The sequence below is a fragment of the Isoptericola sp. NPDC057653 genome (assembly GCF_042799955.1).
GTDB lineage: Bacteria > Actinomycetota > Actinomycetes > Actinomycetales > Cellulomonadaceae > Isoptericola.
Window position 1 is genome coordinate 1,771,219 of the sequence record NZ_JBHVHP010000001.1, and the last position, 57,671, is coordinate 1,828,889.

The 57,671-nt window shown below is 73.8% G+C and carries 43 protein-coding genes (1 of these 43 running past the window's edge); 34 read left to right on the forward strand and 9 right to left on the reverse strand.

Going from position 1 to position 57,671, the window contains the following annotated elements; all coding sequences use genetic code 11:
- Nucleotides 1–114: 114 nt before the first annotated feature.
- On the reverse strand, nt 115–1,401 hold the full coding sequence (locus ACFU9A_RS08040; RefSeq protein WP_430574704.1) for an NAD(P)/FAD-dependent oxidoreductase: 1,287 nt from the start codon (nt 1,399–1,401) through the stop codon (nt 115–117).
- Between the two features lie 96 nt (nt 1,402–1,497).
- Between ACFU9A_RS08040 and ACFU9A_RS08045 the strand changes: the two genes are divergently transcribed.
- Entirely contained in the window at nt 1,498–1,851 is a 354-nt protein-coding gene (locus tag ACFU9A_RS08045; protein WP_430574705.1) for a DUF3017 domain-containing protein, read from the forward strand.
- A 92-nt stretch (nt 1,852–1,943) separates the two neighbouring features.
- Here the strand turns inward: ACFU9A_RS08045 and ACFU9A_RS08050 are convergent, their stop codons facing one another.
- Nucleotides 1,944–2,966 (reverse strand): MIP/aquaporin family protein, encoded by a 1,023-nt coding sequence (locus ACFU9A_RS08050; RefSeq protein WP_430574706.1) that lies wholly within the window; start codon nt 2,964–2,966, stop codon nt 1,944–1,946.
- A 301-nt stretch (nt 2,967–3,267) separates the two neighbouring features.
- Between ACFU9A_RS08050 and ACFU9A_RS08055 the strand changes: the two genes are divergently transcribed.
- The 10 genes from ACFU9A_RS08055 (at nt 3,268) to ACFU9A_RS08100 (ending at nt 21,111) form a co-directional block, all read left to right on the forward strand.
- Complete coding sequence (locus ACFU9A_RS08055) at nt 3,268–4,257, forward strand: malate dehydrogenase (protein ID WP_430574707.1); 990 nt, start codon at nt 3,268–3,270, stop codon at nt 4,255–4,257.
- Nucleotides 4,258–4,379: 122 nt separating this feature from the next.
- Nucleotides 4,380–7,937, forward strand: a complete 3,558-nt coding sequence (locus tag ACFU9A_RS08060; protein ID WP_430574708.1) for an ATP-binding cassette domain-containing protein — start codon at nt 4,380–4,382, stop codon at nt 7,935–7,937.
- Nucleotides 7,938–8,109: 172 nt separating this feature from the next.
- Nucleotides 8,110–14,001 carry a pullulanase-type alpha-1,6-glucosidase gene (pulA, locus tag ACFU9A_RS08065; RefSeq protein WP_430574709.1) on the forward strand — a complete coding sequence of 1,964 codons (5,892 nt, stop codon included), beginning with the start codon at nt 8,110–8,112 and terminating at the stop codon, nt 13,999–14,001.
- A 39-nt stretch (nt 14,002–14,040) separates the two neighbouring features.
- A complete protein-coding gene (locus ACFU9A_RS08070; RefSeq protein ID WP_430574710.1) occupies nt 14,041–14,376 on the forward strand; it encodes an ArsR/SmtB family transcription factor in 336 nt (111 codons plus the stop codon).
- Complete coding sequence (locus tag ACFU9A_RS08075; RefSeq protein ID WP_430574711.1) at nt 14,376–14,888, forward strand: SRPBCC domain-containing protein; 513 nt, start codon at nt 14,376–14,378, stop codon at nt 14,886–14,888. The genes ACFU9A_RS08070 and ACFU9A_RS08075 overlap by 1 nt, the downstream gene beginning before the upstream one ends.
- Before the next feature lie 10 nt (nt 14,889–14,898).
- Complete coding sequence (locus ACFU9A_RS08080; protein WP_430574712.1) at nt 14,899–16,116, forward strand: ROK family transcriptional regulator; 1,218 nt, start codon at nt 14,899–14,901, stop codon at nt 16,114–16,116.
- The gene (locus tag ACFU9A_RS08085; protein WP_430574713.1) at nt 16,113–16,844 is read left to right on the forward strand and encodes an ATP-binding cassette domain-containing protein; all 732 of its coding nucleotides are present in this window, start codon (nt 16,113–16,115) and stop codon (nt 16,842–16,844) included. The genes ACFU9A_RS08080 and ACFU9A_RS08085 overlap by 4 nt, the downstream gene beginning before the upstream one ends.
- Before the next feature lie 143 nt (nt 16,845–16,987).
- A complete protein-coding gene (mmsA, locus tag ACFU9A_RS08090; protein ID WP_430574714.1) occupies nt 16,988–18,535 on the forward strand; it encodes a multiple monosaccharide ABC transporter ATP-binding protein in 1,548 nt (515 codons plus the stop codon).
- Between the two features lie 41 nt (nt 18,536–18,576).
- Nucleotides 18,577–19,863 (forward strand): multiple monosaccharide ABC transporter permease, encoded by a 1,287-nt coding sequence (gene mmsB, locus ACFU9A_RS08095; protein WP_430574715.1) that lies wholly within the window; start codon nt 18,577–18,579, stop codon nt 19,861–19,863.
- Between the two features lie 144 nt (nt 19,864–20,007).
- Entirely contained in the window at nt 20,008–21,111 is a 1,104-nt protein-coding gene (locus tag ACFU9A_RS08100) for a substrate-binding domain-containing protein (RefSeq protein ID WP_430574716.1), read from the forward strand.
- Between the two features lie 76 nt (nt 21,112–21,187).
- On the opposite strand, the gene purU is transcribed toward ACFU9A_RS08100, so the two are convergent.
- Nucleotides 21,188–22,033, reverse strand: coding sequence for a formyltetrahydrofolate deformylase (purU, locus tag ACFU9A_RS08105; RefSeq protein WP_430574717.1), 846 nt, complete (start codon nt 22,031–22,033; stop codon nt 21,188–21,190).
- Nucleotides 22,034–22,102: 69 nt separating this feature from the next.
- On the opposite strand from purU, the gene ACFU9A_RS08110 reads away from it, so the two are divergent.
- The 18 genes from ACFU9A_RS08110 (at nt 22,103) to ACFU9A_RS08195 (ending at nt 45,137) form a co-directional block, all read left to right on the forward strand.
- Nucleotides 22,103–22,657, forward strand: coding sequence for a GNAT family N-acetyltransferase (locus ACFU9A_RS08110; protein ID WP_430574718.1), 555 nt, complete (start codon nt 22,103–22,105; stop codon nt 22,655–22,657).
- Nucleotides 22,654–23,733 (forward strand): LacI family DNA-binding transcriptional regulator, encoded by a 1,080-nt coding sequence (locus tag ACFU9A_RS08115; RefSeq protein ID WP_430574719.1) that lies wholly within the window; start codon nt 22,654–22,656, stop codon nt 23,731–23,733. The genes ACFU9A_RS08110 and ACFU9A_RS08115 overlap by 4 nt, the downstream gene beginning before the upstream one ends.
- A gap of 90 nt (nt 23,734–23,823) precedes the next feature.
- Nucleotides 23,824–25,308 carry an arabinan endo-1,5-alpha-L-arabinosidase gene (locus tag ACFU9A_RS08120; protein ID WP_430574720.1) on the forward strand — a complete coding sequence of 495 codons (1,485 nt, stop codon included), beginning with the start codon at nt 23,824–23,826 and terminating at the stop codon, nt 25,306–25,308.
- A gap of 181 nt (nt 25,309–25,489) precedes the next feature.
- Nucleotides 25,490–27,142, forward strand: coding sequence for a xylulokinase (locus ACFU9A_RS08125; RefSeq protein WP_430574721.1), 1,653 nt, complete (start codon nt 25,490–25,492; stop codon nt 27,140–27,142).
- Nucleotides 27,143–27,189: 47 nt separating this feature from the next.
- Nucleotides 27,190–27,900, forward strand: coding sequence for an L-ribulose-5-phosphate 4-epimerase (locus ACFU9A_RS08130; RefSeq protein ID WP_430574722.1), 711 nt, complete (start codon nt 27,190–27,192; stop codon nt 27,898–27,900).
- Between the two features lie 66 nt (nt 27,901–27,966).
- Complete coding sequence (gene araA / locus ACFU9A_RS08135; RefSeq protein ID WP_430574723.1) at nt 27,967–29,478, forward strand: L-arabinose isomerase; 1,512 nt, start codon at nt 27,967–27,969, stop codon at nt 29,476–29,478.
- Nucleotides 29,479–29,552: 74 nt separating this feature from the next.
- Nucleotides 29,553–30,572: a LacI family DNA-binding transcriptional regulator gene (locus ACFU9A_RS08140; RefSeq protein WP_430574724.1), complete on the forward strand. Its 1,020-nt coding sequence runs from the start codon at nt 29,553–29,555 to the stop codon at nt 30,570–30,572.
- The gene (locus ACFU9A_RS08145; protein WP_430574725.1) at nt 30,572–32,122 is read left to right on the forward strand and encodes a sugar ABC transporter ATP-binding protein; all 1,551 of its coding nucleotides are present in this window, start codon (nt 30,572–30,574) and stop codon (nt 32,120–32,122) included. Before ACFU9A_RS08140 ends, ACFU9A_RS08145 begins: the two co-directional genes overlap by 1 nt.
- Nucleotides 32,123–32,300: 178 nt before the next feature.
- Nucleotides 32,301–33,305 (forward strand): ABC transporter substrate-binding protein, encoded by a 1,005-nt coding sequence (locus ACFU9A_RS08150; protein ID WP_430574726.1) that lies wholly within the window; start codon nt 32,301–32,303, stop codon nt 33,303–33,305.
- Between the two features lie 109 nt (nt 33,306–33,414).
- Entirely contained in the window at nt 33,415–34,986 is a 1,572-nt protein-coding gene (locus tag ACFU9A_RS08155) for a sugar ABC transporter ATP-binding protein (protein WP_430574727.1), read from the forward strand.
- The gene (locus ACFU9A_RS08160) at nt 34,986–36,080 is read left to right on the forward strand and encodes an ABC transporter permease (RefSeq protein WP_430574728.1); all 1,095 of its coding nucleotides are present in this window, start codon (nt 34,986–34,988) and stop codon (nt 36,078–36,080) included. Before ACFU9A_RS08155 ends, ACFU9A_RS08160 begins: the two co-directional genes overlap by 1 nt.
- On the forward strand, nt 36,080–37,102 hold the full coding sequence (yjfF, locus tag ACFU9A_RS08165; RefSeq protein ID WP_430574729.1) for a galactofuranose ABC transporter, permease protein YjfF: 1,023 nt from the start codon (nt 36,080–36,082) through the stop codon (nt 37,100–37,102). The genes ACFU9A_RS08160 and yjfF overlap by 1 nt, the downstream gene beginning before the upstream one ends.
- 69 nt (nt 37,103–37,171) lie before the next feature.
- Complete coding sequence (locus ACFU9A_RS08170; protein WP_430574730.1) at nt 37,172–38,188, forward strand: LacI family DNA-binding transcriptional regulator; 1,017 nt, start codon at nt 37,172–37,174, stop codon at nt 38,186–38,188.
- Between the two features lie 198 nt (nt 38,189–38,386).
- Nucleotides 38,387–40,057, forward strand: a complete 1,671-nt coding sequence (locus tag ACFU9A_RS08175; RefSeq protein WP_430574731.1) for a glycoside hydrolase family 13 protein — start codon at nt 38,387–38,389, stop codon at nt 40,055–40,057.
- A 73-nt stretch (nt 40,058–40,130) separates the two neighbouring features.
- Nucleotides 40,131–41,525 carry an extracellular solute-binding protein gene (locus ACFU9A_RS08180; protein ID WP_430574732.1) on the forward strand — a complete coding sequence of 465 codons (1,395 nt, stop codon included), beginning with the start codon at nt 40,131–40,133 and terminating at the stop codon, nt 41,523–41,525.
- Nucleotides 41,526–41,527: 2 nt separating this feature from the next.
- Nucleotides 41,528–42,496: a carbohydrate ABC transporter permease gene (locus ACFU9A_RS08185; protein ID WP_430574733.1), complete on the forward strand. Its 969-nt coding sequence runs from the start codon at nt 41,528–41,530 to the stop codon at nt 42,494–42,496.
- Nucleotides 42,493–43,443 (forward strand): carbohydrate ABC transporter permease, encoded by a 951-nt coding sequence (locus tag ACFU9A_RS08190; protein ID WP_430574734.1) that lies wholly within the window; start codon nt 42,493–42,495, stop codon nt 43,441–43,443. Before ACFU9A_RS08185 ends, ACFU9A_RS08190 begins: the two co-directional genes overlap by 4 nt.
- A gap of 131 nt (nt 43,444–43,574) precedes the next feature.
- The gene (locus tag ACFU9A_RS08195; RefSeq protein WP_430574735.1) at nt 43,575–45,137 is read left to right on the forward strand and encodes a hypothetical protein; all 1,563 of its coding nucleotides are present in this window, start codon (nt 43,575–43,577) and stop codon (nt 45,135–45,137) included.
- 94 nt (nt 45,138–45,231) lie between these two features.
- Here ACFU9A_RS08195 and ACFU9A_RS08200 read toward each other — a convergent pair whose 3' ends face one another.
- Nucleotides 45,232–46,791 carry an alpha-N-arabinofuranosidase gene (locus ACFU9A_RS08200; RefSeq protein WP_430574736.1) on the reverse strand — a complete coding sequence of 520 codons (1,560 nt, stop codon included), beginning with the start codon at nt 46,789–46,791 and terminating at the stop codon, nt 45,232–45,234.
- A 125-nt stretch (nt 46,792–46,916) separates the two neighbouring features.
- On the opposite strand from ACFU9A_RS08200, the gene ACFU9A_RS08205 reads away from it, so the two are divergent.
- From ACFU9A_RS08205 to ACFU9A_RS08225, 5 genes are read left to right on the forward strand one after another with little or no spacing between them, the layout of a single operon-like run.
- On the forward strand, nt 46,917–48,263 hold the full coding sequence (locus ACFU9A_RS08205; protein ID WP_430574737.1) for an extracellular solute-binding protein: 1,347 nt from the start codon (nt 46,917–46,919) through the stop codon (nt 48,261–48,263).
- On the forward strand, nt 48,260–49,210 hold the full coding sequence (locus tag ACFU9A_RS08210; RefSeq protein ID WP_430574738.1) for a carbohydrate ABC transporter permease: 951 nt from the start codon (nt 48,260–48,262) through the stop codon (nt 49,208–49,210). The genes ACFU9A_RS08205 and ACFU9A_RS08210 overlap by 4 nt, the downstream gene beginning before the upstream one ends.
- A 17-nt stretch (nt 49,211–49,227) precedes the next feature.
- On the forward strand, nt 49,228–50,094 hold the full coding sequence (locus ACFU9A_RS08215) for a carbohydrate ABC transporter permease (RefSeq protein ID WP_430574739.1): 867 nt from the start codon (nt 49,228–49,230) through the stop codon (nt 50,092–50,094).
- Between the two features lie 38 nt (nt 50,095–50,132).
- On the forward strand, nt 50,133–52,082 hold the full coding sequence (locus ACFU9A_RS08220; RefSeq protein ID WP_430574740.1) for a glycoside hydrolase family 127 protein: 1,950 nt from the start codon (nt 50,133–50,135) through the stop codon (nt 52,080–52,082).
- 5 nt (nt 52,083–52,087) lie between these two features.
- Entirely contained in the window at nt 52,088–53,176 is a 1,089-nt protein-coding gene (locus ACFU9A_RS08225) for a LacI family DNA-binding transcriptional regulator (protein WP_430574741.1), read from the forward strand.
- Here ACFU9A_RS08225 and ACFU9A_RS08230 read toward each other — a convergent pair.
- The 5 genes from ACFU9A_RS08230 to ACFU9A_RS08250 form a co-directional block, all read right to left on the reverse strand.
- Nucleotides 53,160–54,455, reverse strand: a complete 1,296-nt coding sequence (locus ACFU9A_RS08230) for an MFS transporter (protein WP_430574742.1) — start codon at nt 54,453–54,455, stop codon at nt 53,160–53,162. The two genes, ACFU9A_RS08225 and ACFU9A_RS08230, sit on opposite strands and share 17 nt — an antisense overlap.
- Nucleotides 54,452–55,075, reverse strand: coding sequence for an ArsR/SmtB family transcription factor (locus ACFU9A_RS08235; protein WP_430574743.1), 624 nt, complete (start codon nt 55,073–55,075; stop codon nt 54,452–54,454). The genes ACFU9A_RS08230 and ACFU9A_RS08235 overlap by 4 nt, the downstream gene beginning before the upstream one ends.
- A 67-nt stretch (nt 55,076–55,142) precedes the next feature.
- Nucleotides 55,143–55,853, reverse strand: coding sequence for a DUF624 domain-containing protein (locus ACFU9A_RS08240; RefSeq protein ID WP_430574744.1), 711 nt, complete (start codon nt 55,851–55,853; stop codon nt 55,143–55,145).
- Nucleotides 55,850–57,313, reverse strand: a complete 1,464-nt coding sequence (locus ACFU9A_RS08245) for an arabinan endo-1,5-alpha-L-arabinosidase (protein WP_430574745.1) — start codon at nt 57,311–57,313, stop codon at nt 55,850–55,852. The genes ACFU9A_RS08240 and ACFU9A_RS08245 overlap by 4 nt, the downstream gene beginning before the upstream one ends.
- Nucleotide 57,314: 1 nt before the next feature.
- Nucleotides 57,315–57,671, reverse strand: the 3' portion of a protein-coding gene (locus tag ACFU9A_RS08250) for a carbohydrate ABC transporter permease (RefSeq protein ID WP_430574746.1). 555 nt of this gene lie beyond the right edge of the window; the window shows 357 of its 912 coding nt (coding positions 556–912); its start codon lies off the right edge, out of view — the gene reads right to left on this strand; the stop codon is at nt 57,315–57,317.

Here is a 57,671-nt window from a genome sequence, read left to right on the forward strand (position 1 = left end):
CCCTGTCCCCCCCCTCCCGGCCCCCCCCCCGGGCCCCTCCCCCCCCCACCACCGCGGGTGGGGGCTTCACCCACTCCCGGCCGGTTGGCGTATCACCCCCCCACGCTCGATGCGTCAGGCAGGGTCGGCGACGGCGGCCTTGAGCCGGACGGCGGGGTCGAGGGCGCGTGCCAGGTCGAGCCGCAGCGGCTCGCCGCGGCTCATCAGGCGGCGCACGCCGCCGACGTCGCGCGGGGAGTCGACGAGCAGGACGGCGCGGACGCCCGCGACGCCGTCGGTGGCCGCGCCGTCGGCGGGGTCGAGGTAGAGGGCCGCCCACGGCCCCTCGCCGGGGGTGCCGCGCAGCACGACCGGGGAGTCCGCGGCGGGCAGGCCGAGCAGGGCCAGGTCGTGGCCGAGCTGCTGGGAGAAGACGTAGGGCGCGTGGCCCCCGCCGTGGGCGCCCTCGACGCCGAGCAGGGCGCGGACGGTCGGGTCCGGGTCGTGCAGGGCGGCCGACCAGTGGCCGCCCGGCACCGTGCCGAAGACGGGGTGCGCGCGCGAGGCGACGTCCCCGACCGCCCACACCCGCGGGTGGCCCGGGACGCGGCCGTCGGCGTCCACGACCAGCGCGCCCCGGGGGTCCAGCGGCAGGGCGCCCGCGAGCCACCCCGAGGCGGGGCGCGCCCCGACGGCGGTGAGCACGAGGTCGGCGGGCACGTGCTCGCCGTCGGCCAGGCGCACCCCGGTGTCGTCGACGGCGGCCACGGCCGCCCCGGTGCGCAGGCGGACCCCCGCGTCGGCGTACCAGCCCGCGAGGCGGGCGCCCACCTCGCGGCCGAGCTGGCGGGAGAGGGGCGCGTCGGCGGCCTCGAGCACCGTGACCTCGGCGCCCGCCTCGGCGGCCACGCCCGCGAGCTCGGCCCCGATCCAGCCCGCCCCCACGATCACGAGCCGCAGGCCCGGGCGCAGCGCGGACCGCAGGGCCTCGGCGTCGGCCGCCGTGTGCAGCAGGGCGGACGCGTCGAAGCCGGGCGGCACCACCGGCACGGACCCGACCGCGAGGACCACGGCGTCCGCCTCGACGCGGTCGCGGGACGTCACGACGGCCACGCCGTCCGGTCCGAGCTCGAGCGCCCGCGCGGGCTCCGCCAGCCGGACGTCGTCGGCGAGCGCCTCGACGTCGACGCCGAGGTCCTCGCTCAGCCACACGGGACCGGGGCGCGTCAACAGCTCCTTGGACAGGGGCGGGCGGTCGTACGGCGGCACCCCCTCCGCGCCGAGCAGCGTGACGCGGCCGTCGAAGCCGTGCGCGCGCAGCGCCGCGACCGTCTGCGCGCCCGCGAGGCCCGCGCCCACCACGACGACCGTGCGCGGCCGGGAGACGGGCTGGGAGGGGGCGGCGGTCGTGGGCTCGGGCACGCTGCTCACCGTAACCCGGTGGCGCTCGCCCTCGGGTCGGGCCGTGCGCGGGTACCGGGGACGGGTGCCCTCCCGACGACGGTAGGCTCGTCTGCCGTGGATCCCCGTGCACTGCCCGACCCTCCCGGAGGGCGCAAGCCCGCGCCCACCTGGCACTCCGTCGAGGCCGAGCACGAGGAGACCCCCCGCGCCGTGCCCGGCCCGGAGCGCGCGATCGTCACGGTGCTGAGCGGGATCGTCCTGGCCGTGCTGCTCGGCGTGCTGGTCGGCGCCCGCCTCGGCACCGGCGTCATCGCGCTCACGCTCGCCGTCGCGGGCACCTGGCGAGCCACCTCCCGGACCGGCCCGGTGGGCCTGGTGGTGCGCAGCCGCGGCTTCGACGTCTTCCTGTGCTGGGCGGCCGCCGTCGTCATCGGGGTGCTGGCACTCACGGCGCCCGGCCTGAGCTGAGCGGCGTCCCCCGGACGCCACGAGGGCCGGCACCCCCGCGGGGATGCCGGCCCTCGTCGTCGTCCGTCGGACCGTGCCGACCGGAGCCGGGGTCAGGCGCGGGGCGCCTCGCCCTTCGGCTCGTCGTCGGACGCGGCGTCCGTGGCACGCTCCTCGGCGTCGGCCTCGGAGGCCGCGGGCAGGGCGCCGTCGTCGACGACGTCGTGCTCGGCGGCGACCCGCTCGGCGTCGACCGGCGTGGTGCGCTCCTCGACCGTCACGGCCGCGTACTCGAACTCGGTGAGCGCGATGGCGGGCACCGGCTGGAAGGCGCGCACGAACAGGGCGGCGAGCGCCGCGCCCACGAGCGGGGCGAGGACGAACACCCACAGCTGGCCCCAGGTCCACCCGCCGCCGAAGACGGCGGAGGCGAACGACCGCGCCGGGTTGAGCGACGCGTTGGTGACGGGCCAGGCGACGATGATCAGCGCGCCGAGGGCCAGGCCGATGACGACCGGGGCGAACGCGGACTTCGAGCGCTTGCTCGTCACGGCGAGGATGATGCCGACGAAGACCGCCGTGACGATCACCTCGACGAGGATCGCGGCCCACATGGTGAACTCGACGGGCGAGCCGCCCTGCTGCGCGGCGGCCGCGGTGAGGGCGCCGGCGGGGGCGTGCGAGCCGAAGCCGTTCGCCGTGCCCTGGAAGAGCTCCGCCTTGGTGGACACCTGGGCGAACGGGAGCAGCGTGTCGGGGATGATCGAGAACATCACGGCCGCGGCCGCGGTGCCGCCCACGAGCTGGGCGACCCAGTACGGCACGAGGTCGCGCCAGGAGGCGCGGCCCGCGAGCGTGACACCGAGGGTCACCGCCGGGTTGAAGTGGCCGCCGGAGACGCCGCCGACCGCGGCGATGGCGCCCATGACGAGGATGCCGCCCGCGAGCGCGACCGTGATGATCTGGCCGTTGTTGAACAGGTTGAACGTGGCGGTGCCGACGATGCCGAGCACCAGCACGAACGTGCCGAAGGCCTCGGCGGCGAGCCGCGCGAACAGGCCGTACTCGATGCTGTCGGCCGCGGGCTCGACGTCGACCGAAGCCGTACCGCCCTCGGCGGCGATGTCCTGGGACATGAGGGTCCTTCTCTGTTCGGGAGACGGGCGTCTCGGTTCGCCCCCGCTCGGAGGGCCGGTCGTGCGTGACCGGCCTCGCAGGCCGGCAGCGCGGGCATGCTTCCACCGTGGTCTGAACGGTTGCTGAGCGCGGGCCGACGGTGGCGCTGCTCGCACCGTACCGCGCGTCGTCCCAGGTCGCGCTCCGCCACGGCCGTCGGCGCGCCGGTCGGAGGCCGCTCGGACGCTCTCGGCGGGCGCCGCCGTGCCACGGTGCGGAACGGCGGTCGACCCCGGCGCCCGGCTGCGTCAGAGTAGGGGCATGACCACACCAGTGAACGTCACCGTCACCGGGGCGGCGGGCCAGATCGGGTACGCGCTGCTCTTCCGGATCGCGTCGGGCGCGATGCTCGGCCCCGACACCCCCGTGCGGCTGCGGCTGCTGGAGATCCCGCAGGCGGTGAAGGCGGCCGAGGGCACCGCCATGGAGCTCGACGACTGCGCCTTCCCGCTGCTCGACGGGATCGACATCCACGACGACCCGACGGCCGGCTTCGCGGGCACCAACATCGCGCTGCTGGTGGGCGCGCGCCCGCGCGGCCCGGGCATGGAGCGGGCCGACCTGCTCGAGGCGAACGGCGGCATCTTCGGGCCGCAGGGCAAGGCCATCAACGCGGGCGCGGCGGACGACGTGCGCGTGCTCGTCGTGGGCAACCCGGCGAACACGAACGCGCTGATCGCGGCGTCGAACGCGCCCGACGTGCCGAAGGACCGGTTCACGGCGATGACGCGCCTGGACCACAACCGCGCCCTGTCGCAGCTCGCGAGGCGGGCCGACGTGCCGGTCTCGCAGGTGCGCCGGGTCACCATCTGGGGCAACCACTCGGCCAGCCAGTACCCGGACGTCTTCCACGCCGACGTCGCCGGCACCCCGGGCGCCCGGTACGCGGACGAGGACAGGCTGTGGCTCGCGGACGACTTCATCCCGACCGTCGCCAAGCGCGGCGCGGCGATCATCGAGGCGCGGGGCGCGTCGTCGGCCGCGTCGGCCGCGAACGCGGCGATCGACCACGTGCGCGACTGGGTGCTCGGCACGCCCGAGGGCGACTGGACCAGCGCCGGCCTGTGGTCGACGGGCCAGTACGGCGTGCCCGAGGGCCTCGTCTCGTCGTTCCCGGTGACGTCGTCGGGCGGCGCCTGGGAGGTCGTCGAGGGCCTGGAGCTCGACGGGTTCTCCCGGGAGCGCATGACCGCCAGCGTGGCGGAGCTCGCCGAGGAGCGGGACGCGGTGCGGGCGCTGGGCCTGATCTGACCCGGCCATGGCCCCCGACGCGGGCCCGGGTCCGGCGCACCTCGGCGCCGGGACCGGGCCCGCGTCGTCCCCGCGATAAAGAGGCGCGGGGCGTCGGTGGGCCCGCATAGGCTTCTCGGGCCATGATCGACGCCTCTGCCGCGCGCGCGGACCACGACCAGACGACTGCCTCCACCGCCCCCGACGACCCGTCCCGTCGTCTCGACTGGCGGCGCCTGCGCGGCCCCGTGGCCGCGGTCGCGCTGGTCGCGCTCGCGCTCGGGGCGGTGGGTGCCGCGCTCGGCACGGTCGTCGCGGGCCGCCTCGCGCAGGACCCGACGACGGGTCTGCTCCTGCTGCTCACGGCCTGCGTGGTCGGCGCCGCCCTGTTCGACGCGGCCGGGCAGGTCGTGTGGGCGGGCGTCGTCGACCGGGCCGAGGGCCGGCTGCGCGGGGACCTGCTGACGGCGGCGCTGCACCAGCCGCTCGCCACGCTGACGGAGCAGGCGGTGGGTGAGGTGCTCGACCGCGTCGACGACGACACGCACGCCGTCGGCACGCTGGTGCGCCGCCAGCTCTGGGGCGCGGGCCGCACCGTGGTGGGCGTCGTGCCCATGTACGTGGTGGCCGGCATCACGTGGTGGCCGGCGTGGCTGCTGTTCCCCGTGCTCGGCGCGCTGGCCGGGCTCCTCGTGCGGCCGATGCTGGGCGAGATCGCCCGCCGCAAGGTGATCGAGGAGGCCGCCTGGACCGACCACGCGGCGGCGTTCGAGGAGTCGGTCGCCGCCCGGGACGACCTGCGCACCAGCCTCGGCCAGCCGTTCGCGATCCGCCGCCTGGCGCAGCGCTCGGCGGACGTGCACCGCAAGTTCGCCGCCGTCGTGACGGTCGAGTCCAGGATGCTGCGTCGCGCCGGGCTGGTCCTGGCCTCGCTGCTCGCGGGCGTGGCCGTGGCGGGCGCCGCCCTGGCCGCGGGCGGGGAGCTGCCCGTCCAGGACCTCGTCACGCTGTTCCTGGTGACCGCCATGTTCGTGGGCCAGGTGGACAACCTCATCCACCACCTGCCGGACATCCAGGAGGGCCTCGGCGCGATCACGCGCATCAAGCAGATGCTCGGCGTCGAGCCGGAGCCGACGGGCGGGCGCGACCTGCCCGAGGGCCCTGTCGGCATCGAGCTGCGCGACCTGCACTTCTCCTACGCCGAGGGCACGTTCGCGCTGCAGGGCGTGAACCTGCGCGTCCCGGCGGGGCAGACCGTGGCGCTCGTCGGGCGCACCGGCTCGGGCAAGTCGACGCTCGCGTCGCTGCTGTCGCGCGCCGTCGAGCCGGAGCCCGGCACGGTCCTCCTGGGCGGCGTCGACGTCCGCGACCTCGACCTGCAGAAGCTGCGCGCCGCGGTGGGCGTCGTGACGCAGCGCACCGAGATCCTCGCCGGCACCCTGGCCGAGAACATCGCCCTGTTCGCCGACGTCCCGCGGGAGGACGTCGAGGCGGCCGTGCGCGAGCTGCGCCTGGACGCCTGGGTGTCGGGCCTGCCCGACGGGCTGGACACCTTGCTCGGGCCGGGCGGCACCTCGCTGTCGGCGGGGGAGGAGCAGCTCGTCGCCTTCGCGCGCCTGCTGGTGCGCGACGTGCAGGTCGTCGTGCTCGACGAGGCCACCGCGCGCATGGACCCCCTGACCGAGGCGCGCGTCGTCGCCGCGTCCGAGCGGCTGCTCGCCGGCCGCACGGGCGTGCTCGTCGCGCACCGCCTCACGACCATCGAGCGCGCGGACCTGCTCGCGGCGCTCGACCACGGGCGCGTCGTGCAGCAGGGCCCCCGGGCCCGGCTCGCGCGCGAGGACGGCCCGTACCGCGACCTGCTCCTGGCGAGCGACGCGGCCGAGGCGCCCGTCGCGAGCGCCGGTGCCGCCGAGGAGGTGGCGTCGGCGCTGACCGCGCACGAGGCGGCGCCGTCGACCGCGCACGACGTGGGCGGGAAGCGCCGCCGGGGCGCGGCGCCGGACCTCGCCGACCCGGGCGAGGGGCCGAGCCTGGCGCGCGGCGTGCTGCACGCGCTGTTCGTGCGGCCCGCGTGGGGCGTGGTCGGCGCGCTGCTGTTCCTCGTGGCCAGCCTCGTCTCCGCGCAGGGCGCGCTGACCGGGTTCCTCTGGGGGCAGGCGGTCGAGGGCCTCGACGAGGGCTTCCCGACCGCGCTCATGGTGTCCTTCGCGGTGCTGCTCGTCGTCGCGCCGCTGGCCCTCGCGTGGGCGCTGTTCGTGTACCCGCGCTGGTGGGTGGAGGTGCTGCTGCGCGTGCGGATGGCGGTCATGGCCGGCCAGACGCGCCAGGAGCGGCTGCGCGCCACCCCGCCCGGCGAGGTCGTGGCCCGGTCGATGGACGCGGACCGGTTCGTGCGGTACGCGGACCGCTGGGTGGACTTCGTCAACGGACTCGTCATCGCGGGCGTCACCGCGCTGCTCAGCGGGTCGCTGCTGGCGGGCGGCGTGCTGCTCGCCGTCATGGTCGTGTCGGCCGCGGCGTCGGCGATCGGCCGCCCCATCGCGGGTCGTTCGGCCACCCGCTCGTCGGCGGCGCGCGCCCGCTTCGGCCGCGCCCTGGTCTCGACGCTCGACTCCGCGCGCACGGTGAAGCTCGCCGCGCGCACCCCCGAGGTGCACGCGCACCTGCGGCAGGTGGACGGCGGCCGCGTGCGCGCCGCGATCTTCGAGCACCGCGTGCAGGCGGCGCTGGACGGCGTCCCGATGATCATGGTGCAGCTCGGTGTCGTCGCCGCGTGGGCGGGCCTGCTCACGGGCACGTGGGGGCTCGCGACGGCGCTGCTGGTCGCGAACGCCGTGAACGGGTTCGGGTGGTTCGGCGTGGTCGCGGGCGCGGTCGTGACGGAGGCGCCGGGCACCCGGTCGTGGCAGCGCGCCACGGGCCGCTTCGCCGCGGGCGCCGACCTCATGGACCTCCCGGCGGGCGTCGACCTTCTCACGGGGGACGCCCCGCTGCCGGCGGCCGGCCCGCGCCAGGCGCTGGAGCGGCTGCGCCTCGAGGGCGTCACGGCCGTGCACGACGACGGCACCATCGGCGTCTCCGGCGTCGACCTGGAGGTGCGGCGCGGCGAGCTCGTGCTGCTGCTCGGGCAGGTGGGGTCGGGCAAGTCGAGCCTGTTGTCCGCGCTCAGCGGCCTGATGGAGCACACCGGGTCCATCCGCTGGAACGGGCAGGACGTCGCCGACGCCCAGGCCTTCCTGCGGCCCGGGCAGGTGGCGCACGTCGCGCAGGTGCCGCGCGTGCTGTCGGGCACGTTCACGGAGAACGTCCGCCTGGACCACGAGCGGGACGTCGACGGCCCGGTCGCGGCCGCGCGGCTGGGCCAGGACGTCGCGGAGGCCGGCGGCCCGGACGCGCTGGTCGGGCACCGCGGGGTGCGGCTGTCCGGCGGGCAGGTGCAGCGCCTGGCGCTCGCCCGCGCGCTGGCGACCGACGCCGAGCTGCTGCTCGCCGACGACGTCTCCAGCGCCCTGGACGCCACCACCGAGATCGAGCTGTGGGCGTCGCTGCGCGAGCGGGGCACCACGGTGGTCGGCGCGACGTCCAAGCGCGCGGCCCTGTCGCGCGCCGACCGGGTCGTCGTCCTCGCCGACGGCGAGGTCGCGGAGGTCGGGCCGTGGCACGAGCTCGCCCCGCGCTGGGGGCACCTGGCCGGCTGATCGGCTGCCGAGCAGCCCGCCGACCAGGCGAGAGAGGCCCGTCCGGACCACCGGGCGGGCCTCTTTCGCGCGCCCGGGGCCGATGCCCCGAACCGTTGCTGCAACCTTGCAGCAACGGTACAGTCGCGTCGGGTCGCGGCCTCGCGCGCCCGGACGACGAAGGAGTCCTCCCATGCATCGTGCTGGACCGGCACCTGCCTCCAGACGGCCCGCGACCCGCACCGCGGCGTCGCTGACCGCCGTCGCACTGACCGTCCCCGCGCTGTCGGCGGGCCTGGCCGGCCTGGCCGTGTCGACGGCCCCGGCGGCCGGCGCCGCGGACCGTACCGCGACGCTGGTCGGGAGCCTGCAGACCGAGCTGGGCTGCGCCCAGGACTGGGACCCGACCTGCGCCGCGTCGGCGCTGGCGCCCGCCGGCGACGGCACGTTCAGCGCCGACGTCGACCTGCCCGCGGGCACGTACGAGTACAAGGTCGCGCTCGACGGGGCGTGGGACGAGTCCTACGGTCGCGAGGGCACGGACGAGAACGCCCCGCTGGTGCTGGGCGGCGACGCGCGCGTGCGCGTCACCTACGACGACGCGACCCACCGCATCGCGCTGACCCCGCTGACGCTGGCGGCCGGGTACGACGACGCCGCGGACGCCGACCTGGTGGTGCCGCCGGTGCGGCAGGCGGGCTCCGACGAGCGGTTCTACTTCGTCATGACGGACCGGTTCGCCAACGGCGACACCGGCAACGACACGGGCGGCATCGAGGGCGACCGGCTGGACCACGGCTTCGACCCGACGGACAAGGGCTTCTACCAGGGCGGCGACATCGCCGGGCTGCGCCAGAGGCTCGACTACGTCGCGGGCCTGGGCACCACCGCGATCTGGCTCACGCCGTCGTTCCTCAACCGGCCCGTGCAGGGCGCGGGTGCCGACGCGAGCGCGGGGTACCACGGCTACTGGATCACCGACTTCACGCGGATCGACCCGCACCTGGGCACCAACGACGAGCTGCGCGCGCTGATCGACGAGGCCCACGCCCAGGGCATCAAGGTCTACTTCGACATCATCACCAACCACACGGCCGACGTCATCGACTACGCCGAGGGCGAGTACGGCTACGTCGACCAGGCCACCTCGCCGTACACCGACGCCGCCGGGACGGCGTTCGACCCGGCCGACGTGGCGGGCAGCGACGACTTCCCGGAGCTGGACGCCGCGACGTCGTTCCCCTACACGCCGGTGGTCGCCCCCGAGGACGCGGACGTCAAGGTCCCCGCGTGGCTCAACGACCCGACGCTCTACCACAACCGCGGCAACTCGACGTGGACGGGGGAGTCGGTGACCTACGGCGACTTCGACGGCCTGGACGACCTCATGACGGAGGACCCGCGCGTCGTGCAGGGCTTCGTCGACGTGTACGACGACTGGATCGACCTGGGCATCGACGGCTTCCGCATCGACACGGTCAAGCACGTGAACCCGGAGTTCTGGGAGACGTGGTCGGCCGAGGTCATGGACTACGCCCACTCCCGCGGCAAGGACGACTTCTTCATGTTCGGCGAGGTGTACGACGCCGACTCCGCGAAGACGTCGCCGTACGTGCGCGACACGGACATGAGCTCCGTGCTCGACTTCTCCTTCCAGGCGGCGGCGACCAGCTACGCGAGCGGCAACAGCGCCCGCGGCCTGGCGAGCCTGTACGCGAGCGACGACCGGTACACGACGCCGACGAAGTCGGCGTCCGCGCTGCCGACGTTCCTCGGCAACCACGACATGGGCCGCGTCGGGTACATGCTCGCCGGCACGGACGAGCCGCTGGCGCGCGACGAGCTCGCCCACGACCTCATGTACCTCACGCGCGGCCAGCCGGTGGTCTACTACGGCGACGAGCAGGGCTTCGCCGGCACCGGCGGCGACAAGGACGCGCGGCAGACGCTGTTCGCCACCCGGGTGGACGCGTACGCCGACCAGCCGCTGGTCACGGGCGAGCAGGCGGGCAGCGTGGACCGGTACGCCACCGACGCCCCGCTGTACGCGCACATCGCCGAGCTCGCGGCGCTGCGCGAGGCGCACCCGGCGCTCGCGACCGGCGCGCAGGTCGAGCGGTACGCGGAGAACGGCGCGGGGATCTACGCCTTCAGCCGGGTGGACCGCGACGAGAAGGTCGAGCACCTGGTGGCCGTGAACAACGCGGCACAGGCCAAGGACGCCACGTTCGCCACCCTCACGCCGGGCGCCACCTACGAGGTGCTGTACGGGGCGCTCGGCGGGGACCAGGCGACCGTCACAGCGGACGACGCCGGCGAGATCTCCCTGCGCGTGCCCGCGACGTCGGCCGTCGTGCTGCGCGCGGACCGCGAGGTCGGCGCGGGCTCCGACGGCACGCTCGAGGTCGCCGTCCCCGCGGCGGGCGCGGCCGTGACGGGCACCGCCGCCGTCGCGGCCGACGTCGACGACGACGCGTGGGCGGAGACGTCCTTCGCGTGGCGCGCCGTCGGCACCGACGCGTGGCACGCCCTCGGCACCGCCGAGGACACCACGCCCCGGGTCTTCCACGACACGAAGGGCCTGGCCGAGGGCACGCTGGTGGAGTACCGCGCCGTGACGCAGGACGCCGACGGCGACCGCACCGCCTCCTCGACCTTCGCCTCGGTGGGCGTGGACGTCTCCGGGACCGCCGGGGACGCCGAGCCCGAGCCCGACGTCGACATGGTCGTCGTGGCGGGCAGCCACAACAGCGAGATGGGCTGCGCCGGCGACTGGACCCCGGACTGCGAGGGCGCGCGCCTGACGAAGCGCCCCGACGGCGTGTGGGCCGGCACCTTCGACCTGCCCGCCGGCGACTACGAGTACAAGGTCGCGGTGAACGGGTCCTGGGCCGTCAACTACGGCGTCGGGGGGGTGCGCGACGGCGGCAACGCCGCGTACTCCCACGACGGCGGCAAGGTCACCTTCTACTGGGACCCGGTGAGCCACGACTTCTCGTCCACCGCGCAGGGCCCGGTCGTGACGCTGGCCGGGTCGTTCCAGGACCAGGTCGGCTGCCGGAGCGGTACGGGGGAACCGGCGTCGTGGGCGCCCGACTGCCTCGCGTCGTGGCTCAAGGACCCGGACGGCGACGGCACGTACACGTGGTCCACGGACAAGCTGGCCGCGGGCGCGTACGAGGCGAAGGTGGCGCACGGTCTCAGCTGGGCCGAGAACTACGGCGTCGGCGGCGCGCGCGACGGCGCCAACTACTCCTTCAGCGTGGGCGACGGCGAGACGGTGGCGTTCTCCTACGACCTCGCCACCCACGTGCTGGAGATCGGCGTCGAGAACCCGCCGCTGCCCGGCGCCGGGCAGCAGGCCGCGCACTGGGTCCGCCAGGGCCTCGTGCTCGCGCCCGGGAACCTCGGGTCCGGCGACGGCTGGACGCTGTGGACGGCGCCGGAGGGCGGCCTGGCGGTCGTCGACGGCCAGGTCCGCGGGACGGACGGCGGCGACCTCCCCGACGGGGCCGCGTCCTACGACCTGACGGCGGCCGGGGACGTGCCCGACGACGTCGCGCGCGACTTCCCGGCGCTCGCGGGCCATACGGCGCTCGCGCCGGTGGACGACGACGGGGAGCCGCTGGGCCGCGCCGCGGCCGAGAAGCTCCTCACCGGCCAGCTTCTCGTGACGCGGGAGTCGGGCGACGGGCTCACGGCCGCCACCGGCGTGCAGGTCCCGGGGGTCCTCGACGACCTGTACAGCAAGGCGGCGTCGAAGCGTACGTTCGGCGTGGAGGTGCACCCCAGCGGCAGGTGGGCGTCGTTCGCGCTGTGGGCGCCGACGGCGAAGGACGTCGACGTGCTGGTCTGGCCCGCCGGCCGCGACCCGGGTGCCGACCCCGAGCGGTTCGACGCGGTCCGGGAGCGGGACGGCTCGTGGACGCTCGACGGGAAGAAGGCCGCGAAGCGGCTGGCCTGGAGCGGCGCCCGGTACCGGTACGCGGTGCGCGTGTACGTGCCGAGCACGGGGAAGGTCGAGACGAACGTCGTCACGGACCCGTACTCGCACGCCCTCACGCTCGACTCGACGCACTCGGTGGTCGTGGACCTCGACGACAGGGCGTGGCAGCCGAAGGTCTGGCGCACCACCCCGCAGCCGGTGGTCGAGCGGGCCGTGGACCAGACGATCTACGAGCTGCACGTGCGCGACTTCTCGATCTCCGACGCGACGGTGCCGGCGAAGGAGCGCGGCACCTATCTGGCGTTCGCGCAGAAGCGCTCGGACGGCATGCGGCACCTGCGCGAGCTGGCGGACGCCGGCATGACGACGGTGCACCTGCTGCCCACGTTCGACATCGCGACGATCCCCGAGGACCGCGCGGACCAGGCGACCACGGGCGACCTGTCCGGGTTCGCGCCCGACGGCGAGGAGCAGCAGGCGGCGGTCGCCGAGGTCGCGGCGGGCGACGGCTTCAACTGGGGCTACGACCCCCTGCACTACAGCGTGCCCGAGGGCTCGTACGCCGTGGCGGCGGACGGTGGCGCGCGCGTGGCCGAGTTCCGCACGATGGTGGGCTCGCTGCACGACGCGGGCCTGCAGGTGGTGCTGGACCAGGTGTTCAACCACACGGCGGCGAGCGGGCAGGACGCGAAGAGCGTGCTGGACCGGGTCGTGCCGGGCTACTACCAGCGGCTGAACCCCACGACCGGGGCGGTCGAGACCAGCACGTGCTGCCAGAACGTGGCCACGGAGCACGCGATGGCCGAGCAGCTCATGGTCGACTCGGTGGTCACGTGGGCCCGCGACTACAAGGTGGACGGCTTCCGCTTCGACCTCATGGGCCACCACTCGCGGGAGAACATGCTCGCCGTGCGGCGGGCCCTCGACGCCCTGACGGTGCGCAGGGACGGCGTCGACGGCTCGGCGGTCTACCTCTACGGCGAGGGCTGGAACTTCGGCGAGGTCGCTGACGACGCCCTGTTCACGCAGGCCACGCAGGGGCAGCTGGGCGGCACCGGGATCGGGACGTTCAGCGACCGGCTGCGGGACGCGGTGCACGGCGGGTCGCCGGTCGCCGGCGGCTCGCGGTTCGCGCAGGGCTTCGGCACGGGCCTGTTCACGGACCCGAACGGCCGCGAGGCCAGCGCGGGGAACGGCGGCAGCGTCAACGACGGTTCCGACGACGAGCGCGCCGACCTCGGCCACCAGACGGACCTGGTGCGCCTGGGCCTGGCGGGCAACCTGCGCGACCTCGCGTTCCGGGCGTCGGACGACGGGGCCGGCGAGACGACGCGGGGCGAGGACCTCGACTACCGCGGCGCCCCCGCGGGGTACGCGGACTCGCCGGAGGAGGTGGTCACGTACGTCGACGCGCACGACAACGAGACGCTCTTCGACCTGCTGACGCTGAAGCTGCCGCGGGAGACGTCGATGCGCGACCGCGTGCGGATGAACACGGTGTCGCTGGCGACGACGGCCCTGGCCCAGACCCCGTCGTTCTGGCACGCGGGCACGGACCTGCTCCGCTCGAAGTCGCTGGACCGCAACTCCTACGACTCGGGCGACTGGTTCAACGCGATCGACTGGTCGGGGCGGGACAACGGCTTCGGCCGCGGCCTGCCGCCGGCGGCGGACAACTCCGACGCCTGGCCGGTCATGGCCCCGCTCCTCGCGGACCCGGCGCTCAAGCCGGCGCCTTCGGACATCGCGACGGCCTCGACGGCGTCGCGCGAGCTGCTCGAGCTGCGCTCGTCGACGGACCTGTTCCGGCTGGGCAGCGCCCGGCTGATCGAGCAGAAGGTGTCGTTCCCGGGCTCCGGCCCGGACGCGACCCCGGGCGTGGTCGCCATGGCGGTGGACGACACGGTGGGCCGCGACGTCGACCGCCGGCTGGACGGGCTGCTGACGGTCTTCAACGCCTCGCCGAAGGCCGTGACGCTCGACCTGTCCGAGCTCGCGGGGCGCGGCTTCCGGCTGTCGGCGGTGCAGCGGTCGGGCGCCGACCCGGTCGTGAAGCAGACACGGTGGGACGCCCGGACGGGCACGGTCACCGTGCCCGCGCGGACCGTCGCGGTGCTGGAGGACCCGCACGGGCGATGACGGTGGCGAGCGCGAAGGGTAAGGAGTAACTTACCGTTCGTGGCTGCTTACCAAGAGGCTCTCGACGCGCTCGGCGACCCGACCCGCCGGGCCGTCGTGGAGCACCTGGCCGCCGGCCCCGCCTCCGTCGCGGAGGTGGCCGCCGCGCTGCCCGTGAGCCGCCCGGCCGTGTCGCAGCACCTGCGGGTGCTGCGCGCGGCCGGGCTCGTCGCCTTCGAGACCGTGGGCACCCGTCACCTGTACCGCCTCGACGCGGCCGGGTTCGACGCCCTGCGCGCGTGGCTCGACGGCTTCTGGTCGGACGTGCTGGGCGCCTTCGCCGCCCACGCCGACGAGGCTGCCGGCAGCGGTGCCGGCAGGGAGGGAGGGGCATGATGTCCACCGACGACGTGCTGCGCAGGTCCGTCACCGTCACGCCGGGCCCGGAGGACGCGTTCCGGCTGTTCACCGCGGGCCTGGGGGAGTGGTGGCCGCTCGCCACCCACTCCGTGGGCCGCGAGGGCTCCCGTGGCGTGGTGCTCGAGCCCGGCGTGGGCGGCCGGCTCGTGGAGACGCTCCCGGACGGCGGCGCCGCCGTCTGGGGCACCGTCACCGCATGGGACCCGCCCCGGCGGGTCGCGTTCACGTGGCACCCGGGCACGCCGGAGGCCGAGGCGACCCAGGTCGAGGTGACGTTCCGGCCGGACGGGTCCGGGACGGTCGTCGAGCTCGCCCACTCGGGGTGGGCGCGCCGGACGGACGGCGACCGGGCGCGGGTCTCGTACGGCTCCGGGTGGCGGCTCGTGCTGGGCGCGTTCGCCGAGCGCGCGGGTACATTGCCTTCAGAGGGTGAAGAAAAGCAGGGGCAGGCCGGACCGGAGCGCGGTGCGCCTCGCGCCCAGCCCTAGACTGCGGGTCGTGAGAGGACGGGTGCCGATGGCGGGATCGCAGTCCTCGTTGCGCGAGGCCAACCGCGCCCGGGTGGTCGAGGCGGTCAAGCGGCACGGCGGGCTGACGCAGGTCGAGCTCGCGGGGGCCACGGGGCTGTCGCAGGCGTCGATCTCGACGATCGTCAAGGAGCTCGTCGCCGCCGAGCTGTTCGACGTCCGCAACACCGTCCGCTCGGGGCGGCGCGCCCAGCTCGTCACGCTCGCGCACCAGACCGGCCTCGTGTCGGGCGTCGTCGTCGGCCGGCGGCAGCTCAAGGTCGCCGTCGCCGACGTCTCGCACGAGGTGCTCGCCGAGCAGGTCATGCCGCTCGCGGACGCGCACCGCGCGGACACCAGCCTCGACCGGGTGGCGCTCCTGATCGTGGAGCTCCTGGACCGCCTGGGCACCGCGATGGACGAGCTCCAGGGCATCGGGGTGGCGCTGCCGGCGCCCGTCGACGCCGCCACGGGGCAGGTCTCCGTGCGTGGCGTGCTGCGGGGCTGGGACAACGTCCCGGTCGCCCAGGTGCTGACGAAACGGCTCGCCAGGCCCGTGTTCGTGGACAACGACGCCAACCTCGGCGCGCTGGCGGAGAGCACGCTCGGCGCGGCCCGCGAGGCCCGCGACGCGATCTACGTGCGCGTCGGCCACGGCGTCGGCGCGGGGATCGTGATCGGCGGCCGCGTGCACCGCGGCGTCGCCGGGACGGCGGGGGAGATCGGCCACGTCCAGGTGGATCCGGCGGGCCGGATCTGCAGCTGCGGCAGCCGCGGGTGCCTCAACACCGTGGTCGGCGAGGAGGCCCTGCTGGAGGCCCTGCGCACCAGCCACGGGTCGCTCACCCTGCGCGACGTCGTCCGGCTCGCGAACGACGACGACCCGGGGTGCCGCTCGCTCGTGCGCGACGCGGGCGCCACCGTCGGCCGCGTCGTCGCGAACGTCGCGACCGCGTTCAACCCGGAGCGGATCGTCGTGGGCGGTGAGCTCGCGGAGACCGGGGACTTGTTCCTCGAGCCGTTCCGCGAGATGGTCCAGCGCCAGTCGGTGCTCCAGCAGGCCGAGCCGCCGGTGGACGTCGTCGCCGCCCAGCTCGGCACCCGCGCGGAGCTCGAGGGCGCGTTGTCCCTCGTCCTGCAGCACATCGACGTCTTCGAGACCCGGGAGGGCATGGCCCTCCCCCCGCAGCCCCAGGAGGAACTGCTGTGAGCGGCCGTCCGCCCGTCCTCGCGCTCCGGAAGGTGAGCAAGTTCTTCGGCGCCGTCGAGGCGCTGGTCGACGTCGACCTGACCCTGCACGCCCACGAGGTGGTCGCCCTCGTGGGCGACAACGGGGCGGGGAAGTCGACCCTCGCCAAGGTGGTCGCGGGAGTCCTGTCCCCCGACTCCGGGCAGGTCGAGATCGACGGCGAGCAGGTGACGATCCCGTCGCCCTCCGCCGCCAACAAGCTGGGCATCGCCAGCGTGTTCCAGGAGCCCGCGCTCCTGGAGAACCTGGACGTCACCGCCAACGTGTTCCTGGGCCAGGAGATGGCCCGCTCGGGCGTGCTCCGCGAGGACGAGATGGTGGAGCGGACCCGCGAGCTGCTGCGGAACCTCACCGTGCGCATCCCTGCCGTCGACACGCCGCTGCGGCACCTCTCGGCGGGCCAGCGGCAGGCCGTGGCGATCGCGCGGACGCTGGTCGGCTCGCCCCGGATCGTCGTCCTCGACGAGCCCACGGCCGCGCTCTCGGTGGCGCAGACGGCCGAGGTGCTGACGTACATCGAAAGCCTGCGTGACCTGGGGCTCGGCGTCATCCTCATCAGCCACAACCTCAACGACGTGCGCGCCGTCGCGGACCGCGTCGAGGTGCTGCGGCTGGGCCGGAACAACGGCTCGTTCCCCGCGACGACCAGCCACGAGCGGCTGATCGCGGCGATCACGGGCGCCGTCTGAGCCGTTACCGGGTTGCAACCTGATCCTTGTCTTCATTAGTTGACGACAAGATTGGTCCAGGTCTAGCGTCTCCGGTGCCCGAACGGAGAAGTCGGGTACCAGAGCGGCCACCGAGGGCTCGCTCGTGCTTCGAAGGAGACGCGATGCCCGATCGCCACGCACTGCTCGAGATGCGGTCGATCACCAAGGAGTTCCCGGGTGTCCGCGCGCTGGACGAGGTCTCGCTCGTGGTCAAGGCGGGGGAGATCCACGCCATCTGCGGCGAGAACGGCGCCGGCAAGTCGACGCTCATGAAGGTCCTGTCGGGCGTCTACCCGCACGGCACCTACGACGGCGAGATCTGGTACCAGGGCGCCGAGGTCGCGTTCAAGGACATCCGCTCCAGCGAGCAGGCCGGCATCGTGATCATCCACCAGGAGCTCGCGCTGATCCCGGAGCTCTCGGTCACGGAGAACATCTTCCTCGGCAACGAGGTCCGCGGGCGGCTCGGCATCGACTGGGACCAGGCGCGTCGCCAGGCCACGGAGCTCCTCGCACGGGTCGGCCTGCGGACGTCGCCCGACACGCTCATCAAGAACATCGGCGTCGGCCAGCAGCAGCTCGTCGAGATCGCCCGGGCCCTGGCCAAGGACGTCAAGCTCCTCATCCTCGACGAGCCCACCGCGGCCCTGAACGAGGACGACTCCGAGCACCTGCTGGACCTGCTGCGCGGCCTGCGCTCCAAGGGCCTGACCAGCATCATGATCTCCCACAAGCTCAACGAGATCGAGGAGATCGCCGACTCGATCACGATCATCCGCGACGGCCGGTCGGTCGAGACGCTCGACGTCCGCGCGGGCGAGATCAACGAGGACCGCATCATCCGCGGGATGGTGGGCCGGTCCCTCGAGTCCCGCTTCCCCGAGCACACGCCGAAGATCGGTCAGACGTTCTTCGAGGTCGAGGGCTGGACCGTGGAGCACCCCGAGGTGCCCGGCCGCCTCGTCTGCAAGGAGTCGGCGTTCTCGGTCCGGCGCGGCGAGATCGTCGGCTTCGCCGGCATCATGGGCGCCGGCCGCACCGAGCTGGCGCGCTCGATCTTCGGCCGCAGCTACGGCCGGTTCCTGGGCGGGACGCTCCGGATGGACGGCAAGGAGATCTCCGTCCCCGACGTCCTGTCCGCGATCCGGCACCGCATCGCCTACGTCTCCGAGGACCGCAAGACCCTCGGCCTGAACCTCCTCGACTCGATCAAGGAGACGGTGATCGCGGCGAACCTGGCGCGGGTGTCGTCCGGGCCGGTCATCGACGACGACAAGGCGTTCCTCGCGGCCGAGGAGTACCGCAAGTCGCTGTCGATCAAGGCCCCCGACGTCCGGCGCGGCGTGTCCACCCTGTCCGGCGGCAACCAGCAGAAGGTGCTGCTCGCGAAGTGGATGTTCACGGAGCCCGAGCTGCTCATCCTCGACGAGCCCACCCGCGGCATCGACGTCGGCGCCAAGTACGAGATCTACGGCCTCATCCAGCGCCTCGCCGACGAGGGCAAGGGCGTGGTCGTGATCTCCTCGGAGCTCCCCGAGCTGCTCGGCCTGTGCGACCGGATCTACACGGTCTTCGAGGGGCGTGTGACCGGCGAGGTGTCCCGCGAGGACGCCACGCAGGAAGAGCTCATGCGACTCATGACCGGCGCCCCCGCGACCGCGGCCCGCTGACCCACCGACCCGAACCCACGGAAACGAAGGAACCTACGACGATGTCGTCACTCAAGCAGCTGTTCGGCGGAGGCCTCCGGCAGTACGGCATGGTGATCGCGCTGCTGGCGCTCATCGTGTTCTTCCAGATCGCCACCGGCGGCAAGGTCCTCACGGCGTCGAACGCGCAGAACATCATCATCGGCAACTCGTACATTCTGATCCTCGCGATCGGGATGGTGCTCGTGATCATCGCCGGGCACATCGACCTGTCGGTCGGATCGGTGGCCGCGGTCACGGGCATCATCGTGGCCATCGCGCTGCGCGACTGGGGCATCCCGTGGTGGGCGGGCATCCTCCTCGGGCTCGCCGTGGGCGCGGTGATCGGCGCCTGGCAAGGCTTCTGGGTGGCGTACGTCGGCATCCCCGGCTTCATCACCACCCTGGCCGGCATGATGCTGTTCCGCGGGCTCAACCAGTACATCGGCCAGTCGAACACCGTCCCGGTCCCGACCCAGCTCCAGCAGCTCGGCGCCGGCTACCTGCCCGAGTGGGGCCCGAACACCGGCCTCAACAACTCGACGCTGCTGCTCGGCGTCCTCGCGATCGTGGCCGTCGTCTGGTCCGAGCTGCGCCGCCGGGCACGCGCCCTGCGCCTCGGCATCGAGCCGGTCCCCGTGACCGTCTCCGTGGTGCGCCTGGTGGTCGTGGCCGCGGTGATCGCGTACGTCACGTTCCTGTTCGGCTCGGGCCGGTACGGCACCTCGTTCCCGATCCCGGGCGTCGTGCTCGCCGTGCTGGTCATCCTCTACAACTTCATCGCGTCGCGGACCGTCGGCGGCCGCCACGTCTACGCCGTCGGCGGCAACCGTGCCGCCGCCGCGCTGTCGGGCGTGAACATCCGCCGCACCAACTTCTTCGTGATGATGAACATGTCCATCCTCGCGGCGCTCGCGGGCATGGTCTTCGTGGGGCGCGCCACGGCGTCCGGCCCCTCGGACGGCAACATGTGGGAGCTCGACGCCATCGCCGCCGTCTTCATCGGCGGCGCCGCGGTCTCCGGCGGTGTCGGCACGGTCGTCGGCTCCGTCATCGGTGGTCTGGTCATGGCCGTCCTCAACAACGGCCTGCAGCTCATGGGCGTCGGCTCGGACATGACCCAGATCATCAAGGGCCTCGTGCTCCTCGTCGCCGTCGCGTTCGACGTGCACAGCAAGGTCAACGGGCGCCCCTCCATCATCGGCCTCTTGTTCCCGGGCCGACGCGACAAGGGCGCGGGCTCCGGTCCGGGCGCCGAGGCGTCGCAGCCGAGCGCCCCGGTCGCCGAGGGTGCCACCTCGACCCCCTGACCAACCCACGACGCGGCCGCCGGGGCCGGTCAGGCCCCGGCGGTCTCACCCCGCACCACCCCGGCTCCACCTCTGCTCCACCCCAGGACAGCTCCGTCCAGACCGGCGCCCGACGATGGGCGCCTGCACAGAAAGTTGGACAGCATGAAGATCAAGCTCACTTCGGCGATCGTCGCCTTCGCTGCCGTGGGAGCGCTCACGCTCTCCGGCTGCGGCTCCTCGGACCGCGGTGGCGACACCGCCGGCGGCGGCGAGAGCGCGGCCGCCGGCTTCGAGGAGGGCGCGACCATCGGCGTCGCCCTCCCGCAGAAGACCTCGGAGAACTGGGTCCTCGCCGAGAACCTGTTCAACGACGGCCTGACCGAGGCCGGCTACAAGCCGATCGTGCAGTTCGCGAACGGTGGCGTCTCGGAGCAGCAGAACCAGATCCAGGCCATGATCGAGCAGGGCGCCAAGGTCATCGTCGTCGGCGCCATCGACGGCTCGCAGCTCGGCTCGCAGCTGAAGGCCGCGCACGACCAGGGCATCAAGGTCGTCGCGTACGACCGCCTGCTGCAGAACACCGACGCGGTCGACGTCTACGAGGCGTTCGACAACTTCCACGTCGGCGAGCTCCAGGGCCAGTCGCTGCTCGAGGGCCTCAAGGACCGCAAGGGCGAGGGCCCGTACAACGTCGAGCTCATCTCCGGCTCGCCGGACGACGCCAACTCGAAGCCGTTCTTCGAGGGCGCGATGAGCGTGCTGAAGCCGAAGATCGACGACGGCACCCTCGTGGTGAAGTCGGGCCAGACCACGCAGCAGCAGACGGCGACCCAGGGCTGGAAGGCGGAGAACGCCCAGAACCGCATGGACACGATCCTGTCGGGCAGCTACAAGGACGAGGACATCGACGGCATCCTGTCCCCGAACGACACGCTGGCGCGTGCCGCGCTCACCTCGGCCAAGCAGGCCGGCAAGGACGTCCCGGTCGTCACGGGCCAGGACTCCGAGGTCGAGTCGGTGAAGTCGATCATGGCGGGCGTGCAGTACTCCACCATCTACAAGGACACCCGCAAGCTCGTCGCCGCGACGATCGACGCCGTCGACTCGTACCAGGCCGGTGAGGACGCCGAGGTCAACGACACCAAGTCCTACGACAACGGCGTCAAGGTGGTCCCGGCCAACCTGCTCGAGCCGGTCATCGTGACCAAGGACAACGCCGAGGAGACCTACGCGGGCGACCCGACCCTCGAGGACGTCTTCAAGTAAGCCCTCGCCGGGCCGCGCGGCCTGACGACGACGGCGGGCCGTACCCCCTGCGGGGGGTGCGGCCCGCCGTCGTCCCTCAGCGGAAGACGACCGTGCGGTGGCCGTCGAGCAGCACGCGGTGCTCGGCGTGCCACCGGACGGCGCGGGCCAGGGTGCGGCGCTCCACGTCCTCGCCGAGGGCGACGAGGTCGGCGACGGCCCGCGAGTGGTCCACGCGCTCGACGTCCTGCTCGATGATCGGGCCCTCGTCGAGGTCGCCCGTGACGTAGTGCGACGTCGCGCCGATGAGCTTCACGCCGCGGTCGTGGGCCTGGGCGTAGGGGCGCGCGCCCTTGAAGCTCGGCAGGAACGAGTGGTGGATGTTGATGACCTTGCCCTGGAGGTCCCGGCACAGCTCGTCGGACAGGATCTGCATGTACCGCGCGAGGACGACCAGCTCGACGTCGAGCTCGGCGACCAGCTCGCGCAGCCGGCCCTCCGCCTGCGCCTTGGTGTCCTTCGTGACCGGCACGTGGTGGAACGGCTTCCCGTAGAAGGCGGCCATGTCGGCCAGGTCGGGGTGGTTGCCGACCACGCCCACGACCTCGACCGGCATGTCCTGGTAGCGCTCGCGGTAGAGCAGGTCGACCAGGCAATGCGGTGCCTTGCTGACCAGCACCAGCGTGCGCAGGCGCCGACCGACGGCGTCCAGCTCCCACGTCATGCCGAACCGCTCCGCGACGGGGGCGAGCGCCGCCGCGAGGGCGTCGCGGCCCGCGTCCGCCGCCACCTGCACGCGCATGAAGAACAGCCCCGACGCGGGGTCGCCGAACTGCTGCGACTCGGTGATGTTCCCGCCGTGCTCGGCCAGCACGCCCGCCACCGCGTGCACGATGCCCGGGCGGTCGGGGCAGGAGAGCGTCAGAACCCATTCGGTGGTCACCGGACCATTGTGGCCGACGGCTCCCGCCGCGCGACGACACGTCCGCCGTCCGTCTGCGACGATGTGTCCATGAGCGAGGCACCAGGCACCGACGCCCAGGAAGTCGAGCACGAGGAGGCGGCGGACACGCTGCGGATCGCGCTCGTCGACGACGCCCACGCGGGCGAGCTGCTGACCCTGCGCCGGGCGGCGTTCGTCAGCGAGGCGCAGCTCTACGACGACCCGCACATCCCCCCGCTGACGCAGACGCTGCACGAGCTGCGCGACGACATGGCGCGCGACGACGTCGTGACGGTCGGCGCGTGGGAGGGCCACCGCCTGGTGGGCTCGCTCCGCCTGGAGATCGAGGGGGCCCGGGCCACGCTCGGGCGCCTGGCCGTGGCGCCGGACCAGCAGGCCAAGGGCATCGGCACCTCGCTGATGTTCGCGATCCTGCAGTTCCTGCCGTCCGAGGTGACCGAGGTCTGGGCCTTCACCGGCAAGGACTCCAAGAAGAACCTCGCCATGTACACCAAGCACGGCTACGAGGAGCAGTACGAGCGCGCGGCCGGCAAGCTCACGCTCACCTACCTGCGCCGGGTGCTCGACGAGGTCGACGCGAGGAACGCGGCCGAGGAGCGATGACCGACGGCGACGGACGGGCCGCGCGACCTCGGTCGCGCGGCCCGTCCATGGCCGACGTCGCGGCCGTCGCGGGGGTCTCGCACCAGACCGTCTCCCGCGTCCTGAACGACCACCCGAGCGTGCGCGGCGAGACGCGCCAGCGGGTGCTGGACGCCATCGCGACCCTCGGCTACCGGCGCAACAGCGCCGCCCGCGCCCTGGCGACCGCGCGCTCGACGACGCTCGGCGTCGTCACGACGGGCTCGGCGCTGTTCGGGCCCACCAGCACGCTCATCGCGATCGAGGGCGCGGCGCGCGAGCAGGGGTACTTCGTGTCCCTCGCGTCGCTGCGCCGGTACGACGCCGACGCGATGCACGAGGCGCTGGAGCACTTCATGGACCAGGGCGTCGAGGCGATCGTCGTGATCGCGCCGCAGGACGACGTCGCCGCGGCGGTGGAGTCGTTCCGCGCGCCCGTGCCGGTGCTGGTCGTGGCGGCGCTCGAGCGGCCGCCGCGCGACGCGGGCACCACGGGCGCGGGGCCGACGACCCTCTCGCTCGCGGTGGACCAGCGCGCGGGCGCGCGGGCGGCGACGGACCACCTGCTCGACCTCGGCCACCGCGACGTCCTGCACGTGGCCGGGCCGCAGGACTGGTTCGACGCGCGCGAGCGGGCAGCCGGGTGGCGCGAGGCGCTCACCGCCCGGGGGATCGTTCTGAGCCGGCCGCGGCTCTGCTCGTGGTCGGCGGAGGACGGGTACGCGGCGGGCCGCGACCTGGCGGAGGCGATCGCCGCGCAGGAGGGGCCCACCGCGGTGTTCGCCGGGAACGACCAGCTCGCCCTCGGCGTCCTGCGCGCCTTCTGGGAGCGCGGCGTCTCGGTGCCCGACGACGTGTCGGTGGTGGGCTTCGACGACGTGGCCGGGGCCGCGTACTTCGTGCCGCCGCTGACCACGGTGCGCCAGCCGTTCGCCGAGCTGGGGGAGCGCAGCGTGGCCATGGTGGTCGCGGCGCTCGGCGCCGGCCCGGTGCCGACGGAACGGATCGAGCCGACGCTCGTGGTCCGCTCGACCACGGCACCACCGCCCGCGCGCTGACCGGCGCCGCGGAACCTGACCGTTGACCGCCGTCCTGGCGGGTCGGTAGATTCTCCGCGTCAAGTTCTACATCGTTGTAGAGGAGTGAGGATGCGCAGCACACCGACTCGATGGTCCCGGGTCGCCGCCGCGGGGGCGCTGGTCGCCGCGCTGGTCGGGACGTCGCTCGTGGCCGCCGCCGCCGGCGCGGCCGAGGCCGGACCCGTACCGACCGGGGCCACCGTGAGCGGGCCCGCCGTCGCCCAGGCCGTGCTCGCCGGGAAGGGGACCCCCGGCAGGCCCGCGCGCGAGCTGCCGGCCGCGGGCCTCTCGGTGGCGGGGGAGACGGCGCCCGTCCACGACCCGGCGCTGGTCGTCGACGACGACGGCACGTGGCGCGTGTACTCGACCGGCCTGGTGCACCGCGAGAACGGCGGCACCGTCCAGATGTGGTCGAGCCACGACGACGGCGTCACCTGGGCCTACGACGGCACGGTGTGGGACGAGATCCCCGCCTGGATCGACGAGCGCTTCGCGGGCCCCGACGGGCAGGGCGTGCTCCCCGACAACCTGTGGGCGCCGGAGGTCTACGAGCACGACGGCACCTACTACCTCTACTACTCGGCGTCACGGTTCGGCACCAACACGTCCGTGACGGCGCTGGCCACCAACACCACGCTCGACCCGGACGACCCCGACTACGACTGGGTCGACCAGGGGCCCGTGATCAGCTCCCCGGCGGACATCGCGGGCGGCAAGACGTTCAACGCGATCGACGCGGGCATCGTCGAGGGTGCCGACGGCACGCCGTACATGGCGATCGGCTCGTACTGGTACGGCGTCTTCCTCGTGGAGCTCGAGTGGCCCGGCGGCACGCTCGCCCCCGGCGCGCTCGAGAACGCCACCCACCTCGTCGACCGGTTCGTGCCGGGCAACCCCGTCGAGGCGCCGTACGTCTACGCCCACGACGGCTGGTACTACCTCTTCGTCTCCTACGACGCGTGCTGCCGCGGTCTCGACAGCACCTACAAGATCGCGGTGGGCCGGTCGCGCGACGTCACCGGCCCCTACCTCGACAAGGACGGCAAGGACATGCTCGGCGGCGGGGGCACCGTGCTGCTGGAGTCGCACGGCGCCGCCGTGGGCCCGGGCGGCCAGTCCGTGTCCGACGGCGTGCTCGCGTTCCACTACTACGACGCGGCGAACGAGGCGGTCCCCGGCTTCCCGACGCTCGGGCTGCAGCGCCTCGGCTGGCAGGACGGCTGGCCCGTGGTGGACCAGGCCGTCGCGGCGCCGGTCGTGAACGCCGGCCCGCGGGACCAGCGCGTGCGCGCCAGGCAGCCGGCGACGTTCCGCGTCGAGGTGACGGGCGTGCCCGTCCCCGTGGTCACCTGGGAGACGTCCGCCGACGACGGCGCGACCTGGGTCGCCGCCCCGGGCGCCGCTGCCCGTGCCTCCGGTGGGGTCGCGCGCTGGACGATCAAGCACCCCGACGCCGCGCAGGACGGGGCGCTCGTGCGTGCCGTCGTCGCCAACGCGCACGGCACCGTGCGCAGCGATCCGGCGGCCCTGGCCGTCGTCGCGCCGGGCCGGTAGCGCGGGCCCGGCGATCGAGCGTGCTGGCTCGATCCTCATTCCGCACGGATGAGGATCAAGCCAGCACGCTCGCTGCCCTCGCGGGTTGGGGCTGGTCCATGTGAGCGCTAACATCGAGTGACGCCCCGACGGGCGGAGCACACCTCGAGGACGCCCGGCAGCGGGCAGGGACGGAGCAGGGATGACGCAGGCGGCGCAGCCGGACGGCACGTCCGCGATCCGGGAGGCGATCGCCGCGGGTCGCACGTCGCTCGGCATCGAGCTCGGGTCCACCAACATCAAGGCGTGCCTGGTGGGCCCCGACCACGAGCCCGTCGCGAGCGGCTCGCACGCGTGGGAGAACGAGCTGTCGGACGGCGTGTGGACCTACTCGCTCGACGCGGTCCACGCCGGGCTGCAGGGCGCGTACGCGGCGCTGGTCGCCGACGTCGAGCGCCGCTACGGTGTGCGCCCCACCACCTACGCGGCGCTGGGCGTCTCGGCGATGATGCACGGCTACCTGCCGTTCGACGCCGACGGCGCGCTCCTCGTCCCGTTCCGCACCTGGCGCAACACCAGCACCGGGCCGGCGGCCGCCGAGCTGTCCGCGCTGTTCGGGTACAACATCCCGCTGCGCTGGTCGATCGCCCACCTCTACCAGGCGATCCTCGACGACGAGCCGCACGTTCCGCAGGTCGCGTCGTTCACCACCCTGGCCGGATACGTGCACCGCGCGCTGACCGGCCGGCACGTGCTCGGCGTCGGCGACGCCTCGGGCATGTTCCCGATCGACCCCGCCACGGGCGACTACGACGCGCGGATGCTCGAGCAGTTCCGGCACCTGGCCGCGGCCAAGCGCCCCGGGCTGCACGTGGAGGGCCTGCTGCCGCAGGTCCTCACCGCGGGCCAGGACGCCGGCCGGCTCACCGCCGAGGGGGCGGCCCTGCTCGACCCCACGGGCGTGCTGCGGCCGGGCGTGCTGCTGTGCCCGCCCGAGGGAGACGCGGGCACCGGCATGGTCGCCACCGGCTCCGTGGCGCCGCGCACGGGCAACATCAGCGCGGGCACCTCGATCTTCGCGATGGTCGTGCTGGAGCAGCCGCTGGCGAGCGTGCACCACGAGCTCGACCTCGTGACGACGCCGGCCGGCGACCTCGTCGCGATGGTGCACTGCAACAACGGCGCCAGCGAGCTCGACGCGTGGGCGGGCGTCTTCGGCCAGTTCGCGGCCGCGCTCGGGCAGCCGGCCGAGCCGGACGCCGTCTTCGGCGCGCTCTTCCGGGCCGCGCTGGACGGCGCGCCCGACGGCGGCGGGCTGCTCGCCTACAACTACCTCGCCGGGGAGCCGATCACCGGCCTCGACGCCGGGCGCCCGCTCGTGGTCCGCACCCCCGACAGCCGGCTCACGCTGGCGAACTTCGCCCGCACGCAGCTCTACGGCGTGTTCGGCACGCTCGCGCTCGGCATGCGCGTGCTGCACGGCGAGGGCGTCGCGATCGACACGATGTTCGCGCACGGCGGCCTGTTCCGAACCGCCGGCGTGGCCCAGCGCCTGCTGGCCGGCGCGATCGACGCCCCCGTCGCCGTCGGGCAGACCGCGGGCGAGGGCGGCGCCTGGGGCATCGCGGTCCTCGCGGCCTACGCCCGCGCGGTCTCCGACGCCGCGGACGCCGCGGCGCGCGACGACGGGGAGGCCGCGCCCGCCCTCGACGCCTACCTCACCGACCGGGTCTTCGCCGGCGCCCGGCTCGACGTCGCCACGCCCGACCCCGCCGACGTCGCCGGCTTCGCGGCGTACCTCGAGCGGTACGCCGCCGGCCTCGCGGTCGAGCGCACCGCCACCGAAGCGCTCTGAACGGCCGCACCGCCGCCGGCGCCCCGACCACCGCACTGGAGAACCCCATGAGCACCCGCACCGAGGTCCCGACGCACCTGCGCGCCGCCGTCGACGCCGCGAAGGAGAAGGTCGCCGCGCTGCACGCCGAGCTGCCCCGCTGGGAGCTGGTCGTGTGGACCGCCGGCAACGTGTCCGAGCGCGTCCGCGACGAGCGGACCCCCGACGGCTCGGCCGACCTGCTGGTCATCAAGCCGTCCGGCGTCGCCTACGACGACATCACGCCCGCCGCGATGGTCGTGTGCGACCTGGACGGGACCCTCGTCGAGGGCGACCGGTCGCCGTCGTCGGACACCGCCGCGCACGCCTACGTGTACCGGCACATGCCCGAGGTGGGCGGCGTCGTGCACACGCACTCCACGTACGCGACGGCCTGGGCCGCGCGCGCCGAGGAGATCCCCTGCGTGCTCACGATGATGGCCGACGAGTTCGGCGGCCCGATCCCCGTGGGCCCCTTCGCGATCATCGGCGACGACTCGATCGGCCGCGGCATCGTCGAGACCCTGAGCGGTCACCGCAGCCCGGCCGTCCTGATGCGCAACCACGGCCCGTTCACCATCGGCAAGGACGCCCGCGCCGCGGTCAAGGCCGCCGTGATGGTCGAGGAGGTGGCCCGCACCGTGCACGTGTCGCGCCAGCTCGGCGAGCCGCAGCCCATCGCGCAGGAGCACGTCGACTCCCTGTACGCCCGCTACCAGAACGTCTACGGCCAGCGCTGAGCCGGCCGCCCGCCGAACCAGACCTGATCCAGACCTGACCCAGACCTGACCCAGAGAGGGACACCCATGAGCAAGCCGTACGCCGACCGCGAGGTCTGGTTCTTCACCGGCAGCCAGGACCTGTACGGCCCCGAGACGCTGGAGCAGGTCGCCCAGCAGTCGCAGGAGGTCGCCCGCGCGCTCGACGCGTCGTCCGACGTGCCCGCCACCGTCGTGTGGAAGCCGGTGCTCAAGGACGCGGCCTCGATCCGCCGCGCGATGCTCGACGCCAACGCGGACGACAAGGTGCTGGGCGTCATCACCTGGATGCACACCTTCAGCCCCGCGAAGATGTGGATCTCCGGGCTGGACGCGCTGCGCAAGCCGCTGCTGCACCTGCACACGCAGGCGAACGTCGAGCTGCCGTGGGCCGACATCGACTTCGACTTCATGAACCTCAACCAGGCCGCGCACGGCGACCGCGAGTACGCCTACCTCGCCACCCGCCTGGGCGTCGCGCGCACCACCGTCGTCGGGCACGTGTCGAACCCGGCCGTGACCCGCCGCGTCGGCACCTGGGTGCGCGGCGCCGCCGGCTGGGCCGCCACGCACGAGCTGAAGCTCGTCCGCTTCGGCGACAACATGCGCAACGTCGCCGTCACCGAGGGCGACAAGACGGAGGCCGAGCTGCGCTTCGGCGTCTCCGTGAACACGTGGGGCGTCAACGACCTCGTCGCCGCCGTGGACGCCGTCGACGACGCCGCGGTCGACGCGCTCGTCGCGGAGTACGAGGAGCTCTACGACGTGGTCGAGGAGCTGCGCCGCGGCGGCGAGCGGTACGAGTCGCTGCGGTACGCGGCCCGCCAGGAGATCGCGATGGAGGCGTTCCTCGTCGAGCGCGGCGCCAGGGCGTTCACCACGAACTTCGAGGACCTGGGCGCCCTGCGCCAGCTGCCCGGCATCGCCGTCCAGCGGCTCATGGCCCAGGGGTACGGCTTCGGCGCCGAGGGCGACTGGAAGACCGCCGTCCTGGTGCGCGCGGCCAAGGTCATGGGCGAGGGGCTGCCCGGCGGCGCCTCCCTCATGGAGGACTACACCTACGACCTCACTCCCGGCTCCGAGCTCATCCTCGGCGCCCACATGCTCGAGGTATGCCCGTCCCTCACGACGTCCAAGCCCCGCGTGGAGGTCCACCCGCTCGGCATCGGCGGCAAGGAGGACCCGGTCCGCATGGTCTTCGACGCGGACGCCACCGAGGGTGCCGTCGTCGTGTCGTTGGCCGACATGCGCGACCGGTTCCGCCTCACCGCGAACGTGGTCGACGTCGTGCCGCCCACCCACGACCTGCCGAACCTCCCCGTGGCCCGCGCGGTCTGGGCGCCCCGCCCCGACTTCACCACCTCGGCCGAGGCGTGGCTGACCGCCGGCGGCGCGCACCACACGGTGATGTCCACCGCGGCCGGCGTCGAGGCCTTCGAGGTGTTCGCGAACATCGCCCGCACCGAGCTGCTCGTCATCGACGAGTCCACCACCCGCCGCGGCTTCGCCGACCAGGTGCGCTGGAACCAGGTGTATTACCGCCTCGCCCAGGGGCTCTGACCTCACGACCGGCGGTTCGGTAGGCTGACGCCGCCGTGCCGCCGGTCGGCGGACGTACCCGATGGAGGCCCCGCATGGCGAGTCCCGGTGCCGACAAGCCGAACATCCGGCAGGTCGCGCAGCTCGCCGGCGTCTCGCACATGACCGTGTCGCGGGTGCTCAACGACCACCCGTACATCCGGGAGGCCACCCGCCGCCGCGTCCAGGACGCCATCGACGAGCTGGACTACCGCCCGAGCATGACGGCCCGGGCCCTGGCCACCCAGCGCAGCCGCCGCATCGGCGTGCTCGTGGAGAGCGCCGTGGAGTTCGGGCCGACCAGCACGGTGCGCGCCGTCGAGTCCGCCGCCCGCGCCTCCGGCTACGCGGTCAGCTCGGTGCTGCTGCGGGCGGGGGAGGAGATCACCCCCCAGGAGGGCGTCGACCACCTGATCGCGCAGGGCGTCGACGCGCTCTGCGTCGTGGCACCCCGGTCGTCGTCCATCGCGGCGCTGCGCCGCATCGCCGTCGGCGTCCCCGTGCTCGTCGTCAAGCCGGACAAGGACCCGACCTTCCTCACGGTGACCGTGGACCAGAAGGCGGGGACGGCGCTCGCGGTCGACCACCTCGTGTCGCTCGGGCACCGGGACGTCCTGCACCTGGCCGGCCCGCTCGACTGGCTCGACGCCCGGACCCGGGAGCGGGCGTTCCACGCCCGGGCGAAGTCGTGGGGGCTGCGCGAGCGCCCCATCGTCGTCGGCGACTGGACGGCGGACTTCGCCTACGACTTCGCGCGGGGCATCCGCGAGCTGCCGGAGTACACCGCGATCTTCGTCGCGAACGACGACATGGCGGTGGGGCTCGTCCACGGCCTGCACGACCGCGGCTTCTCCGTGCCGGACGACCTCAGCGTCGTCGGCTTCGACGACATCCCCCTGGCGCGGCACGTCATCCCCCCGCTGACCACCGTGCGGCAGAACTTCCACGCCCTGGGCGTCTCGGTCGTCGACGTGCTGCGGGCCGCGATCGAGGAGCGGGAGATCCCCGCGGTGACGCGCATCCCCCCGGAGCTCGTCGCGCGGGCGTCGAGCGCGCCGCCGCGGAAGAACGGCTGATGCGCGCGCAGGTCCCGGCGGCCCCGGTGGTCGAGATGTACGGGATCACGGTGGAGCTCTCGGGCGTGCGGGTCCTCGACGACGTGGACCTGGTGCTGCGCCCCGGCGAGGTGCACGCCCTCATGGGCGAGAACGGCGCGGGCAAGTCGGTCCTCATCGGGGCGCTGACGGGGACGGTGCCGTTCCTCGCCGGGTCGGTGCTGGTCGACGGCGCCCCGACCACGCCGACGGGCGTCGCCCGGAGCCGTGCGGACGGCATCGCGACCGTGTTCCAGGAGACCCACCTCAGCCCGCACCTGACCGTCGCCGAGAACGTGATGATCGGCCACGAGGTGCGCCGCTGGTCCGGCATCGACTGGGGGCGGACCCGGCGGCGGGCGTCGGCGGCGCTCGCCGCGCTCGGGATCGAGGACATCGACCCGCGCGCGCCGCTGTCGTCGCTGTCGCCCGCGACCAAGCAGCTCGTCGCGGTGGCGCGCGCCATCGTCCTCGAGCCGCGGGTGCTGGTGCTCGACGAGCCCACGTCGAGCCTGGACGAGGACGAGGCGGCCCGGCTGCTGGGCGTGGTCCGCCGCCTGCGGGACCAGGGCGTCGCGGTGCTGTTCGTCTCGCACTTCCTCGAGCAGGTCTTCGAGGTGAGCGACCGGATGACGGTGCTGCGCGCCGGCCGGGTGGTGGCGGAGTACCGCACGGCCGAGGTGGAGCGCGCCGAGGTGATCTCGAAGCTGCTCGGCGAGGACATCGACGCCCTGCAGGCGCTGCGGTCCGAGCGGCTCGCGCACCACTACGCGCGGCCCGGGGAGGTCACGCTGCGCGCGGCGGCGATCGGCCGCCGCGGCACCCTCGAGCCCACGGACGTCGAGCTCTCGCGGGGCGAGGTCGTCGGGCTCGCCGGCCTGCGCGGCTCCGGGCGCACGGAGCTGGCCCGCCTGATGAGCGGGGCGGAGCGCGCGGACCGCGGCGAGCTGTGGCTGGACGGCCGGCGCGTGCAGCTGCGGAACCCGGCGGTGGCCCTGCGGCACCGCATCGCCATGTCGAGCGAGGACCTGCGGGGCGACGGGATCGTCGCCGGGCTCACGGTGCGGGAGAACATCGTGCTCGCGCTGCAGGCCCTGAGGGGCTGGTCGCGCCCCCTGTCCCGGGGCGAGCAGGACGCGGTCGTGGACACCTACCTCGACGCCCTGCACCTGTCGGCGGACGACCTGGACCGCCCCGCCGGCGAGATGTCGGGAGGGACCCAGCAGAAGATCCAGCTCGCCCGGCTGCTCGCCACGCGGCCGCACGTCCTGATCCTCGACGAGCCGACGCGCGGCATCGACATCTCCGCGAAGCTCGACATCCAGCGCCGGGTGGCGCGCCTGGCGGGCGAGGGGGTGGCCGTCGTCTTCATCTCCTCCCAGCTGGAGGAGGTGGTGCGCCTCGCCGACCGCATCGTGGTGCTCAAGGACCGCGAGAAGATCGGCGAGCTGAGCAACGGGCCGGGCGTCACGGTGGACACCATCGTCGAGATGATCGCCGCCGACCTGGACGAGCTCGACCCGGAGGGCTGACCGCCCCTCCCACCGGCCCGCGACGGCGTTACGAGATCGTGACGTCGAATCCTGGACACCCTCTATGTGACCGGTCACATCCTTCGCTATGTTAGCGGTCACACAAGCCCAGCCGGGTGGGTCGGAGCGGACCCACGGACCGGAAGCACCGGTCGGCCGGCGTCTCGAGGAGGAGACCATGAGCAAGAACTTCCGGCGCGCGAGCGCGGCGCTGCTCGCAGCCCTCACGGCGGCCTCGCTGGTCGCGTGCAGCAGCGAGCAGGCGCCCCAGGGCGGCGGCGACGCCAGCACGGACGCGGGGTCGGGCAGCGACACCATCACCCTCGGCTTCTCCCAGGTCGGGGCGGAGTCCGGCTGGCGCGCGGCCAACACCAAGTCCATCCAGGAGACCCTGACGAAGGACAACGGCTTCGACCTCAAGTTCTCCGACGCGCAGCAGAAGCAGGAGAACCAGATCCAGGCGATCCGGTCCTACATCCAGCAGGGCGTGGACGTCATCGCGTTCTCGCCCGTGGTCGAGACCGGCTGGGACGCCGTGCTCGAGGAGGCCAAGTCCGCCGGCATCCCGGTGATCCTCACCGACCGGGCCGTCGACAGCGAGGACGACTCCCTGTACGAGTCGTTCATCGGTTCCGACTTCGTCGAGGAGGGCAAGCGCGCCGGCGAGTGGGCCAAGGAGCAGTACGACGGGCAGGGCTTCAAGGCCGTCGAGCTGCAGGGCACCACCGGCGCCGCGCCGATGATCGACCGGCAGCAGGGCTTCGCCGACGCGATCAAGGGCAGCGACATCGAGATGATCGACTCGCAGACCGGCAACTTCACCCGCACCGAGGGCAAGCAGGTGATGGAGGGCTTCCTGCAGAAGTACGACGACATCGACCTCGTCTTCGCCCACAACGACGACATGGGCCTGGGCGCGATCGAGGCGATCGAGGCCGCGGGCAAGGTGCCCGGCAAGGACATCAAGATCATCACCGTCGACGGCGTCAAGGACGGCATGCAGGCCCTCGCCGACGGCAAGATCAACTACATCGTCGAGTGCAACCCGCTGCTCGGCCCGGACCTCGCCGAGATCGCGAAGAAGGTCGTGGCGGGCGAGGCCGTCGACAAGCGCATCGTCACCCAGGACGAGGCGTTCGACCAGGAGGCCGCCAAGGCCGCCCTGCCGGACCGGCAGTACTGACCCCGGCACCGACCACCGATACTGGCGGACGGAACCGCTCCACCGCGTCCCGCGGTGGGTGCGGTGCGGGTCCCGCACCGCACCCACCGCGCTCCACGGAAGGTCAACGATGACGCAATCGGACGCCGGCCCCGCCGGCAGCGCTCGGGGCGACGTCCCCGAGGAGGCGCGCCCCGTCGTCGAGATGACCGGGATCTCCATCGAGTTCCCGGGCGTCAAGGCGCTCGACGGGGTCGACCTGCGACTCCTGCCCGGCGAGGTGCACGCCCTCATGGGGGAGAACGGCGCCGGGAAGTCCACGCTGATCAAGGCACTCACCGGTGTCTACGGCATCGACGCGGGCGAGATCCTCGTCGACGGCGCGCCGCACCGGTTCGCCGGCCCGGGCGAGGCCCAGGCCGCGGGCATCGCCACCGTGTACCAGGAGGTCAACCTCTGCGAGAACCTCACGGTGGCCGAGAACATCATGCTGGGCAACGAGCCGCGGCGGCTCGGCGCGATCGACTGGCCGGCCACCCGCCGCCGCGCCGCCGAGCACCTCGCCACGATGGGGCTCGACGTCGACCCTTCCTCGTCGCTGGGCGCGCACTCGATCGCCGTGCAGCAGCTCGTCGCGATCAGCCGCGCGATGGTGGTCGAGGCCAAGGTGCTCATCCTCGACGAGCCGACCTCCAGCCTCGACGCGGGCGAGGTGGCGCGCCTCTTCGCCGTGGTGCGGCGGCTGCGGGACCAGGGCGTCGCCATCCTGTTCGTGTCGCACTTCCTCGAGCAGGTCTTCGAGCTGTCCGACCGCATGACCGTGCTGCGCAACGGCGCGAAGGTGGGGGAGTACCGCACGGCCGATCTCAGCCGCACCGAGCTCGTCTCCCGCATGATCGGCCGCTCGATGGAGGTGCTCGAGGACCTGGAGGTGCGGACCGAGCACGCCGTCGACACCACGCGGGGCGCGCCCTTCGTCCAGGCCGTGGGTCTCGGCCGCCGGGGCTCCGTGCAGGCGTTCGACCTGGACGTGCACGAGGGCGAGGTCGTGGGCCTGGCGGGCCTGCTCGGCTCCGGGCGCACGGAGGTGGCCCGCCTGCTGGCCGGCGCCGACCGCGCCGACACCGGCACGCTGCGGATCAAGGGGGCGCTCGCGCGCCTGCGCACGCCGCGCGCCGCGATCTCGCGCCGGATCGCGTTCTCGTCCGAGGACCGCAAGGCCGAGGGCGTCGTCGGCGACCTCACCTTGCGGGAGAACATCGTGCTCGGCCTCCAGGCGGACCGCGGCTGGCTGCGGCCGCTGCCCGGCAAGCAGGTCGACGAGATCGTGCACCGGTACATCGACGCGCTGAACATCCGGCCCGCCAACCCGGACGCCCTCCTGCGCAACCTCTCGGGCGGCAACCAGCAGAAGGTGCTGCTGGCCCGGTGGCTGGCCACCGCGCCCGAGCTGTTCGTCCTCGACGAGCCGACCCGGGGGATCGACGTCGGCGCCAAGGCGGAGATCCAGCGCCTGGTGTCCGACCTCGCCGGGCGCGGCATGGCGGTGCTCTTCATCTCCGCCGAGCTCGAGGAGGTGGTGCGGCTCAGCCACCGCATCGCCGTCATGCGCGACCGGCAGAAGGTCGCCGAGCTGACCAACACGGGCGACGTCGGCGTCGACGACGTCGTCGAGCTCATCGCGAGCGGAGGAGACCGCTGATGCCCACGTCCCAGGCCGCCGACAGGATCGGCGCCGTCGTGCGCCACCGCCTGTTCTGGCCGGTGCTCGCCCTGGTTGTCCTGCTCGCGGTGAACACCGCCGTCCGGCCCGGCTTCCTGTCCGTGTCGATCCTCGACGGCCACCTCTTCGGCTCGCCGATCGACATCCTGCGCAACTGCGCGCCGCTCATGCTGGTGGCCCTCGGCATGTCGCTGGTGATCGCCACCCGTGGCATCGACCTGTCCGTCGGGGCGGTGGTCGCGATCTCGGGGGCCGTGGCCCTGACCTTCATCTCCGGCGCGGACGACCCCACCTCGACGGCCACCGTGCTGCTCGCGATCGGGCTCGCCCTCGCCCTCGGCCTGGTGCTCGGCGTGTGGAACGGGTTCCTCGTGTCGGTGCTCGGCATCCAGCCGATCATCGCCACGCTCATCCTCATGACCGCCGGCCGCGGCGTCGCGATGCTCATCACCCAGGGGCAGATCACCACGGTCACCAGCGCGCCGTTCAAGACGCTGGGCGCCGGGTTCTGGCTCGGGCTGCCGGTCGCCACCCTGGTGGCGTTCGGCGTCTTCGCGCTCGTCGCGCTGCTCGTGCGGCGCACCGCCCTGGGCATGCTCGTCGAGTCGGTGGGCATCAACCCGGCCGCGAGCCGGCTCGCGGGCGTGCGGGCGCGGACCATCGTCTGGACCGTCTTCGCGCTGTCGGGCCTCTTCTCCGCCCTGGCCGGCCTCATCCTGGCCTCGAACGTCATGGCGGCGGACGCCAACAACGCCGGCCTGTTCATCGAGCTGGACGCGATCCTCGCCGTCGTGATCGGCGGCACCTCGCTGGCCGGTGGCAAGTTCTCCCTCTCCGGCACGTTCGTCGGCGTGCTCATCATCGCGACGCTGTCGCTCACGGTGACGAACGTCGGCATCTCCCCGCTGGTGACGCCGCTGTTCAAGGCGCTCGTGGTCGCCGCGGTCACGCTGCTGCAGTCGCCGGTGATGCGGCGCAAGCTCTCCGAACGCACCCGACGGCGCGGCAGGACGGCGCCCGTCGCGCCGTCCGACAAGCCCGCGGACGTCTCCACGGACAAGGTGGTGGCCTGATGACGACCCTCGCATCCTCGCGCCGCGGGGCGCCATCCCCGGACCGTGTGCCGGCCGTCGGCCGCCGCCTGCGCCTCGACCGGCGCTACCTGCCCGTGGTCGGCACCCTCGTGGTGTTCGTGCTGCTGCTGGTGGTGGGCGGCGCCCGGTACGACAACTTCCTGTCCGTCGGCGTCCTCGCGAACCTGTTCATCAACAACGCGTTCCTCATCGTGCTGGCGGTCGGGATGACGTTCGTCATCCTCACGGGCGGCATCGACCTCTCGGTGGGCTCCGTGCTCGCGCTGTCCGGCGTCACCGCGGCCTACCTGCTGCGGGCGGGGGTCCCGGCGGGGGTCGTGATCCCGCTGGTCGTGCTGATCGGCTCCCTGATCGGCCTGCTCGTCGGCGCCATGGTGCACGTGTTCGAGGTGCAGCCGTTCATCGCCACCCTCGCCGCGATGTTCTTCGCGCGCGGGCTGTGCTTCCTCATCGCGCCCGAGTCGATCCCCATCGACGACGAGACGTTCGTGGCGCTCGCCTCGTGGGACACGTGGGCGGGCGGCCAGTGGCGCGTCACGTCCAGCGTCGTGATCGCGCTGGTCGTCGTGGCGGTGGCGTTCTACCTGCTGCACTACACGCAGTTCGGCCGCACCGTCTACGCCATCGGCGGCGGCGAGCAGTCCGCGCGGCTCATGGGCCTGCCCGTGGCGCGCACCAAGGTGCTCGTCTACGTCGTGAGCGGCACCTGCGCCGGCCTCGGCGGCCTGCTGTTCGCGATGTTCTCCCGGTCGGGCTACTCCCTGACCGGCGTCGGGATGGAGCTCGACGCCATCGCGGCCGTCGTGATCGGCGGCACGCTGCTGACCGGCGGCACCGGGTTCGTGCTCGGCTCGGTGCTCGGCGTCCTCGTGCTCGGCCTCATCCAGACGATCATCACCTTCGAGGGCACCCTCAGCTCCTGGTGGACCAAGATCGTCATCGGCGCGCTGCTGCTGGTCTTCGTGGTCCTGCAGCGGCTCCTCGCCCTGCGGCGCTCCTAGCGCCCGGCACGTCCCGCAAGGAGCGCAAGTCACGCAAGCGGCTTGCGTGGTCGCGTGTACAGTCGAGGCATGTCGAGACGACTGGCCGACGTGGCCGCGAAGGTGGGGGTCAGCGAGGCGACGGTCAGCCGGGTGCTCAACGGCAAGCCCGGGGTGTCGCAGGCGACGCGGGACGCCGTGCTCACCGCGCTGGACGTGCTGGGCTACGAGCGGCCCACCAAGCTGCGCGGCGACCGGCCCCGGCTGGTCGGGCTGGTGCTGCCCGAGCTGGCCAACCCGATCTTCCCCGCGTTCGCGGAGGTGGTGGGCGGCGCGCTCGCCCAGCAGGGCTTCACGCCCGTGCTGTGCACCCGCACCGCGGGCGGCATCTCCGAGGCCGAGTACATCGACCTCCTGCTGGGCCAGCAGGTCTCGGGCGTCATCTTCGCCGGGGGCTTCTACGCCGAGCGCGACGCGGACCACGCCCACTACGAGCGGCTGCAGGCGCTGAGCCTGCCCGTCGTGCTCATCAACGCCTCCATCGAGAGCCTCGACTTCCCGCACGTGTCGTGCGACGACCTGGTCGCGACGCACCAGGCGCTCGAGCACCTGGTGTCCATGGGGCACACCCGGATCGGCCTGCTGCTGGGCCCGAGCGACCACGTGCCCTCCGAGCGCAAGCTCGCCGCCGCCCGCGCCTTCGCGCAGCGGCACGGCGTCGAGCTCCCCGACGAGCTGGTGGTGCACAGCCAGTACTCGCTGGAGAGCGGCCAGGCCTCCACGGGCCGCCTGCTCGACGCCGGCGCGACGGCGATCCTGTGCGCGTCCGACCCGCTCGCGCTCGGCGCGGTGCGTGCCGTGCGCCGCGCCGGGCTCGAGGTGCCGCGCGACGTCTCGGTGGTCGGCTACGACGACTCCGCCCTGATGAACTCCACCGACCCGGCCCTGACCACGGTCCGGCAGCCGATCGACGCGATGGGGCGCGCCGCCGTGGACATCCTCGCGAGCATGATCGCCGGCGCCTCGGTGTCGCGCGACGAGCTGCTGTTCGAGCCGGAGCTCGTCGTGCGGCGCTCGACGGCGGCCGCCCCGCGCGCCGGGGGCTGACCGACCCCCCTCCTCCCTCACCACCACCGCGCCACGGCCGGTCGGGCCGCCTTCGCCGCCCGGCCGGCCGTTCGCGTGCGCGGGAGTTTCTGCGCGCCGATGGTCGCGGTTTGATAACAGCCCTGTCGAGTTCTTGCGTGGTCTACGTCGCCTGGTTACTGTCCTGCTCATCGACGACGACGTGGAAGGGGCTCATCGGTGAGCACGGGGTACGAGGCCGAGTGGTGGCGCAGCGCGGTGATCTATCAGGTCTACCCGCGCTCGTTCGCCGACGGGAACGGCGACGGCACGGGGGACCTGGCGGGGGTGCGCAGCCGCCTCGGGTACCTGCGGGACCTGGGCGTCGACGCGATCTGGTTCACCCCCTGGTACGTGTCGCCGCTCGCGGACGGCGGGTACGACGTGGCCGACTACCGCGCGATCGACCCGCAGTTCGGCACCCTCGCCGAGGCGGAGGCGCTCATCGCGGAGGCCCGCGAGCTCGGCATCCGCACGATCGTCGACGTCGTGCCCAACCACGTCTCGGACGAGCACCCGTGGTTCCGCGCGGCGCTCGCCGCCGGGCCCGGCTCGCCCGAGCGCGAGCGGTTCTGGTTCCGGCCCGGGCGCGGGGAGGGCGGCGCCGAGCTGCCCACGCGCTGGGTCTCGGACTTCCAGGGCACCACCTGGACCCGCACGACGAACCCGGACGGCACCCCCGGCGAGTGGTACCTGCACCTCTTCGCCCCCTCCCAGCCGGACCTCAACTGGGACCACCCGGACGTGCGGCGCGAGCACGAGGAGATCCTGCGGTTCTGGTTCGACCGGGGCGCCGCCGGCATCCGCATCGACTCCGCCGCCCTGCTGGTCAAGGACCCGGAGCTGCCCGAGGTGCCGGAGCACCCGGGCCCGGGGGAGCACCCGCACGTGGACCGCGACGCGCTGCACGACGTCTATCGCTCCTGGCGGGCCGTCGCGGACTCGTACGACGAGCCGCGCGTCCTCGTGGGGGAGGTGTGGCTGCCGGACACGGCCCGGTTCACCCGGTTCCTGCGCCCGGACGAGATGCACACGGCGTTCAACTTCGACTTCATGGCCCGCCCGTGGGACGCGAAGGCCCTGCGCGAGTCGGTCACGACGACCCTCGACGCGCACGCCCCGGTCGGCGCCCCGGCCACGTGGGTGCTGTCCAACCACGACGTCACCCGCCCGGTGACGCGGTACGGGCGTCAGGACTCGTCGTTCGCGTTCACGGCGAAGCGGTTCGGCACCCCGACCGACCTCGTCACGGGCCTGCGCCGGGCGCGCGCCGCGGCCCTGCTCGTCGCGGCCCTGCCCGGGGCGCTGTACGTCTACCAGGGCGACGAGCTGGGGCTGCCCGAGGTCGAGGACCTGCCGCTCGACGTCATCCAGGACCCGATGCACGACCGGTCCGGCGGGGTCGACCCCGGCCGCGACGGCTGCCGCGTGCCGCTGCCGTGGACGCGCGCGGGCAGCGCGTTCGGCTTCGGGCCCGACGGCGGGTCCGCGCCCTGGCTGCCGCAGCCGGCGTCGTGGGGCGACCTGTCCGTCGAGGCCCAGGACGGCGACCCGGCGTCGACGCTCTCCCTGTACCGCCGCACGCTCGCGGCCCGCCGCGCCGAGCCGGCCCTGCACGGCGGCGCGTTCCGTTGGCTCGACGCCGTGGGCGAGGCCGCCGTCGGCGACGACGTCCTCGCGTTCGCCCGGGGTGACGGCGCCGCGAGGGACGACGCGCTGGTGTGCGTCGTGAACCTCGGCCCCGAGCCGGTCGCGCTGCCCGGCGGCGCCCGGGTCCTGCTGCACAGCGGCGACCCCCGCGAGGCCCTCGACCAGGTCCCCACCGACGTCGCCGTCTGGTTCCGACCGTGAGCCCGGCGCCCGACCAGTCCGTCCCGACCCCAGCCAGCAGCACCACCCGCGGTTCCACCGACAAGGAGTGACGATGAAGTCCACACGAAAGCCGGCCGCCCTCATCCTGGTCGGCGCGCTCACGACGGGGGCGCTCGCCGCGTGCTCCGGCGGGGGCGACCCGAAGGACGAGAGCACCAACTCGGCGGGGCAGGTCACCCTCTCGGTGGTCTCCCTGCTGCCCGGGTCCACGGAGGAGGCGGTCGCCGCCTTCGAGGACCAGGTCGCGGAGTTCGAGAAGGCGAACCCCGACATCGACGTCCAGCCCGAGGAGTACGAGTGGAAGGCGACGACGTTCGCCGCCCAGCTCGCCGGCGGCACGCTGCCCGACGTCTTCGAGATCCCGTTCACCGACGCGCAGGGTCTGGTGGAGAACGGCCAGCTCGCCGACATGGACACCCAGTTCCGGGCGCTGCCGTACGCGGACCAGTTCAACCCGACGATCCTCGAGGCGGGGACCGGCGAGGACGGGCACGTCTACGCGATCCCCGCGAAGAACGCCTACCCGGTCGCGCTGCACTACAACCGGGAGCTGTTCGAGTCCGCGGGGCTGGACCCCGACAGCCCGCCGACCACGTGGGACGAGGTGCGTGCCGACGCGAAGAAGATCGCGGACGCCAACCCCGGCGTCGCCGGCTACGCCACCATGACGCAGAACAACACGGGCGGGTGGCAGCTCACCGCCCAGACCGTGGCGCGCGGCGGCCGCACCGTCGAGGTCGACGGCGACCAGAAGGCGACCGCGACCCTCGACAACGCGGGCACCAAGGAGACGCTCCAGTTCCTCCACGACCTGCGGTGGGAGGACAACTCCATGGGCGGCAACTTCCTGCTCGACTGGGGGAGCATCAACCAGGAGTTCGCCGCCGGCCAGGTGGGCATGTTCACCTCGGGCTCCGACATCTACACCTCCCTGGTGCAGACCAACGCCGTCGACCCGGACACCTACGGCCTCGCGCCGATCCCGCTGTCCGACGCGCCGGAGGCCGCCACGCTCACCGGCGGCACCCTCGCGGGCGTGCCGGCAGGCGTCGACGACGCCGTCAAGGACGCCGCGATCAAGTGGATCGACTTCTTCTACCTCAACAAGCTGGTGGACGAGGACCGCGCCGTCGCCGACGCCGAGACCCTTGCCAAGAACGACCAGCCCGTGGGCACGCCCGTCCTGCCGATGTTCTCCCAGGAGCAGTACGAGCAGAACCAGAAGTGGATCGCGGACTACGTCAACGTGCCGCTCGACCAGATGACGGCGTTCACCGACGCGATGTTCGACCTGCCGCTGGCGGGCGAGCCCTCGCAGAAGACGCAGGAGGTCTACGCGCTGCTCGACCCGATCGTGCAGGCCGTCCTCACCGACAAGGACGCCGACATCGACGCCCTGCTCGCCGACGCGGACACGCAGGCCCAGGCGCTGCTCGACCAGGGCTGACCGTGACCGTCACCACCTCCTCTCCTCGCGGCGACCTCGCCGCACCCGCGCGGGCGGCCGGTACCGGCCGCCCGCGCCGGGGCCCCGCGAGCTGGCTCCGCGGCGGCGGGCTGCACAGCCTCGTCTTCCTGCTGCCGCTGCTGCTGATCTTCGGGGTCTTCTCCTGGTTCCCGATCGTGCGGGCCGTGATCATGAGCGTCCAGGAGACGAACCTCGTCACCGACCCGACGTTCGTGGGGCTCGACAACTTCCGGCACGTCCTGGCCGACCCGCTGCTGTGGAAGGCCGTCAAGAACACGCTGTACTTCGCGTTCCTCGCGCTGCTGTTCGGGTACCCCGTGCCCCTGATCGCCGCCGTGCTCATGCGCGAGGTGCGGCGCGGGCGGGGGCTGTACTCCGCGCTCGCGTACCTGCCGGTCGTGGTGCCGCCCGTCGTCGCCGTCCTGCTGTGGAAGTTCTTCTACAAGGGCGGGCCCACCGGCGTGTTCAACACGGTCCTCGGCTGGGTGGGCCTCGGCCCGTACCCGTGGCTGCAGGACGCGTCGTGGGCGATGCCGTCGCTCGTGCTCGCGGCCACCTGGGCGGGCGCGGGCGGCACCGTGATCATCTACCTCGCAGCCCTCACGAGCGTGCCCGCCGAGCTGTACGACGCGTCCGAGGTGGACGGCGCCGGCCTGTGGCGCAAGATCTGGCACGTCACGCTGCCGCAGCTGCGCGGGGTCCTGTTCATCACGCTGATCCTGCAGGTCATCGGCACCGCGCAGGTGTTCCTCGAGCCCTACCTGTTCACCGGCGGCGGGCCGAACAACGCCACCGTCACCGTGCTCCTGCTCATCTACCGGTACGCGTTCCAGAACAGCCTGGGCGGCGACTACGGCGCCGCGACGGCGCTGTCGCTCATGCTCGCCGGCGTCCTCGCCGTCTTCTCGGTCCTCTACTTCCGGCTCACGCGGTCCTGGAGCACGTCATGACCCTCACCACCACCGAGCGGCCCCGCCCGGCGCGCGCCGCGCGCCGTCGCGCCGCCACCTCGTCCGACGACGGCGACCGCGGCGCGCTGTCCGGGCCCGACTGGCGCCGCCCGTCGGTCCGGTGGGGGATGGGCGGCACGCACGTGCTGCTGCTCGTGCTGCTCGTCGTCGTGGGCCTCGGCCCGATGCTGCTCCTGGCGAAGTTCGCGGTCACGCCCACACAGGACATCCTCCGCACGCCGATGGCGGTCTTCCCGCACGGCATCGCGTGGGAGAACCTCGAGCGCGCGTGGAACGACGTGCAGATCAGCCGCTACTTCATGAACACCGTGTGGCTGGCCGTCGGGTCGTGGTTCGTGCAGATCGTGGTCGCCACGACGGGCGGGTACGCGCTGTCGGTGCTGCGCCCGCGCTACGGCCGCGTCGTGCAGGCGCTCGTGCTGTCCACGATGTTCGTGCCCGCCGTCGTGCTCCTCGTGCCGCTGTACCTGACGATCCTCGACCCGCCGCTGCTGGGCCGCTCGCTCGTCGACAGCTTCTGGGCCGTGTGGCTCCCGGCCGGCGCCAGCGCGTTCAACGTGCTGCTGGTGCAGCGCTTCTTCGACTCGCTGCCGCGGGAGGTCTTCGAGGCGGCGCGCGTCGACGGCGCCGGCCCGTACCGGCTGTTCTGGTCCGTGGTGCTGCCCATGTCCAAGCCCATCCTCGGCGTCGTCTCCGTGTTCGCGGTGATCGCGTCGTGGAAGGACTTCCTCTGGCCGCTGCTCGTGCTCAAGGACCCGGCGATCCAGCCGCTGTCCGTGCGCCTGCCCGCCATCGAGGCGTCGACCGACCTGGGCGTCTTCCTCGCGTCGCTCGCCATCGCGACCGTGCTGCCGGTGGCGATGTTCCTCGGCTTCCAGCGGCTGTTCCTGCGCGGCGCCGGGCTCGGGGGAGCGGTCAAGGGGTAGCCCCGGGCCTCGGACGGACGGCGGGCGGCGGATTCATCCGCCGTCCGTCGTTGACGCCAGGATCGTCCGAATGCTGATATATGCGTAGATCTGATATATGCGCAGATCAGCGACAGCCCGGAGGAAACGACGTGACCCAGCACGACCAGACGACCGACACCCCGGGCCCCGCCCGGACCACGGTGCGCTACCGCGGTCGGCACCTGCCGATGGTCGCGGTCGTCGTCGCCGCGACCATCGCCACCGCCCTGGCCTACAGCGGCATGGTGCTCTTCGGCCTCGAGGTGGCCGGCATGTCGGCGGCCGAGGCCTACGCCCTGGCCGGCTTCCTCGAGGTCTCCCTCGTGGCCGTCGCCCTCATGGCGCGCAACGCCGCCCTCGAGGGCCGCCCGTACGGCGTGCTCCTCACCCTGACCTGGATCCTGTCGGGCACGTCCGGCATGTTCGCGGCCCTGCACGAGATCGCCGTGCCCGACGCGAGCACGCCGTACATGGTCGCGTTCCGGTTCGTGCCGCCGCTGGTCGCCGCCCTCATGTGGCACCTCGCCCTGGTGGGCGAGCGGCACCTGGTCACCGGGCACACCCTCGACGAGCGGCGTCGCGAGCACCGGGTGCACCAGTACGTCACCGCGCTCGAGGTGTGGCGCGACGCGCGGCTCGACAGCACCGGCAACCATGCGGGCATGCGCAAGGTGCGTGTCGCGCACCGCCACCAGCGCGCGGCCCGCGACGCCGCCCTGAAGCTGCTCACCGTCGAGGACTTCGAGCGGCGCATGCAGGTCTGGGTGGAGCGGCTCGAGGCCGCCGAGCGGCACGGGAACCGGCTCGACCTCATCGGCGCCAGCTCCGTCGAGCGCGGCATCAGCCGCGGGTCCGCCGGCGGGTCGGGGGCGGCGCTCGCGGCCGCCCCCGCGGTCCCGTCGCTGGCCACCCTCGCCGCCGCGGCGCAGGGGACCGCGGTGACCGCGTCGCCGCAGCAGCCCGGCCAGGTGCCGGTCGTGACCCGGGGCTCGGCGGACGCGACCTCGGTGGACGCGACCTCGGTGGACGAGGCCGCCGCGGACGCGACCTTCGCCGACGAGTTCCAGGCGGCGCTCACGGGCGCGATCCCGACCGTCGAGGGCGGCGGGCCCCGCGCCGCGGGCGCGGACGAGGTCGCCGTCGAGGCCTGGTTCGACGACCCGCGCGAGGACCTGGGTCACGACCCCGCGGACGACCCCGCGGACGACCCCGCGGACGACGCCGCGGGCGACCTGGCGGACGGCCCGGCCGATGTCCCGGCGGACGCCGGGGACACCGGCGACGACGCCGCGGAGCCTGCGGGCGTCGACATCGACGCGGAGGCCGGGCTGCCGGGCACGCGCGAGCCGCTGCCGGAGACGGGGCACACCCGCCGGGTCGAGGTGTTCGACCTGCTGCGTGAGTCCGACCCGGCGCTGGGGGGCGCGCTCGCCCAGCGGTCCGCGTTCCTCACGTCGCACGGGACGTCCGAGGACGGCGCCGACGGCGCGCTGCTGACGGCCGAGCGCGAGACGCAGCCGGGGTCCGAGGCCGACGACGCGCCCGCGACGGACCGCGACCGCCGCATCGTCGAGCTGGCCGGTGACGGGCTGACGCACCGCGAGATCGCCGAGCAGGTCGACGTGTCGCGCGCGACCGTGGGCCGCGTCATGAAGCGGTACGCCCCGGCCTGACGCTCCCCGCGACGCCGAACAGGCGGTTGCTCCCGTATTCCGGGCCTGAACGGCCGGAATGCGGGAGCAACCGCCTGTTCGGCGGTCGGGCGGGTCAGGCGCGGGCGAACGTCCCCGCGAAGGCGGTCCACGACTCGGGCGCCAGGCGCACGCGCGTGGTGCCGGTGCCGGACGGCGCGGCCACGGCGGCGACGTCGACGGCGGACCAGCACGCCTCGGTGACCTTGGCGGCGTGCTCCGGGCCCTCGACGGCGGGCTCGTGGTCCGCGACCATCTGCCAGCCCTCGGCGATCCCGAGCGCCGCGCCGACGTGCGCCAGCTCGACCTCGACCACGCGGTCCGACCGGTTGGTGAGGAACAGCCCGAGCGCGCCGTCGTCGTCCACGGTCGCGGCGGCGGTGACCTGCGGCGCGGCGCCGTGGCGGGCCGTGTCGTAGGACGGGGCGTCCACGCGGACGTCGAGCGCGGTGCCGCGCGCCAGGCGCGACGTCGTCGCGAACGGGTGGAACGTGGGCTGGCGCCACGCGTCGCCGCCGGGCGCGGTCATGATCGGCGCGATGACGTTGACGAGCTGCGCGAGGCAGGCCACCGGCACCCGGTCGGCGTGGTTGAGCAGGGTGACCAGGAGGTCGCCGACGACGACGGCGTCGAGCCCGGAGTAGACGTCCTCGATGATGCGCGGGGCGTCGCGCTGGATCGGCAGGTTGGCCTCGCCCGGGAAGCGGGTCTCGAGGTACCAGACGTTCCACTCGTCGAAGCTGATGGTGATCTTCTTGTCGCTGCGACGCTCGGCGCCGACGGCGTCGGCGGAGGCGACGACGCGGTCGATGAAGCGGTCCATCGCGGTGCCCGACGCGAGGAACGACGCGCGGTCGCCGCCGACCTCCTCGTAGTAGGCGTGCATGGAGACGTGGTCGACCAGGTCGTAGGTGTACGACAGGACGGTGCGCTCCCACTCGCCGAACGTGGGCATCTGCATCGAGGACGAGCCGCACACGACCAGCGAGATCGCGGGGTCGACGAGCTTCATGGCCTTGCCGGCCTCGGCGGCGAGCTTGCCGTACTCGTGGGCGTCCTTGTGGCCGATCTGCCAGGGGCCGTCCATCTCGTTGCCGAGGCACCAGAGCTTCACGCCGTAGGGCTCGGCGCGGCCGTTGGCGATGCGCAGGTCGGCCCAGCGGGTGCCGGCCTCGCCGTTGCAGTACTCGACCAGGGCGGCCGCGGCGTCGACGCCGCGGGTGCCGAGGTTGACGGCCATCATCGGCTCGACCCCCTCGCGCTCGGCCCACTGCAGGAACTCGTCGGTGCCGACCAGGTTGGGCTCGACGGTGCGCCACGCGAGGTCGAGGAACGGCTTGCGCTGCTCCACGGGGCCGACGGCGTCCTCCCACACGTAGTTGGACACGAAGTTGCCGCCGGGGTAGCGCACCATCGGCACGCCCAGCTCGTGGACCAGGTCGGCGACGTCGCGGCGGAAGCCGTGGGGGTCGGCGGCGGGGTGACCGGGCTCGTAGATGCCGGTGTAGACCGCGCGGCCGAGGTGCTCGACAAACGAGCCGAAGAGGCGGCGGTCCACGGTGCCGCGGCGGAAGTCGGGGTGCAGGGTGACCCGGGCGTGGGGGGAGGTGCTCAGGTCGGTGCGGGGATCGGGCATGGGTCTCACGTTCCTCGTCGAAGTGTCGATGACGCATGTACAACGATGTAGAGTCAACCACGGTCGCCAGGGACGGCACCAGTGGGCCAGGAGGTTCTGGCCCGACGACTCGAGGAGGAATCGGCATGCGCAGGAGCCTGCGACGTGCGGCGGGGGCCGCCGCCGTCGGGCTGGTCGGCCTGACGCTCGCGGCGTGCGCGCCGGGAGGCGGGGGCACGTCCGCCGGCACGAGCTGCACCAACGAGATCACCCGGCCCGACGCCACCCGCGTCACCCTGTGGGCCTGGTACCCGGCCGTGGAGCAGCTGGTCGACAAGTTCAACGCCGAGCACGACGACGTCCAGGTCTGCTGGACCAACGCCGGCCAGGGCGCCGACGAGTACGGCAAGTTCTCCACCGCCCTCGAGGCGGGCACGGGCGCGCCCGACGTCATCCAGCTCGAGTCCGAGATCCTGCCGACCTACACGATCCTCGACGGGCTCACGGACCTGGCGCCTTACGGCGCCGGCGACCTCCGGGACGAGTTCCCGGCGGGCGCCTGGGCCGACGTGTCCGACGGCGACGCCGTGCACGCGATCCCGGTCGACGGCGGCCCGGTGGGCATGCTCTACCGCGCCGACATCTTCGAGAGGTACGGCGTGGAGCCGCCCACCACCTGGGACGAGTTCGCCCGGGCGGCGCAGGACCTGCGCGACGCGGGCTACGACGGCTACATCACGAACTACGCGACCAACGGCGGCGCGTTCAACTACGCGCTGTTCGCCCAGGCCGGCTGGGCGCCGTTCGAGTACGACAGCGCACGGCCCGCGCAGATCGGCATCGACGTCGACACCCCCGAGGCGCGCAAGGTCCTGTCCTACTGGGAGGACCTGATCGGTCGCGGCCTCGTCTCCTCCGACGACGCGTTCACCAGCGACTACAACACCAGCCTCGTCGACGGCACCTACGCCGTGTACATCGCCGCCGCGTGGGGACCCGGCTATCTCGAGGGCCTGTCGGACGCCGACTCGGGCGCCGAGTGGCGGGCCGCGCCGCTGCCGCAGTGGGACCCGGCGCACCCGGTGCAGGTGAACCAGGGCGGGTCCGCGCTCGCGGTCACCTCCCAGGCCACCGACCCCGCGGCCGCCGCGCAGGTCGCGATGGAGATGTTCGACGACGAGGCGACCTGGACGATCGGCGTCGAGGACGCGGGCCTGTTCCCGCTGTGGCGCCTGGCCCTGGAGGCCGACTGGTTCGTGGACCGGCGGTACCCGTTCTTCGGCGGCCAGCAGGTCAACCGCGACGTCTTCCTCGACGCGGCCGCCGGGTACCCGGGCTTCACGTTCAGCCCGTTCCAGGTCTACGCCTACGACCGCCAGACCCAGGCCCTCTACGACATGGTCGAGGGCGACGGGGACGCCGCGCAGGCGCTGGCCACCATCCAGGACAGCCTCGTCCGCTACGCCGAGCAGCAGGGATTCACGGTCCGATGACGCGCACCGACACGCCCCCGGTCACCCCCCGCAGGACCCGCGCCGCGGCGTCGACCTCCGCCGGCCTCGACACGAGGCGGCAGTGGTGGGGGTGGCTGTTCCTCGCCCCGTTCACGGTGGTCTTCGTGCTGTTCCTGCTGGTGCCGCTGGCGTACGCGTTCTGGCTCAGCCTGCACACCAAGGGCATCGCCACCGGCGGCGAGAGCGTCTTCACGGGCGTGGCGAACTACGTGCGCGTGTTCACGGACGCCGACTTCCTGTCGGGCATGGCGCGGGTCGGGAAGTTCGTGCTCGTCATGGTGCCGGTCCAGATCCTGCTGGCCCTGCTGATCGCCCTCGTGCTCGACACCCTGGCGACGCGGCTGTCGAAGGCGTCCCGCCTGCTCGTCTTCGTGCCGTACGCGATCCCCGCGGTCATCGGCGCGCTCATGTGGGGCTTCCTCTACAGCCCGCGGTTCGGGCCCGCCACCGACCTCTTCGGCCTGTTCGGCCTGTCGGCGCCGGACTTCCTCAGCCGCGACCTCGTGTTCGCCTCGCTGGTCAACATCGTGACCTGGCAGTGGGTGGGCTACTACATGATCATCATCTACGCGGCGCTGCGGGCCGTGGACCCGACCGTGTACGAGGCCGCCCGGCTCGACGGCGCGAGCGCGCGCCAGATCGCGCTGCGGATCAAGGTGCCCATGATCAGCTCGTCGGTCGTGATGATCGTGGTCTTCGCCCTCATCGGCACGCTGCAGTTCTTCACCGAGCCCACGGTGCTGCGCTCGGTCGCGCAGGGCGCGATCCCCACCACGTACACCCCGAACATGTACGCGTACTCGATGGCGTTCTCCTACAGCCAGTTCAACTACGCGTCCACGATCGCGTTCGCGCTGGGGATCCTCGTGTTCATCGGGTCGTACGTCTTCCTGTACGCCACCCGCAAGCAGAGCGGACTGAAGTGATGACGAGGTCGACGACCGTGCCGACGACGACCGGGCGGCCGCCGCGCCGCATCGGCTCCCACGTGTTCCTGCTGCTGGCGGCCCTCTACTTCGTGGTGCCCCTGTGGTGGCTCGTGGTGGGCTCCACCAAGTCCAACAGCGGCCTGTTCGTGGGCTCCGGCGGCGCGCTGTGGTTCAACGACGAGTTCGCCCTCGGCGACAACCTGCGCCAGCTCTTCAGCTACTCCGGCGGCATCTACTGGACGTGGCTGCGCAACTCGTTCGTGTACGCGTTCTCGGGCGGCATCGGATCGACGGTGCTCGCGGTCCTCGCCGGGTACGCGCTCGCCAAGTACCGCTTCCGCGGCCGCAACCTGTACTTCTCGATGCTGCTGGGCTCGGTCATGGTGCCGCTCACGGCGCTGACGATCCCCACGTTCGTGCTCCTCAGCAAGCTCGGCATGATCAACACGATGTGGGCGGTCATCCTGCCGTCGCTGCTGAGCCCCATCGGCGTCTACCTCGTGCGGGTGTACGCCGTGGACGCGATCCCGGACGAGATGCTCGACGCCGGCCGGGTGGACGGGGCGGGGGAGCTGCGGCTCTTCTTCCGCGTCGCGCTGCCGCTGCTGCGGCCGGCCGTCGTGACGGTGCTGCTGCTCACCACCGTGGCCACGTGGAACAACTTCTTCCTGCCGCTCGCGGTGCTGCGTGACCCGCAGCTGCTGCCGGTGACCGTCGGGATCAACCAGTGGCAGGCGCTCTCGAACGCGGGCGCCGGCGGCGAGCAGGTGTGGAACCTCGTGGTCACGGGCGCGCTCGTGTCGATCGTGCCGCTGGTCGCCGCGTTCGTCGGCCTGCAGCGGTACTGGCAGGGCGGCCTCTCGCTCGGGGCGATCAAGTGAGCGCGGCGACGGCGGGAGGGCCCCGCGGCGTCGGGCCGGTGGGCGGCCCTCTGCCTGCCGCGCGCACGCGGCCGCTGCCCGCGGGAGCGGTGCGGCTGGCGCCCACCGGGCACCTCGGCGCGTGGCAGGAGCGCAACGCCGCGGCGACGGTCCCGCACTGCCTCGACGCCCTGGAGACCTCCGGCGCGCTGGACAACCTGCGCCGCCTGCTCGACCCGGCCGACCCGGAGCACCACGACGGGCCGTACCGCGGCTTCAACTTCGCCGACTCGGACGTGCACAAGACGCTCGAGGCGGTCGCGTGGGAGTCCGCCCGGGCCGGCGAGCCGCGGCACGAGGACGCCGTGCGGCGCGTCGTCGACCTGCTGCGCCGGGCGCAGGCGCCGTCGGGCTACCTCGACTCGCACGTGCTCGGCGGGGCGGCCCCCTCCACCGAGCCGTACGCCGACCTGCGCTGGGGCCACGAGCTGTACGTGCTGGGGCACCTGGTGCAGGCGGGCGTGGCCCGGGCCCGCGCGACCGGCGAGGACGACCTGCTCGACGTCGCGATGGGCTGGGCGGACGACGTCGTCGCGCGCCTGGCGGCGGGGGAGGACCTGGTCTGCGGCCACCCCGAGGTGGAGTCGGCACTGGTGGAGCTGTACCGCGAGACCGGCGACCCGGCCTACCGCGACGCCGCGCGCCGGATGGTCGACCTGCGCGGCCGCGGTCGCCTGGGCTCCGGCCCGTTCGAGCCGGCGTACCACCAGGACGCCACGCCCGTGCTCGACGCCGCCGAGGTGGCCGGGCACGCGGTGCGCCAGCTCTACCTGCTGGCCGGCGTGACGGACCTGTACCTGGAGACCGGCGAGCGCGGCCTGCTCGACGCCGCCGTCCGCCTCTGGGACGACGCGCACGGGCGGCGCACCTACGTCACCGGCGGCATGGGGTCGCGGCACAAGGACGAGTCGTTCGGCGACCCGTACGAGCTGCCGCCGGACCGCGCGTACGCCGAGTCGTGCGCGGGCGTCGCGAGCGTCCTGTGGGACTGGCGGATGCTGCTGGCGACGGGGGAGTCGCGGTACGCGGACGCCCTGGAGCACGCGCTGTACAACGTGGTCGCAGCCGCGGCGGCCACCGACGGCACGGCGTTCTTCTACTCGAACCCGCTGCAGGTGCGCGACGGGCACGACGGCGCCGACGAGTACCAGGCCTCCGGCCGCCGCGGCTGGTTCGCGTGCGCCTGCTGCCCGCCCAACCTGGCCCGCCTGGTCGCGACGCTGCACACGATGGTCGCCACCGCCGGCGACGACGGCTCCCTGGCCGTGCACCTGTTCGCGGACGCGGACCTCGCGGTGCCGGGCCCCGGAGGGGCGGACGTGCGGTTCGCGCTGCGGACCGGGTACCCGTGGGACGGCGACGTGCTCCTGACGGCCGACGCCCGGTCGCCGGTGCCGCTGGCGCTGCGCCTGCCGGGCTGGGCCGGCGTGGCGGGCGCCCGCCTGGAGGTGGACGGCGTCACGGTCGACGTCGCGGCGGCCCGCGACGAGCGCGGTTACCTGCGGGTGCCGGCGGGTGCCACCCGCGTGCGGCTCGTGCTGCCGATGGCGCCCCGCGTGCTGCGCGCGCACCCGCGCGTGGACGCGGTGCGCGGCTGCGTCGCGCTCGCCCGCGGCCCGGTGGTGCACTGCCTGGAGCAGGTGGACCACCCCGGCGTCGTCCTCGACGACGTCGAGCTCGACCTCGCCGGCGGCGTCCGCGTCGGCCCGGCCGACGACGCGTTCGGCGTGGGCGCGACGCTCCTCGCCGCCGGCCGCGCGCGCCCGACCGCGGGCCTCCCGCTGTACGCGGCGGAGCCGGGCGGCGCCGCGCCCGACGAGGGGGTGGCCGTGGCCGTGCGGGCGGTGCCCTACGCTGTGTGGGGCAATCGAGGAGAGGGTCCGATGCGCGTCTGGATCCCGGTCGCGGCGCCCCCGCGGCCCGGTGACCGACGACGGTCGGGGAGGTGAGCGGCATGCGCGTGACCATGCACGACGTGGCACAGCGCGCGGGCGTGTCGATCAAGACGGTGTCGAACGTCGTCAACGGCTACCCGCACATCCGGCCCGAGACGCGCGAGCGGGTCGAGGAGGCCATCGAGGCCCTCGGCTACCGCCTCAACACCACCGCCCGGAACCTGCGCACGCAGCGCACGGACATGATCACCCTCGCGGTGCCGGAGCTGCGGCTGCCGTACTTCGCGGAGCTCGCGGACTCGGTGATCCGCGCCGCGGAGGAGCAGGGCCTCACGGTCCTCATCGAGCAGACCGGCTCCGTGCGCGAGCGCGAGGTCGAGCTGCTCGACGGCCGTCGCCGGCACCTCACGGACGGGGTGATCTTCTCCCCGCTGGCGCTCGGCCAGGACGACGTCGACCTGTTCTCCGTGGACTTCCCGCTCGTGGTGCTCGGCGAGCGCGTGTTCGACGCGGCCGCGGACCACGTGACGATGAACAACGTGGCCGCGGCCCGGGCCGCCACCCTGCACCTCGCGTCGCTCGGGCGGCGCCGGATCGCCGTCGTGGGCGCGCACGAGGGCGAGCTCGTCGGCTCGGCCGCACTGCGCACCGAGGGCTACCGTCAGGGGCTCGCGGCCGCGGGCCTGCCGTACGACCCGGCGCTCGTGAGCGAGGCGGGGCTGTGGCACCGCTCCACCGGCTCGGAGTCGATGGGCCGCCTGCTCGACTCCGGCGTGGAGATCGACGCGGTCTTCGCGCTCAACGACGCGATGGCGCTGGGCGCCCTGCACGCGCTGCACGCCCGCGACGTCGACGTGCCGGGCGACGTCGCCCTGGTGGGCTTCGACGACGTCGACGACGTGCGCTACTCGGTGCCGACGATCAGCTCGGTGGACCCGGGCCGGGAGCAGATCGCCCGCACGGCGGTGGACCTCCTGGTGGAGCGGATCGCCGGCGGCGGCGACCGGCCGTTCCGGCGCGTCATCCCCGACTCCCGCGTGGTGGGCCGCGAGTCCACCGGCGACGCCCGCGAGGGCGAGGAGAAGGTGGTCGCGGTGCAGCCCGGCGGCAACGAGGAGATCGTCGTGGCGGTCAGCGCGACGGCGTGAGGTCCCGCGGCCCGGGCAGCTCGCGCGGCCCTGGCATCTCCCGCAGGCCGCGCAGCGGGCTGCGGAGCGCGCACAGGCACGCCGCGCAGTGCACGGCCGCCATGAGCAGCACGGTCTCCCGCACGCCGAGCAGCTCGCCCAGGGCGCCCGCGGCGAGGCCGGCGAGCGGCATCGTGCCGTAGTTGACGAACTGGCTCGTCGTCACGACGCGGCCCATGAGCGGCTGCGGCACGTAGCGCTGCCGCCACGCGCCGCGCACCACGTTGCCCGCCACGACGGCGAGGCCGACCAGGAACAGCCCGGCCACGGTCCAGGCCACCCGTGCGCCCTCGCCGCCGAGGCCGACGAGGAGCGCGGGCGGGCCGCCGGCGACCAGCAGCAGCACCGTGGCGCGGGCGCTGCCGAGGCGCCGGCTGAGGCGTGTCGCCACGGCGGCGCCGAGCAGGCCGCCGCACGCGCCGACGGTCATGACGGCGCCCAGGGCGGAGGGGCCGAGGCCGACGGTCTGCACCAGGAACAGGACGAGCAGCGCCGTGTACCCCGTGAGCCCGAAGTTGGAGACCCCGCCCACGACGACGAACCAGCGCAGGTAGCGGTCGGACGCCACGAACGCGACGCCCTCGCGGATGCGGACCCGCAGCGGCGCCGAGGGAAGCCGCTCGGGCTGCCGCACCGGTCGTGTGCGCCAGAGGCAGAGCGCCGAGACGACGAAGCTCGCGGCGTCCAGGGCGAGGCCCGCGGCGGCGCCGAACGCCTGGGCCATCGCGCCCCCGACTCCGGGGCCCGCGACCTGCATGCCCGACTCGGTGCCGAACAGGCGGGCGTTCGCGGCCTCGAGCTGCTCGTCGGGCACGACCTGGGGGAGGAAGACGGTGTAGGCGGTGCGGAAGAACACCGTGCTCACGCCCGCGGCGAGCGCGGCGCCGACCAGGTGCGGCAGGGTCAGCGCGTCGAGCGCGGCCGCCGCGGGGACGCTGCCGATCGCGACGGCGGCGACGAGGTCGGCCACGATCATCACGGCGCGGGCCGGGAGCCGGTCGACCCAGGCGCCCGCGGGCAGCCCCACGACGAGCCAGGGCAGCCACGCGGCCGCCGTGAGCAGGCCGACGGTCGCGGCCCCGGCGTCGAGCTCGAGCACCGCGACGAGGGGGAGCAGCACCGACGTCGTGGCGTTGCCCAGCACGCTGACGCCCTCGCCGACCCAGAGCCGGCGGAAGCCCGGGTTGCGGGTGAGCGGGACGGCGGGCGGCGCGGCCACCCGCCCCGTGGCGGCGGTCATGGCTGGGCGGGGAACCCGCGGCCGAAGACGAGCACGGGCTCGCGCTCGACGCCGTCGTCCGGGCGCGGGCGGTCCGCCCAGCGCACGAGCACGGCCGTGATCTCGTCGCCGAGCTCGGCGAGCTCGGCGGGGGACAGGTGCAGCCACGTCTCGGTGGAGAAGGCGGCCCGGTCCCACTCGGGGGCGGACTCGGCGTTCGCGACCCAGCCCCGCACGCGGTCGACCTGGCGCTGGAGGTTGAGCGCCTCGGCGGCCTGCGCTGCGGTGACGGCGGCGGTGTCCTCGGCGAAGTCCTGGCGCGACCAGCGCAGGCGCGGCGCGACGAGGCGCCACCAGCGCTCCCGCCGGTTCCGGGCGAGCTCGGGCGCCTCGGCCACGAGGCCCGCCTCGTGCAGCACCTTGAGGTGATGGCTGGCGCTGCCGACGGCCTGGCCGGTGCGGCGGGCGAGGGCGGACGCGGTGGAGGGCCCGTCGACCTTGAGCGCGTCCATGAGGCGCGCCCGGTAGGGGTTGGCGAGGGCGGCGAGCGCCTTGGCCTCGGTGACGGTGCGGGCCGGGGCCGGCGGCTCCGTCGCGTCGTCGCGGCGGGGGTCCTCGGGCGAGGTCGGTGGCTGCGTCATCCCGCCAACGTAGACCAACAAGAACTGTTGTACAAGAGTTCTTGTGACCCAGCGTCGGGGCCGGCGGTCACCTCGCGGTCGACGCACCCCCGGTGACCTGGGCGTCGATCCGGTCGAGCCGGTCGGCCGCGAGGCGACCCGTCGCCCACAGCCAGAAGCCGGGGGCGGCGAGCACGGCGAGCAGCGGCAGGGCCCACGAGACGACGAGCGTCACCACCGCCACGACCAGCACCGCGAGCGACGTCGCGGGGCCGAGCAGGGGGAGGAGCAGCAGGAGCCGCCAGGTCTCCGCCGCGCCCCGCGCGTAGCGCGCGACGACCACCGGCCAGCAGGCGAGCACGACGGTCGCCCACGCCCCGACGACGAGCAGCCCGGCCTGGAGCACGGCGCGGCCGGGACCGTCCAGCAGCCCCAGGGCGGCGGCGTCGCACCACAGCAGCGCGGCGACCACCCAGAAGGGCGCGAAGAGCGCGTTGGTACGGCGGAAGCCGTCGCGCCACGTGCGCCAGAAGGTGCGCCACGGCGTCGGCCCGGCCGTCATCCGCCGGGTCACGACGCCGCCCGCGCGCAGGGCCGGCCCGAGCCCGAGCAGCACCCCGCCGGCGAGCGTCCCCAGCGCCACCATGGCGCTGACCTCGACGAGCAGGGTCGCCCAGCGCAGCGCGAGCATGACGCCGCCCGCCCAGCCGGGCACCTCGGCGTCCGCCACGACGCCGGCCACGGTGGTCGCGCGGGCGGGCTCGCCGCGCCGCCCGGGCGGGGTCGCGGGGGCGCTCACGGGAGCCTCGTGGCGAGCGTGACGCGGCCGGCGTCGTCGAGGGCCTCGAGGCACAGGGTCGCGCGGTCGCGCACGGCGTCCCACCCGGGGTGCACGACGGCGGACACGGCCGCGCCGTCGGCGGCGGTCCACGCGAACCGGCCGCCGCCGAGGGCGCGGACGCCGGCGCGCACGTCGTGCGGCCAGGCGAGCGGGCCGGCGACGGCGTCCTGCACGCGCGTCGGGTCGGCGCCGGGGGAGAGCTGCTCCCACGTGCCGTCGAGGACGGCGGCGTGCACCGGCCACAGCGCGGGGTCGTCCACCTCGCGGCGGACGCCGGCCCACGGCTGCGGCGACACCAGCGGCCAGCCGTCGTGCGTCCACACGAGCCGCCGCAGCTGCAGCCGGTGCTCGGTGGGCGCGTCGGCGTCGCGCACGTGGTGCACCAGCAGCTGGCGCCCGAGCGAGCCGTCGCCGGGGGCGGGCACGCGCTCGGTGAGCACGGACGCGTGCCCCGGGGCGAGGATGCCCGGCCCGCCGGCGTGCCGGTGCCCGGCGAGCACCGGCACCCCGACCGACCACGGCTCGGCGTCGACGTCGGTCATGAGGCGCCCGGCGCGGTCCCGGAAGGGCCCCGCGACGGCGTCGCCGACGGCGGCCCGCAGGTGGTAGCTGTCCGCGAGGGAGTCGTAGGAGACGAGCAGCGCCCAGCCGCCGCCCGGGCGGGGGAGCACGAACGCCCCCTCGACCGCGCCGTCGGCCGCCTTCGCCCGGCGGGCCAGCAGGCGGCCCGGGGCGGCGTGCAGCGCGCCCGGCGCGGGCGCGAGGCCGTCGGCGACGAGGCCCGTGGCGGCGTCGAGCGGCAGCGCGTGGATCCCGCCGAAGAAGGAGCCGTACACGAGCCACTGCTCCCCGTCGGCCTCGGTCACCACGTTCGCGTCGATCGCGTTGGGGTGCCCGAGGCCGGCGGGCGGCTCCACGTGCTCGCTCGCCACGACGATCCCGCGGTCGGTCCACGGACCGGCCGGGTGGGGCGCGTCGGCCAGGCCGATCGCCGAGCGTCGGGAGCCGAACGTGGACGCCGAGTAGTACATGCGCCACAGGGGACCGGCCGCCGTCTCGACGCGCACCACCTCGGGGGCCCACAGCCCGGCCGCGCCGGACCAGTCGGCGGCCGGGCCGGGCACGCCGGGCAGGGCCCAGCCGTGCAGGTCCCAGGTCACGAGGTCCGCCGAGCGCCGCACCTGCACGCCGCCGCGGACCGGGCCGTCGGACCGCGCGTCGGTGGAGAACAGCCAGTAGGTGCCGTCGTCGTCGCGCACGGCGGTGGGGTCGTGCACGTGCCGCCCGCCCCAGGCCGAGGTGTCCGGCTCGGCGGTGGTCGGGGCCTCGGGGGCCTCGGGGGCCTCGGGGGCCTCGGGGGCCTCGGGGGCCTCGCGGGCCACGGGGTCCGCCGGTGTCGTGGTGTCGGTGCCGGTCATGTCAGCCCTTCGTGCCGGTCAGGGCGACGGACTCGATGATCTGCCGCTGGAAGATCAGGAAGACCACGAGGATGGGCAGCACCGCCACCACGGACGCCGCCATGATCAGCGGGTAGTCGCGCTGCGTCGCGTACTCCACGTTCATGTTCGCGATGACCACCTGCAGCGTCTGCCGCTCCGGGGTGTTCAGGTACAGGATCGGCGCCAGGTAGTCGTTCCAGACCGCCATGAACCAGAGGATGAACTGGGCGGCGACGGCCGGCCGGATGATCGGCATGATCATGCGCCAGAAGATCTGCCAGTAGGAGGCGCCGTCGATCTTCGCGGCCTCGACGAGGGAGTCCGGCACGCTCGCCAG

Bases quoted from the DNA above. Each gene is read 5' to 3' on its own strand.
- ACFU9A_RS08180 (WP_430574732.1), top strand. From the start codon at position 40,131: ATGAAGTCCACACGAAAGCCGGCCGCCCTCATCCTGGTCGGCGCGCTC.
- ACFU9A_RS08130 (WP_430574722.1), top strand. From the start codon at position 27,190: ATGAGCACCCGCACCGAGGTCCCGACGCACCTGCGCGCCGCCGTCGAC.
- ACFU9A_RS08200 (WP_430574736.1), bottom strand. From the start codon at position 46,791: ATGCCCGATCCCCGCACCGACCTGAGCACCTCCCCCCACGCCCGGGTC.
- ACFU9A_RS08125 (WP_430574721.1), top strand. From the start codon at position 25,490: ATGACGCAGGCGGCGCAGCCGGACGGCACGTCCGCGATCCGGGAGGCG.
- ACFU9A_RS08245 (WP_430574745.1), bottom strand. From the start codon at position 57,313: ATGACCGGCACCGACACCACGACACCGGCGGACCCCGTGGCCCGCGAG.
- mmsA (WP_430574714.1), top strand. From the start codon at position 16,988: ATGCCCGATCGCCACGCACTGCTCGAGATGCGGTCGATCACCAAGGAG.
- ACFU9A_RS08150 (WP_430574726.1), top strand. From the start codon at position 32,301: ATGAGCAAGAACTTCCGGCGCGCGAGCGCGGCGCTGCTCGCAGCCCTC.
- ACFU9A_RS08145 (WP_430574725.1), top strand. From the start codon at position 30,572: ATGCGCGCGCAGGTCCCGGCGGCCCCGGTGGTCGAGATGTACGGGATC.
- ACFU9A_RS08120 (WP_430574720.1), top strand. From the start codon at position 23,824: ATGCGCAGCACACCGACTCGATGGTCCCGGGTCGCCGCCGCGGGGGCG.
- ACFU9A_RS08225 (WP_430574741.1), top strand. From the start codon at position 52,088: ATGCGCGTGACCATGCACGACGTGGCACAGCGCGCGGGCGTGTCGATC.
- yjfF (WP_430574729.1), top strand. From the start codon at position 36,080: ATGACGACCCTCGCATCCTCGCGCCGCGGGGCGCCATCCCCGGACCGT.
- ACFU9A_RS08235 (WP_430574743.1), bottom strand. From the start codon at position 55,075: ATGACGCAGCCACCGACCTCGCCCGAGGACCCCCGCCGCGACGACGCG.
- ACFU9A_RS08055 (WP_430574707.1), top strand. From the start codon at position 3,268: ATGACCACACCAGTGAACGTCACCGTCACCGGGGCGGCGGGCCAGATC.
- ACFU9A_RS08160 (WP_430574728.1), top strand. From the start codon at position 34,986: ATGCCCACGTCCCAGGCCGCCGACAGGATCGGCGCCGTCGTGCGCCAC.
- ACFU9A_RS08170 (WP_430574730.1), top strand. From the start codon at position 37,172: ATGTCGAGACGACTGGCCGACGTGGCCGCGAAGGTGGGGGTCAGCGAG.
- ACFU9A_RS08075 (WP_430574711.1), top strand. From the start codon at position 14,376: ATGTCCACCGACGACGTGCTGCGCAGGTCCGTCACCGTCACGCCGGGC.
- ACFU9A_RS08100 (WP_430574716.1), top strand. From the start codon at position 20,008: ATGAAGATCAAGCTCACTTCGGCGATCGTCGCCTTCGCTGCCGTGGGA.
- mmsB (WP_430574715.1), top strand. From the start codon at position 18,577: ATGTCGTCACTCAAGCAGCTGTTCGGCGGAGGCCTCCGGCAGTACGGC.
- ACFU9A_RS08210 (WP_430574738.1), top strand. From the start codon at position 48,260: ATGACGCGCACCGACACGCCCCCGGTCACCCCCCGCAGGACCCGCGCC.
- ACFU9A_RS08050 (WP_430574706.1), bottom strand. From the start codon at position 2,966: ATGTCCCAGGACATCGCCGCCGAGGGCGGTACGGCTTCGGTCGACGTC.
- ACFU9A_RS08110 (WP_430574718.1), top strand. From the start codon at position 22,103: ATGAGCGAGGCACCAGGCACCGACGCCCAGGAAGTCGAGCACGAGGAG.
- araA (WP_430574723.1), top strand. From the start codon at position 27,967: ATGAGCAAGCCGTACGCCGACCGCGAGGTCTGGTTCTTCACCGGCAGC.
- pulA (WP_430574709.1), top strand. From the start codon at position 8,110: ATGCATCGTGCTGGACCGGCACCTGCCTCCAGACGGCCCGCGACCCGC.
- ACFU9A_RS08115 (WP_430574719.1), top strand. From the start codon at position 22,654: ATGACCGACGGCGACGGACGGGCCGCGCGACCTCGGTCGCGCGGCCCG.
- ACFU9A_RS08140 (WP_430574724.1), top strand. From the start codon at position 29,553: ATGGCGAGTCCCGGTGCCGACAAGCCGAACATCCGGCAGGTCGCGCAG.
- ACFU9A_RS08205 (WP_430574737.1), top strand. From the start codon at position 46,917: ATGCGCAGGAGCCTGCGACGTGCGGCGGGGGCCGCCGCCGTCGGGCTG.
- ACFU9A_RS08155 (WP_430574727.1), top strand. From the start codon at position 33,415: ATGACGCAATCGGACGCCGGCCCCGCCGGCAGCGCTCGGGGCGACGTC.
- ACFU9A_RS08190 (WP_430574734.1), top strand. From the start codon at position 42,493: ATGACCCTCACCACCACCGAGCGGCCCCGCCCGGCGCGCGCCGCGCGC.
- ACFU9A_RS08230 (WP_430574742.1), bottom strand. From the start codon at position 54,455: ATGACCGCCGCCACGGGGCGGGTGGCCGCGCCGCCCGCCGTCCCGCTC.
- ACFU9A_RS08060 (WP_430574708.1), top strand. From the start codon at position 4,380: ATGATCGACGCCTCTGCCGCGCGCGCGGACCACGACCAGACGACTGCC.